38 protein-coding genes, 1 pseudogene and 1 other annotated feature (1 of these 40 only partly in view) are annotated in these 48146 nt (G+C 40.5%); of the genes and pseudogenes, 5 read left to right on the top strand and 34 right to left on the bottom strand.

The features are described from left to right. Nucleotides 1-1126: 1126 nt before the first annotated feature. The 7 genes from WJP93_RS05655 to WJP93_RS05625 form a co-directional block, all read right to left on the bottom strand. The gene (locus WJP93_RS05655) at nucleotides 1127-1777 is read right to left on the bottom strand and encodes an HAD-IA family hydrolase (protein WP_337547277.1); all 651 of its coding nucleotides are present in this window, start codon (nucleotides 1775-1777) and stop codon (nucleotides 1127-1129) included. Between the two features lie 72 nt (nucleotides 1778-1849). Further along, nucleotides 1850-2539, bottom strand: a complete 690-nt coding sequence (locus WJP93_RS05650) for a response regulator transcription factor (protein WP_337547276.1) — start codon at nucleotides 2537-2539, stop codon at nucleotides 1850-1852. 1 nt (nucleotide 2540) lies between these two features. Next, a complete protein-coding gene (locus WJP93_RS05645) occupies nucleotides 2541-4211 on the bottom strand; it encodes a HAMP domain-containing sensor histidine kinase (RefSeq protein ID WP_337547275.1) in 1671 nt (556 codons plus the stop codon). A gap of 216 nt (nucleotides 4212-4427) precedes the next feature. Then, nucleotides 4428-5144, bottom strand: coding sequence for a ComF family protein (locus tag WJP93_RS05640; protein WP_337547274.1), 717 nt, complete (start codon nucleotides 5142-5144; stop codon nucleotides 4428-4430). Further along, nucleotides 5131-7347, bottom strand: a complete 2217-nt coding sequence (locus WJP93_RS05635; protein ID WP_337547273.1) for an ATP-dependent RecD-like DNA helicase — start codon at nucleotides 7345-7347, stop codon at nucleotides 5131-5133. The genes WJP93_RS05640 and WJP93_RS05635 overlap by 14 nt, the downstream gene beginning before the upstream one ends. A 106-nt stretch (nucleotides 7348-7453) precedes the next feature. Next, entirely contained in the window at nucleotides 7454-8452 is a 999-nt protein-coding gene (gene mreB, locus WJP93_RS05630; protein WP_066563623.1) for a rod shape-determining protein MreB, read from the bottom strand. 422 nt (nucleotides 8453-8874) lie between these two features. Next, nucleotides 8875-9639 (bottom strand): copper homeostasis protein CutC, encoded by a 765-nt coding sequence (locus tag WJP93_RS05625; protein WP_337547272.1) that lies wholly within the window; start codon nucleotides 9637-9639, stop codon nucleotides 8875-8877. 114 nt (nucleotides 9640-9753) lie between these two features. Between WJP93_RS05625 and spoIIID the strand changes: the two are divergent. Further along, nucleotides 9754-9996: pseudogene (gene spoIIID, locus WJP93_RS05620) on the top strand (sporulation transcriptional regulator SpoIIID); the annotation flags it as partial. Nucleotides 9997-10009: 13 nt separating this feature from the next. Here the strand turns inward: spoIIID and WJP93_RS05615 are convergent. The 5 genes from WJP93_RS05615 to WJP93_RS05595 all read right to left on the bottom strand — a co-directional run bounded on the left by WJP93_RS05615 (nucleotide 10010) and on the right by WJP93_RS05595 (nucleotide 16688). After that, the gene (locus WJP93_RS05615) at nucleotides 10010-11992 is read right to left on the bottom strand and encodes an LTA synthase family protein (RefSeq protein ID WP_337547271.1); all 1983 of its coding nucleotides are present in this window, start codon (nucleotides 11990-11992) and stop codon (nucleotides 10010-10012) included. 814 nt (nucleotides 11993-12806) lie between these two features. After that, entirely contained in the window at nucleotides 12807-14564 is a 1758-nt protein-coding gene (locus tag WJP93_RS05610) for a M3 family oligoendopeptidase (protein ID WP_337547270.1), read from the bottom strand. Continuing rightward, on the bottom strand, nucleotides 14561-14953 hold the full coding sequence (locus WJP93_RS05605; protein ID WP_066563615.1) for a metallopeptidase family protein: 393 nt from the start codon (nucleotides 14951-14953) through the stop codon (nucleotides 14561-14563). The genes WJP93_RS05610 and WJP93_RS05605 overlap by 4 nt, the downstream gene beginning before the upstream one ends. Before the next feature lie 229 nt (nucleotides 14954-15182). Continuing rightward, nucleotides 15183-16325 carry a hypothetical protein gene (locus WJP93_RS05600; protein ID WP_337547269.1) on the bottom strand — a complete coding sequence of 381 codons (1143 nt, stop codon included), beginning with the start codon at nucleotides 16323-16325 and terminating at the stop codon, nucleotides 15183-15185. Nucleotides 16326-16433: 108 nt separating this feature from the next. After that, complete coding sequence (locus WJP93_RS05595; protein WP_337547268.1) at nucleotides 16434-16688, bottom strand: hypothetical protein; 255 nt, start codon at nucleotides 16686-16688, stop codon at nucleotides 16434-16436. A gap of 169 nt (nucleotides 16689-16857) precedes the next feature. Between WJP93_RS05595 and WJP93_RS05590 the strand changes: the two genes are divergently transcribed. Then, nucleotides 16858-17517, top strand: coding sequence for a YkgJ family cysteine cluster protein (locus WJP93_RS05590; RefSeq protein ID WP_337547278.1), 660 nt, complete (start codon nucleotides 16858-16860; stop codon nucleotides 17515-17517). Between the two features lie 39 nt (nucleotides 17518-17556). Here the strand turns inward: WJP93_RS05590 and WJP93_RS05585 are convergent, their stop codons facing one another. The 16 genes from WJP93_RS05585 to WJP93_RS05510 form a co-directional block, all read right to left on the bottom strand. Next, a complete protein-coding gene (locus tag WJP93_RS05585; protein ID WP_118615767.1) occupies nucleotides 17557-18171 on the bottom strand; it encodes a histidine phosphatase family protein in 615 nt (204 codons plus the stop codon). Nucleotides 18172-18365: 194 nt separating this feature from the next. Continuing rightward, nucleotides 18366-18935, bottom strand: coding sequence for a chromate transporter (locus WJP93_RS05580; protein WP_337547267.1), 570 nt, complete (start codon nucleotides 18933-18935; stop codon nucleotides 18366-18368). Then, nucleotides 18932-19531: a chromate transporter gene (locus WJP93_RS05575; RefSeq protein ID WP_066563654.1), complete on the bottom strand. Its 600-nt coding sequence runs from the start codon at nucleotides 19529-19531 to the stop codon at nucleotides 18932-18934. Before WJP93_RS05575 ends, WJP93_RS05580 begins: the two co-directional genes overlap by 4 nt. Next, nucleotides 19528-20262 (bottom strand): GTP pyrophosphokinase family protein, encoded by a 735-nt coding sequence (locus WJP93_RS05570; protein WP_337547266.1) that lies wholly within the window; start codon nucleotides 20260-20262, stop codon nucleotides 19528-19530. The genes WJP93_RS05575 and WJP93_RS05570 overlap by 4 nt, the downstream gene beginning before the upstream one ends. Nucleotides 20263-20370: 108 nt before the next feature. Further along, nucleotides 20371-21519, bottom strand: a complete 1149-nt coding sequence (gene fucO / locus WJP93_RS05565; protein ID WP_337547265.1) for a lactaldehyde reductase — start codon at nucleotides 21517-21519, stop codon at nucleotides 20371-20373. Nucleotides 21520-21540: 21 nt separating this feature from the next. After that, the gene (gene rhaD / locus WJP93_RS05560; protein WP_066563598.1) at nucleotides 21541-22365 is read right to left on the bottom strand and encodes a rhamnulose-1-phosphate aldolase; all 825 of its coding nucleotides are present in this window, start codon (nucleotides 22363-22365) and stop codon (nucleotides 21541-21543) included. Between the two features lie 118 nt (nucleotides 22366-22483). Beyond that, nucleotides 22484-24433: an alpha-L-arabinofuranosidase C-terminal domain-containing protein gene (locus tag WJP93_RS05555; RefSeq protein WP_337547264.1), complete on the bottom strand. Its 1950-nt coding sequence runs from the start codon at nucleotides 24431-24433 to the stop codon at nucleotides 22484-22486. 99 nt (nucleotides 24434-24532) lie between these two features. Beyond that, nucleotides 24533-25186: an endonuclease III gene (gene nth / locus WJP93_RS05550; RefSeq protein ID WP_337547263.1), complete on the bottom strand. Its 654-nt coding sequence runs from the start codon at nucleotides 25184-25186 to the stop codon at nucleotides 24533-24535. Continuing rightward, nucleotides 25183-27261: an amylo-alpha-1,6-glucosidase gene (locus tag WJP93_RS05545; RefSeq protein WP_337547262.1), complete on the bottom strand. Its 2079-nt coding sequence runs from the start codon at nucleotides 27259-27261 to the stop codon at nucleotides 25183-25185. The genes nth and WJP93_RS05545 overlap by 4 nt, the downstream gene beginning before the upstream one ends. Before the next feature lie 958 nt (nucleotides 27262-28219). Then, nucleotides 28220-29662, bottom strand: a complete 1443-nt coding sequence (locus WJP93_RS05540; RefSeq protein ID WP_337547261.1) for a hypothetical protein — start codon at nucleotides 29660-29662, stop codon at nucleotides 28220-28222. A gap of 105 nt (nucleotides 29663-29767) precedes the next feature. Continuing rightward, nucleotides 29768-30412, bottom strand: coding sequence for a response regulator transcription factor (locus WJP93_RS05535; protein WP_337547260.1), 645 nt, complete (start codon nucleotides 30410-30412; stop codon nucleotides 29768-29770). Between the two features lie 47 nt (nucleotides 30413-30459). Next, nucleotides 30460-31449, bottom strand: a complete 990-nt coding sequence (locus WJP93_RS05530) for a hypothetical protein (RefSeq protein ID WP_337547259.1) — start codon at nucleotides 31447-31449, stop codon at nucleotides 30460-30462. Next, a complete protein-coding gene (locus WJP93_RS05525) occupies nucleotides 31397-33100 on the bottom strand; it encodes a hypothetical protein (protein WP_337547258.1) in 1704 nt (567 codons plus the stop codon). Before WJP93_RS05525 ends, WJP93_RS05530 begins: the two co-directional genes overlap by 53 nt. Before the next feature lie 59 nt (nucleotides 33101-33159). Next, complete coding sequence (locus tag WJP93_RS05520; RefSeq protein ID WP_118615807.1) at nucleotides 33160-34221, bottom strand: L-threonylcarbamoyladenylate synthase; 1062 nt, start codon at nucleotides 34219-34221, stop codon at nucleotides 33160-33162. 40 nt (nucleotides 34222-34261) lie between these two features. Then, a complete protein-coding gene (locus tag WJP93_RS05515) occupies nucleotides 34262-35023 on the bottom strand; it encodes an N-acetylmuramoyl-L-alanine amidase (protein ID WP_337547257.1) in 762 nt (253 codons plus the stop codon). A 78-nt stretch (nucleotides 35024-35101) separates the two neighbouring features. Further along, nucleotides 35102-36976 (bottom strand): glycosyl hydrolase family 18 protein, encoded by a 1875-nt coding sequence (locus WJP93_RS05510; RefSeq protein ID WP_337547256.1) that lies wholly within the window; start codon nucleotides 36974-36976, stop codon nucleotides 35102-35104. A gap of 567 nt (nucleotides 36977-37543) precedes the next feature. On the opposite strand from WJP93_RS05510, the gene WJP93_RS05505 reads away from it, so the two are divergent. From WJP93_RS05505 to WJP93_RS05495, 3 genes are all read left to right on the top strand, one after another. Then, complete coding sequence (locus WJP93_RS05505) at nucleotides 37544-38281, top strand: adaptor protein MecA (RefSeq protein WP_337547255.1); 738 nt, start codon at nucleotides 37544-37546, stop codon at nucleotides 38279-38281. A 136-nt stretch (nucleotides 38282-38417) separates the two neighbouring features. After that, nucleotides 38418-38921, top strand: coding sequence for an SEC-C metal-binding domain-containing protein (locus WJP93_RS05500; RefSeq protein WP_118613661.1), 504 nt, complete (start codon nucleotides 38418-38420; stop codon nucleotides 38919-38921). 142 nt (nucleotides 38922-39063) lie between these two features. Then, nucleotides 39064-40431 carry a citrate/2-methylcitrate synthase gene (locus tag WJP93_RS05495; protein ID WP_337547254.1) on the top strand — a complete coding sequence of 456 codons (1368 nt, stop codon included), beginning with the start codon at nucleotides 39064-39066 and terminating at the stop codon, nucleotides 40429-40431. 100 nt (nucleotides 40432-40531) lie between these two features. On the opposite strand, the gene aroA is transcribed toward WJP93_RS05495, so the two are convergent. From aroA to WJP93_RS05465, 6 genes are all read right to left on the bottom strand, one after another. Beyond that, nucleotides 40532-41854, bottom strand: a complete 1323-nt coding sequence (aroA, locus tag WJP93_RS05490) for a 3-phosphoshikimate 1-carboxyvinyltransferase (protein ID WP_337547253.1) — start codon at nucleotides 41852-41854, stop codon at nucleotides 40532-40534. A gap of 25 nt (nucleotides 41855-41879) precedes the next feature. Further along, nucleotides 41880-43091 carry an LL-diaminopimelate aminotransferase gene (locus tag WJP93_RS05485; protein ID WP_118613665.1) on the bottom strand — a complete coding sequence of 404 codons (1212 nt, stop codon included), beginning with the start codon at nucleotides 43089-43091 and terminating at the stop codon, nucleotides 41880-41882. A 26-nt stretch (nucleotides 43092-43117) separates the two neighbouring features. Then, nucleotides 43118-43672 (bottom strand): ANTAR domain-containing protein, encoded by a 555-nt coding sequence (locus WJP93_RS05480; protein ID WP_337547252.1) that lies wholly within the window; start codon nucleotides 43670-43672, stop codon nucleotides 43118-43120. A gap of 66 nt (nucleotides 43673-43738) precedes the next feature. Next, on the bottom strand, nucleotides 43739-45073 hold the full coding sequence (glnA, locus tag WJP93_RS05475) for a type I glutamate--ammonia ligase (RefSeq protein ID WP_337547251.1): 1335 nt from the start codon (nucleotides 45071-45073) through the stop codon (nucleotides 43739-43741). Nucleotides 45074-45385: 312 nt separating this feature from the next. Then, on the bottom strand, nucleotides 45386-46822 hold the full coding sequence (proS, locus tag WJP93_RS05470) for a proline--tRNA ligase (RefSeq protein WP_118613669.1): 1437 nt from the start codon (nucleotides 46820-46822) through the stop codon (nucleotides 45386-45388). A gap of 62 nt (nucleotides 46823-46884) precedes the next feature. Next, nucleotides 46885-47092, bottom strand: a binding site (T-box leader). Between the two features lie 58 nt (nucleotides 47093-47150). Then, nucleotides 47151-48146 carry the 3' portion of an aspartate kinase gene (locus tag WJP93_RS05465; RefSeq protein WP_337547250.1) on the bottom strand. It continues 324 nt past the right edge of the window, so the window shows 996 of its 1320 coding nt (coding positions 325-1320); its start codon lies beyond the right edge, outside the window; it ends in the stop codon at nucleotides 47151-47153.

Here is a 48146-nt window from a genome sequence, read left to right as displayed (position 1 = left end):
AGAAATCTTCAGGGTTGGTTATACTGTTCAATTATCAAGGTTCTTTGTGATTTTTTCTTTGCCGTCTCATCGACAGCTCATCTAATATATCACAGTCGCCTGCATTTGTCAAGCACTTTTTCAACTTTTTTCAATTCATTGTTTTTAATGATTTCGAATTGTTTTTGTTATTGCTACAATTCTCATTATTGTTTTTGAATTGTTTTTGTTGTGTCTGTGTTGTTTTCAGCGACGTTGACTATAATACCACCCTTCCAAGGGTTTGTCAACAAGTTTTTTCTTTTTTTTGCAGCTTGAAAGCAGCAAAGAAATAATATCTTCGCTTTTATTCCCAAACACCAAAAAAGCGGGTATCGATTCTTTTTCTTCGATACCCGCTCTCAAACCTCGTTATCCATTGGACAATACCTCTTTCTTTGGCTGTCAACTTTTCAGGTTTAGGAATAAGATTTCTTTTTTGGTTTTTTCACTCTTTCTTATCCGCTTTGTTTTTACTATTTAGTTGTTTGTTGATTCATCCTGCAAGAACATCTTTTTCTTTTTTTGATTTTTATTTGTCTGCCTGCATTTCTTTGATAAGATAGACTATTCTGTGATACAAATACTTCTCATCATGTTTCCGAAATACAAATACCACGTTTTTCTATCGGCTTCCCTTCGATTCTTTTCTTTCTCTTTGGGGTTCCTCTTATTTGTTTTCTCTTCACAAATAAGAAATCTTTGATTGCTTTTGGCAGATTTGAAAATCCATTCCGTGCCGAATCTTTTTTCCTATGTTTCAACTACTTTTTATAAAGTAATGAAACGAAGTTTAATTGTACTTTGGACCGTACCTCCTTTTCTGGGTTTCCCTCCCTATTTTTTTTGGATGTTTATTTCTTTGTTGTGACTTCATTATAGCCTACGCTCCCTATTTTGTCAAGTACTTTTTGAAAATATTTTTAAGTTTTTCTTTATCTTTTCTTAATTGTATAAATTGTATATAATTATTTAAGCAATTGTAAAATACTTTCTTTATTTTACTCGGTGTTCTCTTTTTGTTGACTGAATCTTTTCAAAAAAGAGCTTTGATGTTACAGTCAATACCATACCATCAAAGCTCTTTTCACCATTTTTATCTTCGATATTATTCCCAGTTTAAGAGAATATTTTTTAAATCTTCTACGCTCTTAGCAATCTTCGTAGCCCCTGCTTTTTCTAATTCCTCACGGCTTCCATATCCATACAGAACACCTACACTGTCAATTCCCATTGCCTGTGCTCCCTTTACGTCATAGCTGCGATCACCAACCATGACAGCCTCCGACAAATCCGAAATATTCATCTGTTCCAACGCATATGCTAAAACTTCTGCCTTATTAGTTCTTCCCTCATCCATCGTAGCTCCGGCCATTACCTTTATATAATCACGGATATGAAAATGACGCAGCACAATATCAGCAAATGCTTCTGGCTTTGAGGTTGCCATCGCAAGAAAATACCCTTTATCCTGAAGTTCTTTTAGCATTTCTTCAATGCCCGGATAAATTTCATTTTCGTAAATTCCAGTCGGCTGAAAATACTCACGAAAAGCAGCAACAGCTTCCCTTGCCTGCTCATCATTCATACCATACCTGTCACGATACGTATCTAAAAGCGGCGGTCCGATAAAAAATGTCAGATCATGGTAATCAGCTTCAATCCCAAAATGTGCTAGTCCCCTTGCCGCTGATTTGCAGATTCCTTCCATCGGATCTGTCAACGTACCGTCTAAATCAAATAAAATGTACTTTTTCATACTCTTCGAAAGCACAGTTGTATTACTATGCCTTTTCTCCTTCCTCTCACAACAATTCTTTTATAACAGCCATCAAACCTTAAAGCGATAGCCTACACCCCAAATCGTTTCAATATACTGAGGCTTGGAGGTATCATATTCAATCTTTTCGCGAATCTTCTTAATATGAACAGTTACAGTTGCAATATCACCGATTGATGCCATATCCCAGATTTCACGAAACAGCTCATCTTTTGTGAAAACATGATTCGGATTTTCAGCAAGAAACGTCAACAGATCAAATTCCTTTGTTGTAAATGCCTTTTCCTCACCATTTACCCACACACGGCGCGCTGTTTTGTCAATCTTGATTCCTCTAATCTCCACAATATCATTTTGCTGTGCATTGCTGCCAACTAATCTCTTATAACGTGCCATATGTGCCTTTACTCTTGCAACAAGCTCACTTGGGCTAAATGGCTTTGTCATATAGTCATCGGCACCAAGACCAAGACCTCTTATCTTATCAATATCATCCTTCTTTGCTGAAACCATTATAATAGGTGTATTCTTGTGCTCACGAATCTTCTTGCAGATATCAAATCCATCAATTCCTGGAAGCATCAGATCTAAAATGATCAGATTAAAATCTTCTTTGAGTGCACGTTCAAGTCCACTAGTACCAGATGTTTCAATCTCAACCTCAAATCCAGAAAGCTCAAGATAATCTCTTTCTAACTCTGCAATGCTAATTTCATCTTCTATTATTAATATACTTGCCATGTCATTCCTTCCTTTCTTTTCCGCGCATCTGCATTATATGCGTTGAATTTTTTGACGAATTATCCTGTGTAAATACAACCTTTCCTGTACCGCTTTCTTTCGTCAATTTTTGCTCTTTTGTTTTGGCTTCTTTTACTTTTGTTTTTTCATCTGTATCGTCTGCCTCTGCTGACTCTACATTTTGTACATTTTCCTGATATTTTCTTAAAACAAAGTACACAACTGTTCCAGTACCTTCTTTACTTGAAGCCCAAACTTTTCCGCCATGATCTTCTAGTATCTTGCGCACAATAGAAAGGCCGATACCACTTCCTCCCTTTGCCGAATTACGCGATGAATCAGTGCGGTAAAAACGATCAAATATATATGGAATATCTTTTGTCGCAATTCCTTTTCCATTATCCTCAATCTCAACTTGAATAAAGTCACCGACATCTTTTATTCGCATATTGATAAAGCACTGTGACTTGTCAAAGTATTTGCATGAATTACTTATGATGTTATTGACCACTCTTCGAATCTGCTCTGGATCAGCAATAACCATTACTTGTTCATCTACATAATTGGCATACTGGAATACAATATTTTTTGCACCAAGATCAAGTCCAACTTCTTCGGCACAATCTCCAAAATAATCGCTGACATTGATTTTTCTAAAATTGTATGGAATGCGATTAGTATCAATCTTTGAGTAAAATGTCAGTTCATCAATAAGGCGCTGCATATCGTTTGCCTTGTTGTAGACAGTTTTAAGATAACGTTCCATCTTTTCTGGTGTATCAGCAACACCATCCATGATTCCTTCCACATATCCCTTGATAGATGTGATAGGTGTTTTCAAATCATGCGAGATATTACTAATCAGCTCACGATTTTCGTTGTCAAAACGTATCTTCTCCTCTGCACTTTCCTTAAGGCGCTGTCTCATCTTCTCAAAATCTGTACAAAGCTGCCCCATCTCATCATTTGATGCAGCAGTCACCAAAAAATCAAGATTTCCTGACTTAATTTTCTCAGTGGCCAGGCGAAGCTCCTTAATAGGCTGTACAACTGAGCGGTAAATCCATGTTGTGAAAATACATGCCGTCAAAAATAGGATAAAAATCATTGCCAGCACAAACTGAACAACAAGCTGCTTTAACTCTGGAAGCCACTGATTAACCTTTACAAGTGTATATACCTGTGCACGGCTTCCATCTGCAAATTTGCTGTCAGCTGCCTTTCCAAGTATAGTATTCTCCTTACTCAGATATACAGTACTAGTATCATCGGCTGCATCTATTATTTCCTGTGACTCTCTTTCGATTGCCTCAATCTCTTCCTGCTTGAGAGGCTTATAGCTGTAGTAAATGTCCTCATCCTTAAGAACAACTACATTAATAAATTCTCCTGCCTCCTTCTCACAGTACTTTTCCAGCATCTTTTTGTCTTCCAGCAACTGACTGTCTTCTTCTATTTCATCCTGCAATTTCAGCTGTACATTATTCATCAGCTGACTAAATAATTTATTATTATTAGGAAAAAAATCCGTAAGCTCTGCTGACACGCCATAGCTGTTCTGAATGATTACAAACTGATAGCGTACTAACACAACGCTAAATACACAAAATAAAAACAACGGTATTGCCATAATCATTAAAAATGATATGATCAGCTTATTTTTCAGCTTCATGGCACTCTCCTTTCTTTTGTTTTACCAGCTTGTCTGCTCAAAATTTATGAGCTTTCTCGATAACTGGATGCCATAAGCTTATTATATCAGATTCTTCCTAATGCGTATCTAAAAAATGAGCGAATGATTCTAAAAAAAATATAAAATGCGGCAGTTTACGCACCATGATACGAAAGCCCTTCGGTGCAATGGTTTCGGGCTTTGCGTGAACTGTAACTATGATGCTTCATCCCGCCCTGAGCTGAGTGCAAATCCGTAGACTTGCTGTACTCCCGCCGCGAGAAGTGCTTTAGCACATGATTCCATGGTACTTCCTGTTGTATAAATATCATCGACAAGTATCACGCGTTTGTATGCCTGTGCCCGTTTTTTATCTGCTGTAAATGCATCTTCAAGATTTTTCTGACGCGTCGCACTGTCGAGATCTTTTTGCGGATGTGTCTTTTTGACACGAATTAGAACTTTTGTGTCAATTGGAAGTGACCAATCTTCTCCTATTCGCCTGGCAATCTCCTCCGCCTGATTAAAACCACGCTTTTTTTGTCTTGATGGATGAAGCGGAATAGGAATTAAGCAGTCACACTGCCATCGCATAATAGTATCTCGATACTCATGAGCTGCCTCGCTGCAAGGGTAGTCAAGAAGCTGTCTTTCATTATGATACTTTACATGAAAGATCATTTTGTGAACCCATTCCTGCCTGTAATCATATCCAGTCAGGCTGCGGACAATGCAACGTTTCATTCTCATACAATCCTCACAATATTCCTTTTCTTCATTAAGCAGCAGACGACCACATTTTAAACAGCCCTTATCTGCTACCAAACGAAAATTTTTTCTGCAGGTATCACAAATCATTTCTCCCCATGGGCTTACAATGTCTCTGCACACAGGACAGCGCCTTGGGAAAAACAACTCATCAAGCCAGCTCATATACCTCCTTTATCCGATCCTTTAATCCGCTGTAACGTTTTTGCTCCTGTTCATTTGCAATCATCTCCTGAAAAGTGTGCACACTTCCCACAATGCAAACGCAGCTTTTCGCTCTTGTAACTCCCGTATAAAGCAGATTTCTGTTCATTAACATCCTTGGTCCTCCAAGAAGCGGCAAAATCACGGCCGGGTACTCACTTCCCTGTGATTTATGAATTGTAACGGCATAAGCTAGTTCCAATTCCTCTGCCTGCTTAAACTCATATTCAACACGGCGTCCTTCCTCAAACTCAACTGTAATCCTTTCAGTATAGGAATTTATTTCCCTCACAATTCCCATATCTCCATTGAATACGCCGACACCCTCATCAAGCGGCATACGATAACTATTTAACACCTTCCACTCCATCTGGTAATTGTTTTTGATCTGCATGACTTTATCACCCTCACGCAAAATAAAACTGCCAACAGTAAGTTCCTGCTTAGAAGGATCCGGCGGATTCAGTGCTTCCTGCAAAGCAGCATTTAGCTGTTCCACACCAAGAAGACCTTTTCTCATCGGTGTTAATACCTGAATGTCACGTGTGCTGCTGTTTACATAGTTAGGAAGCTTATCCTTTAAAAGCGTGATTGTCGCGCCGATGATATTTCCTGGATTATCGCGCTTAATAAAAAGAAAATCGCGGCTTCCGGGTCTTGGCTCCACCATCTCTCCAGCATTAATTCGGTGCGCATTCATGATGATATCACTCTCTGCTGCCTGTCTAAAAATTTTCTCAAGGCGTACAACTGGAAACGCATCTGAATAGATCATATCGCGCAGTACATTTCCAGGGCCTACGCTTGGAAGCTGATTCACATCACCTACAAGAATCAGACGCATTCCAGGAACTAGTGCACGAAGAAGTGATTTCATTAAAAAGATATCAACCATTGATACCTCATCAATAATCACAACATCTGTCTCAAGTGGATTATCTTCATTTCGTCCAAATGATGTTGCACCCTCGCCCACCATTCCAGAAAGCTCCAGAAGACGATGCACAGTTTTTGCTTCACATCCTGTTGCCTCCTTCATGCGCTTTGCCGCGCGTCCAGTAGGTGCAGCCAATAAAATATCAAGACCTTCCTTCTCAAAATAGCGAATTATTGTTCGTATCGTTGTTGTCTTTCCTGTTCCAGGTCCTCCGGTAATGATTGTCAGACCATTATTGACTGCTTCCGATACGGCAAGGCGCTGACGCTCATCAAGTGCAATATCCTGCTCTGTTTCAATTGCCTTGATTTTTGCCGCAATCTCATCAGATGTAATCGTATCCTTTATATTCAAATCCTTAAGCATCTGTGCAATCGTCAGCTCTGTATAGTAGCTTACAGAGGAATACACCATCTGAATGTCTTCTTTTGTCTTAACGACAATTCTCTTATCCATGATCAGATCCATGATGCGGTCATTCATAGAATCAATCTCCACACCAAGCAGCCGTCTAGCCTCCTGCATCAGCTGATCCATCGGAAGACATGTGTGTCCCTGTCCTGTTGCCTGTTCAAGCACATACAAGATTCCACTCCTGATACGAAAATCAGAATCTGGCAAAATTCCAGCTTTCGATGCTATCTCATCAGCAATACGAAATCCTACACCGTCAATGTCATCTGCAAGCTTATAAGGATTTTCACGAATCACCTGATATAAACGTCCCTGGTAAAAGCTATATATTTTCATGCCAAGGTTCTGAGTGATGCCATATTGCTGCAAAAACAACATCGCCTGGCGAAGATCCCTCTTTCCTGCAACGGCACCTGAAATTTCTAGCGCCTTTCTCATGCTGATTCCCTTCACCTCTGCCAAACGCTCCGGTTCCTCTTCCATAATGCGAAATGTATCATCACCAAACTTTTTAACAATTCTTGTCGCTAACGCCTCTCCAATTCCCTTTATTGCACCGGAACTTAAATATTTTAATGTCGAAGCTGCGTCACTCGGCGCGGTAAATTCATACTCCTGAACACGAAGCTGTTTTCCATAAATCGGATGGACATTCATCTCCCCGCGCGCAGTTAAATATTCTCCCTCGGACACATCAGGAAAAACGCCAACAAGAAACTCCTCCTTGTTTCCCTCCTTCATACAAAGTACCGAGTAACCGTTTTCTTCATTGCGAAAGACAATCCGGTCTATATATCCCTGTAACTCTACCATTTTCTCACCCTTACATAGTTTTCCTGCATGAACAAAACGAACCGGCAAAGATGTTGCTTTTCGCCCTCTTTTGCCGGTCTGTCTCACTATATTACCTACTAACTTATTAATCTCTTATCGAGTTCATAACTTCAATATATTTTCCAGTTCCAACTGCCACACAAGTAGTTGGCTCTTCAGCTGTCATCGTCGTGATTCCAAGACGTTCCTCAAGAAGCTGCTCAAGTCCTGTCAGCAACGCACCGCCGCCCGTAAGTACAATACCACGGTCGGAAATATCAGCTGCTAACTCCGGAGGTGTCTTTTCAAGTACCATATGTACAGCCTCTACGATCTGATTTGCTGACTCAGAAAGTGCCTCAAGAGTCTCCTCTGATGTAATCGTAACTGTCTTTGGAAGACCAGTTACAAGATTGCGGCCTCTTACATCAATTGCAAGCTCTTCCTGGCGCGGATAACAGGTACCAATCTTAATCTTGATTTCCTCACCTGTGCGCTCGCCAATTAAAAGATTATGCTTCTTTCTCATGTAGCGTACAATTGCCTCATTGAAATCATCACCAGCTACCTTGATAGATTCACTGACAACAGTTCCTGCGAGTGAAATTACAGCTACATCTGTAGTTCCGCCTCCAATATCAACGATCATGTTTCCGCAAGGCTTTGTGATATCGATTCCTGCACCTATTGCTGCTGCAAGCGGCTCCTCAACAAGATAAACCTCTCTTGCACCTGCATTAAATGTTGCATCCTCTACAGCTTTTCTCTCTACTTCCGTAATCTGGCTTGGTACGCAGACACAGATGCGCGGTTTTCTAAATGTTCTCTTTCCGATTGCCTTTTGAATAAAGTATCGGATCATCTTTTCTGTAATCGTATAGTCAGCAATTACGCCCTGCTTAAGCGGACGGATTGCAACGATATTTCCAGGGGTGCGTCCAATCATCATACGTGCCTCTTCACCAATCGCTTTTATCTCGTTGGTATTGCGGTCATATGCTACAACGGAGGGCTCCTTTAAGACGACGCCCTTCCCCTTTATATATACCAGAATACTGGCAGTTCCCAAATCAATTCCTATATCAGTTGACACGCCAAATGCCATGGTTAAAACTCCTTTCCCAAGACAAATATCCCCCGGATAAATGCCTACACAAGTATCATTATATACAATATCTTGAAAAAGGGAAAGTATTTTTTTCGATTTTCGCAAAAAATACTTCTTACGAATTTATTAAGGCCAGTTTGGTTCTTCTTTCGTTTCATAATTCCTTAATTTTTTTTCTTCTTTATTCAGATTTCGTACAAACTTCTGTCACATTTTTGAGATACATTATAACTGTACTTAAAAAGTACTTCAAGTCGATTCCCCATCACTTGAAAGCTTTTTCATACTCATACCCGGTGCTGCAAGGCACCGGGCCCCCCTCAAAAGACAAGAGACTTGTGATTGTCCCTATACAGGGTCCGGCATTTCAATGATTTGCCGGGCCTTTTCTAATGCTGTCTTTCAAATATGTACACATATTAAGCTTCTTTGCCGCTGCATGCATCAAGCACCATACGTGCACTTCTTACCTTCTTATCATCTGTCTGCCAGATCATATACTCACTCATTCCCGGAAGACCCATGCTTACTCTTGTATTTCGATACTTCATTGCACTCTCAAGCTCCATCTTTGCTGAAAGATGGAAATGTCTGATTCCCTTTTCATATAATGGCTTTATTACAGCATCTGACACACCTGCTCCTGCCAAAATATGGATTCTTCCATCTGCCTTTGCTGCAAGTGCTTCAAGACAATTTGCTCCTGCCATGGCTGATGGCTCTTGTCCGGACGTTAACAATGTGTCCACACCAAGATGAATCAGTGCCTCAAGTGCCTCAAATGGATCTCTGCACATATCAAATGCACGATGACATGTCACCTTACATTTTCCAGCTGCCTTCATACATTCTTCCATAAACTCCATATCAAAACTTCCATCTGGCAGCAGTGCACCGATAACAACGCCCTGAGCGCCTTCCTCGCGAAACGCCTGAATTTGTTCCAGAATCAGTTCCTTTTCATATTTGCTGTAGCAAAAATCACCAAATCTTGGACGAATTAAAATGCGCGCCGGAATCCCAGCCTCATTTTGAATGATACGATACATCTTCGTATCTGGTGTCGTTCCTCCAATGATCAGATTGCTGCACAGCTCAATACGATCTGCGCCTCCCTTTTTGGCTGCAATTGCAGACTCTACGCTGTCTGTACATACCTCGAGAACTGTTTTTTCTTTTTCCATTGTATTCCCTCTCTTTCTATTATTTAGAATGATTTCCCATTTTTCAATTATAGCATTTCTATTCTCATTTGCCTATGCATACATTGTAAAAACAAATATTTTTTTGAGGTTTTTATGAGAGATTACATAGAGGAACGCGCCATTCATATTGCACAGTACATTGTTGACAATGGCGCTACGGTTCGCCAGACAGCCAGACAGTTTGGCGTCAGCAAATCAACAGTTCACAAGGATGTCACACAGCGTCTAATACAAATAAATCCGCGCCTGGCTTTCCAGACACGGATTATTCTCGATATCAATAAATCTGAGCGTCATATACGCGGTGGAATGGCGACACGTGAAAAATATCGCCACCACACCGAGAATGTCACTTTTTCTTCGAATATTCACGCTCCATACGGTAATACTGAATATTCTGATACTCATTCAAAAGATTCTGAATCTCCTCAGGTGCATCGTCGTACTCCACCAGATCACCGTTATCATTTCGATAGCCAACTGCATTCATCATTGGAATTTGACCCTGCCACAGATTTTTACGGAATGTCTGATATTCATCAAGCTGTAATCCAGCAGTCTCAAACAGCAGAATATTCAGGTAATTCAAGCTGATCTCTACATTTGTCTGCTCTTGAATATCATAATTTGCCCAGATGAAGAATGGCGTCTTCTGACGCTGCTGCTGTTGTTCGTATGTCTGATTGTCAAAATCAAGGCCATACTCTTTGTAAATTGGACGAACCACATAATCATTTGGCTGATGATCGCCCCAGAACACAACAATAGTCTTTCTATCTGACTGAGATAATTCACTTAAAAGTGATGCAACATCCTGATCTGTTTCGTACATCAAAGACAAATATTTGTTCAGATATTTATTTGAATATGTATTCTTAAACTTAGCAACAATCTGCGGATCAAAGTTATCAAAATCACCGCCATAGTTGCTGTGATTCTGCATAGTAACATTAAACATAAAGAATGGTCCTTCTGTGTTGTTGCGCCACTCTAAAATACTCTTAAAATCAGCTTCATCAGAAACATAGTTGCGAAGCTTGTCCTCAAATGGAAAGCTTCCCTGGAAATAACGATAGTCAAAGCCCATAAGATCATAGATGAACTCACGATTCCATCCCTTTGCGCGGTATGGATGTGTACCATATGTCGTATAACCATACTCCTCTAACTGAGGAACAATTGTGCTGATACCATCACGTATATACTGTAAATATGGAACTGATCCATTTGGGAAAAATGCCATGGAATTTCCAGTTAAAAATTCAAACTCAGAGTTTGCTGTATTTCCTCCAAGAACAGAAACATCAGCATAACCACTGATTGTATTGGCTACTTCACCTCTTAAGATGCTATGGACAAACGGCATATAATCTTTGTTTGTCTCAAACTCACCAAGCACTGCCGGATCTGAAAATGTCTCATCCATGATGGCAATGATATCTGGCAGTTCTTCTGGTGTCTCCACTTTTTCCACTTCCTGTTCATTTAGCAGAGATAATGCATACTCATCTGAGTAATTTTTTGGCTCTTCAATCTGAAGAAAATGGATGTCCAAAATGAATGACACAAAAAAGCCATCCTTACTGTGCATATACTTTGCATTAAACAAAGTATCATTTAATCCTGTATTTCTCTCTAAATTATCCTGCCATAAATATGAAATATAAAAATAAGCCGGAATACACATAGCCACAGTAAGAATCGGACGCAGGATTTTTTTATTCAGACGAATATTGGTTCTCACACCGACAATTAACATTAAAATAAACATTGCAATGTGCTCTGCAAGCGCCCAATCTACTGAAAAGACGTAGTTGTCTGCCACACTCATTGCTGTTTCAAAGGAATATATATCCCATGGAACAATAGGATTTGAACGAAACATAACAACAAAATAGTTGCCAACACCAATAATGGCAATTGCTGACACACAGATGGCCATTGAAATGCTAGTTCGCCCAGCTATGAAGAACACAAATAAAAATAACCAATAGTAAAATGCAATATTAAGCCGCTTTGCCAGCTCAATCATGGTACTCATCTGATGAGTCAGTGTCTCAAATGTGTAAAAACAGCCTAACGGGATGACAAGTGCAAATAGAATGCGGATCACTGGATGCACTGGCATATCAATCATATATATGGCGAGAGTGAGCACACAAATACCTGCAAGAATCGCACAATCTTTTGCAGAAAATTCACTGTAATACCAAGCCATGCCAATCAGAACGCCAAAACAAAGCAACAATATTGCCGCCTTGATCAGACGTGGTTTTGTCTTGCCGATATGTACCTCCTGCCGCCATGAAACGGCCTTTTCCTTAAAACTCATTCCTTTCTTTCTCCTTCCGCCTGAGTCTTCACAGGCAATCAATAAAAATCATTGATTACTTTAGCACAAATAGAGATGAATGTAAAGTGAACAATAGTCACAAAAGCTCATTCGGTGCTATGTTACGAAAGAGCATCGGGGACAGGTTACCGCGCCCATTCGCAAAACGCGCTTCGCGCTTACTCGCTACTTCGCACAATGGTTTCACCACTGTTCACGGGACGCCCATTCACAAAACCGCACGTTCCGTGCGTCGCCGCTAATCGCAAACTAAGTTTGCTCGCAGCTTTGTTTTGTTCATTAACGGGCGTCCACTTCGTCCTGCTGATCTGTCAAATTTTCATGCAAGCATGAAATTTGTCCAGATCTAGCATGACGCGTGAACTTTTACATAAAAAAATACCCTGGCTTTCGCCAGGGTACTAAAAAAGGGGGAGGGCTGCCGGTAACTCACCCGGCTTGATGTTTTGTCTGCCTGTGGATTTCTCTAATTCACAGCCAATGCACTTACTCATAATGCATCTATGGCCGACTGTTTCAAAAGCTTTCATCTAAGCTTTGTCTATATAATACATGTTATTTGTGTCCAAATTTTGACCATCGTCTTAAAGAAATCTTACGAATTCTTACCAAACCATTATCAAAAATAAATATTTTATTAACTATTCAAAGCCATGCGAAATTGCAGGGAAAAGTACGAATCATGCTCGCATGAATGAGTACTTTTTCATACAATTTCATATGGCGAGAAGCCATAACGAGATGAAGCGCAGCGGAATCGAGGTACGGCTCTGAATAGTTATCAGAGCATTTTTTAACCGATCAATGCTGCATATTCATCAATCAGATTTGCAAATGTCTGAAGGCTGCTTCTCCAGAAATCTGGCTTTGTCAAATCTATTCCTGCCATTTTTGCTGTGTCCTCTACAGAGCATGTCGCAGTTGCTTTTAGCAGTGCATTATATTTCGGAACAAAGCTCTCTCCCTCATTTAAAAACTGTGTGTACAGACCCATTGCAAATAAACCGCCAAATGCATATGGGAAGTTGTAGTAGCTTAATCCTGATGAATAGTAGTGACCCTTGCAAGTCCACATATATGGATGAAGCTTTGTCTGATCAAGACCATCTCCATATGCTTGCTTCTGAGCATCAAGCATAATCTCCTTTAAGTCATTTGTCATCAAAAACTGCGCTTCACATTTATGGAATACTGCATCCTCAAATAAAAATCTGGAATAAATGTCACAGATAATCTGAGTTGTTCCGGACAGCAAATTTTCCAGAATAGCAAGCTTTTCCTGTGGATCATTTGACTTTTTATATGCACTCAGCATAAAGTGTGTCTCATTAAAAGTAGAAGCTGTCTCTGCAACTGGCATAGAGTAATCCTGATTTAAGATACGGTTCTCAAATATCTGCTTATTGTGGAAAGCATGGCCAAGCTCATGTGCAAGTGTTACAACAGAATCAAATGAACCATTGAAATTAGTCAAAATACGGCTCTGCTTTTCGGTCGTCACATTAGCGCAGAATGCACCGCCTACCTTTCCCTCATGAGGATAAAAATCGATCCAGCTCTCTGCGAAAGCGCGTGCCATCATATCAGACAATTCTTTTGAAAAATGACTGAAGTTTTCTACAAGCGTATCTCTTGCAGTTTCTGCAGTATAATTGGAATCCATCTTTCCAACAGGTGCAAACATCTCATACCACGGCAATCCGCCTTCGTATCCTAAATATTTTGCCTTTGCCTTTAAATATTCCCAGAACTTTGGCAGATACTCGCGCATTGCAGTGAACATTGCATCAAGAGTTTCCTTTTTCATACGGCACTGTTCAAGTGTCATGGCAAGAGGACTCTCATATCCCTTCTTTTCGCTTAACATGGATACCTGTCCCTTGATATTATTAAGTGCAAATGCAATAGAGTCCGCAATTTTATCATAGCTTGCAAGCTCAGCCTCATATGCCTTCTTTCTTACTTCCTTATCCTCACTTGTTGCCAGATTTCTGACTGCCGAAAGGGTAATAACCTCTCCCTCATAATCTACCTTTAATGTGGATGTTAAATAGTCAAACAGCTTGCCCCATGCACTGCCGCCTGTGATATCCATATGTGCAATCAGATCTTCCATATCATCTGATAACATATGAGCTGCGTCTTTCTTTATCTCTGTCAGATAATAATTATACTCTGTAAGCAAACTGCTCTGTGCAATCACCTGATCAAGATTTTCAATTGAAGCTACATACTTGCAAAATGCAACGTTTGCTGCTGTCTGATTTGCTGCGATACGGTCATAACGTGCCCCCATATCATTTGTTTTACTATCTGACGTATTAACAGATGCCTTCAATGAAATAAACTCACCAAGACGACTTCCTAATGCTGCCATTTCTTCTTTTACCATAAGACATGTTTCCAGTCCCTTTACTGGGTCGAGTTTTTTGGCTGCTTCGATTTTTTCCTTCATTCCAGCAACCTCACTCTCAAATTTTTTCATGTCTTCGTCAAACTTCGGATCCTCATATCCGTGATACAGTACGTCCAATGACCATTCCTGATTCATTTTTCCCTTTTCCTTTCCGCACAAAGCCCTCTCTGCAGATAAGCTGCAATCTGTTCTTCGTCCCATTTTTCAAGAGAACGAATACCAGCACGCCCTTCTATGTGGTGCTTTAATTCATGACGCAGCACACGCGCAATCTCACGGCGCATTCCTTCATCGTCAAGATAGCCGAATAAACGCATCATACTTCCATAATAAATTACGATCTGTTTTCCCATCTGGTAGCTGTGCAGATATTGGCCTGCAATGTACAAATCATTGTTCTGCGCATAGGGGCTTAGCTTTGTCTCTTCTGAGATGATTACACCGCCGTTAAGTCCCTCATAGAACTTTTCCGGTATCTTTTCTGCCTCTTCCTGCAGGATTTCCTGAAATCTGTCATACTCCATGGCAGTCTTTCCTTTCTGTACTCTGTGCTTTACATCATTACAGATTTATCTTACCGCAGATGCGGAAATTAAGCAAGGGGTATATGCTGCCGGAAGGTTATTGGAAATGGCGTTACAGTTCATGCGTCATGCAACGAAAGCCTTCACCTTCAGGCTTTGCTGCAAATATTTGGCTTATCTATGAATATCTTGGCACCTGCTATGCTACAATTTTAGCTACAAAAATATATCACTTAATCGCTGGAACGAGTATGTCCACAACTGGCTGTTCCTGCTCTGCGCTTTTATCACTAACATCAGAGAACATTGATGCCATTGAAAATGTCACTTTCCAATATGGTGAAAATGTTCCTTCCCTCTCATCTCCATATTCATATACGGTGTTAGTTCCACTGTCAGAATCTAAACTATATACCACTTCGCTGGAAAGAACTTGCATCGTCTCTACGTCTTCAAAATCTTTCTTAAATTTAATTTTTGCCTTTTTTAAGGCCTCCTCCTCAGAAATAATAGTACACTGCGTTTCTCCAATATATTCTGGAGAATATTGGATTAACATATCAATAAGTCCATATCTCGGACTATAAATGGCATAATTGCAACTAGCATACTCCGATACTTGAACCGGTTGGTTATTCCAAGACAAATCTCTGTATACAATCAGATAGGCATCATCTCCTTCTCTCCATTCGCCGCCTGTTTGATTAACTGGATCATATCCTGGTGCAAAACACCATTCCTTATATCGCGGATCATTTACAATTTCCTGAATGTGCTCATATGTTATTGTATATACATCAACAGATGCAAACTCATATCCATACTGCTCCATAATTGCATTGCAGTAATCTGCTGCTTCCGCTCGACTGCAGCCTTCCAGATCAATCTTTTCCAAATTTTTGCTTAATGAATAATCGCCATATTGGTAGCTTGCATAGCGATATATATTTTTAAGTTCCTGTGGTAACTCCTCTTTTGAATAAATTGCAGGACCTGAATATGAAAATTCCATATTGTTCTGTATGATCACAATTTTATCCCCATAATAAGATAAATATGCCACTTTTCCCGGATAACAATAAAGTTCACCTTGATTATATGCCGGATACATTGCCTGATAGTCCTCATAATACTGTTGGACCTTTTGATATGGCTCCAAACAGCCATATTCTTCTAACCAGTTCCAAAGCTCATCTGTTACCTCTTCATGTGCTGGATAACGCACCTGATACTGTGGCATCAAAGTATCATCCTGTCCTTTTTCAAATTTTATAGAATAGACAGAATCTGGCGTTATACCATATTCAGAAATGTCAACATTTTCTGTCTGCAACGTTTTATAATTCTCCGCCTCTACAATAAATGTATTCATTTGCATTTACTCCTTTCTCATTGACCACTTGCCTTAAACCTTAAAAATCGCTTCTAAAATTTACCAGATCAACAAAGGGTACCGTTCCGAATGGATTTCTCGCAAATATTAACTCTTCTGCTTATATCCAATAATTCCCGCCATAACAAATGCCAATATTATAATCACATCACCTGCTACAATAGGCATAAGATTCTGATATTGCTCTCTCTTAAAAACATGAATCACTAGTAAAACAATCGCCAGTCCACTCGCTATCCAGTAGATTCCATAATGTTCACTGAATTTATGATTCTTCCACCCATACCACAAAAATGCTAATAGTGCAATTATTAAAATCGCCAAGATAAATACTGATAACATATTTTTAACCTCCTCTTATTTTTACACAACACTTGTTACTTTTAATATATCAGACTTTTTTTAATTTGCAAGGATATTAACTTTACATTTTTCTTACAGAAGTGATGGATTTTTCGCTTGTTTTGTTGTACTATTAAGGAAAAGATAAATGAAAAGGATTTTAATTATTATGCTTCGATCTGTTTCTATGGATGAAATTTCGGACGGTAAGCTTTACTCGTCCTCTGATATGGTGCGTGCTGACAGTCTTGGCTGCGATGGCTGCCATGAATGCTGCTGTCATATGGGCAATTCGATCTTATTAGACCCATTTGATGTTTACCAGATGTCTCAGGGACTGCATGTTCCTGCGGCTGCTCTTTTTAATGGTCAGCTGCAATTGACTCCTGTTGATGGAATTGTTTTACCTGCAATTGCCATGACTTCTGATAAGGATCAGTGTTCTTTTTTAAATAAAGCTGGGCGCTGCTCTATTCATATGTTTCGCCCTGGCTTTTGCCGCCTGTTTCCTCTAGGACGCGTCTATGACGGCACTGGATTTTCCTACTTTTTACAGACAGGACAATGTAAAAAAGAACGCTTAGCTAAAGTAAAGGTACGCCAATGGATTAATATTCCAGAGTTAAAGCGCTATGAGCAATTTGTATGTTACTGGCACTACTTTTTAAAGGATCTTGCCAAGACATCACAAGGATTATCTCCTGAACTAATTAAAACGCTTCATTCCTATATTTTAAAAGTCTTTTACCTGACACCATATCAGGATGGATCTGATTTTTATGATCAATTCTATATGCGCCTAAATGATGCAAAAAAATTATTTTTATAAGGAAAAAGTCTCCTGTCACAATCGACAGAAGACTTTTTCTTATGCTGTATACTGTTTTTCTCCCTCTTCTAGTACCTTAATCTGACCATCTTTTACTTCCACCTTTGTTACGGAACAGTTTTTCTTAAGACCACTCTTCCAAAAATCACAAATTGGCTGTTTGTTCACCCACAGCATCATTGACTGCAAAGCTGCACCATGTGTTGCAATTAAAATAGATTTGTCCTGAAGCTCTTCTCTTGTTGTGATATCTTCAAGGAAGTTCCATGTACGCGCGCAGAGCATTTTCGCATCCTCACCGTTTTCTGGTGCCTTATACTGCTCTGGATGTGCAAAGAACTCAGCAAAGCATCCAACCGGCTGCCCATTTTCATCTCTTCCTTTCATGCCTTCACAAATACCAAAACAAATTTCTTCGATTCTTTTATCCTCAATAATCGGAATATCTCTTCCTGCCAATACAAGCTCTGCCGTTTCCTTTGCACGCTTTAATGGGCTTGAAAAGGCAAGGTCAATATGGGTATTTGCTAGTGTTTTTCCAGCCTCAATTGCAGATTCGCGTCCATTTTCATTAAGTGGAATATCGGACTGTCCCTGCATTCTCATGTCTTTATTCCAGTCTGTCTGTCCATGTCTGATAAAATATAAAAGCATTGTTTATCCTCTCATTTTCGTAAAATTTCCGTAACTATTCAGAACCCCATTCGCAAAATCGCATCTTCGATGCTTCTATTTTGCTCATGTGGTTACCTCGCCATATAAAATTGCTATTCTGTCTGAATGCAAGCATTCACAGAAAGCAATTTTGCATGGCTCTGAATAGTTACAAATTTCCAATGAATACATTATCACAAAAGGAAGGTTCCTACAAGATAAATACCAAGTTTTGCCACGCCACTTAAAACCATGACAAGCACTGGGTTCATCTTGCGAAACTGAATCAGATACACAGCAGCAATAAATATAATTACCATATCAATCTGTGTCTTCTGAATCAAAATTATACCTTCTGGCCAAAACGCCGTAACTAGAATAGAAACACCTGCTGAAGCTATAAGTGCAACAACTGCCGGACGAAGCATTCCTAGTATTCCCTGTAACAGATCCATTTTTCTGTAACGAAGATAAAGCTTTGCAAGAAGCGTAACTAAAATACATGAAGGAAGGATGCATCCCGCTGTCGCAACAGCCGCTCCGCCAAGACCTGCAACCTTTAATCCTACAAATGTTGCACTGTTTACCGCAATCGGACCAGGTGTCATCTGTGAAATCGTGATCAAATTAGTAAATTCTGCCATGCTAAGCCATTTGTGACTGTCAACCACCTGACTTTGAATAAGTGGCATCGCAGCATATCCGCCTCCGAATGAAAAGGCGCCGATCTGAAGAAAACTTAAAAATAACTGTAAGTAAATCATTTCTGCACCTTCTTTCTCTGTGCTAGTGTAAGAACTGCACCTAAAGCACCGCAGGCTAAAATAATCAATACTACATTGACATTAAATACATAACCTGCTACAAATGCTGCAATCATAATACACATAGATAATATACTTTTTGAGCGGACAATTCCGCTCCCCATATCAAATACAACACATGCAATTACTGCACCAACGCCTGCCTGCATTCCTGTCAGCACCTGCTGCACATATACATTTGAAGCAAACAGCTCATAGAAAAATGAAATAACAGAGATGATTACAAATGGCGGAATAATTGTTCCTGCAATCGCCGCTATAACTCCAATAATACCTTCCAGCTTATAACCGACTACAATTGCACCATTTACAGCAATCGCGCCAGGTGTGGACTGCGCAATTGCAACAAGATCGAGCATCTCTTCCTCGTCAATCCATCCAAGTTCATCCACAAATTTCTTTTTCATTAATGACACGATGACATAACCACCACCAAATGTAAAGGCACTCAGATATAGAGTAGACCAAAACAGTTTGAGCAGACGCATCTTTTTTGATGCTGTCTGCTCCAGATTTTTTTCCAATTTTTCGCTCATGACTTCTCCCATTGTCCGCCTGCTGCCAAACGATTTTTGACTGCTTCCATACGCTGATCTAGTGTATTGATCATCTGTGCACATTCAAACAATTCTTTTTGAAGAGAATCCTTTTCAAATTCCGGAATCTCCTTTTTGTAGCGCAGCTTGTGCTCAAGGCTTGCCCAAAAATCCATTGCTATAGTACGCAGCTGTACCTCAACCTTCATCAAACACTTTTCATTCTGAAGAAAAATTGGAACACGTACAATCAAATGAAGACTGCGGTATCCGCTTGGCTTTGGATTTTTAATATAATCCTTTGTCTCAAGCAGCTCAATGTCATCCTGATCAAGCAAACATTTTGCCAGTGTATATATATCTTCCTGAAATGAGCATATTACTCTCACGCCGGCAATATCATCAAGATTTTCCTCCATTGACTTTGCACTAAAGGATTTTCCTTTTTGAGCCAACTTACGGCTGATACTCTCCATTGACTTTAATCTCGTCTTTATCGTTTCAATTGGATTACGATCATACTGAAGTGAATACTGTTCATTCAACACTTTAAACTTTGTCTCAATCTCCATAATCGCACAGCGATATTTCGACATCAGTTCATCAAATGGCCGTTTGTTGTCCTGAATCACATCGATTACATTTGAATTCAAAATCGCACTTCTAAGTACACGATCCATAATCTCTCCTGAAAATTCGATATGTTCAGTTCTGAGTTCTCTTATATCCATAGAAACCCCATTTCTGCGCACCAAATGCGCTGTTACTCTTTTTATTACCTTTCTTAAAGAAAGCTGCCAGCAACTGCCGACAGCTTTCTACTTATTTTTTTAATCAACTTAGATCAGAGACTTGTACAGCTCTGCAATTTCCTCTACACTTGTCTCTCTCGGATTTCCTGGTCTGCATGCATCATCATATGCGGACTGAGCTAAGAAAGGAATATCCTCTTCCTTAACAATTGCCTTTAAGTCAGCCGGAATACCAACATCCTCAGACAGCTTGCGAACTGCATCGATTGCAGCCTTGCGGTACTCTTCCTGAGTCATGCTGTCAACACCCTGAACACCCATTGCTCTTGCAATTTCACGATACTTCTCGCCAGTAGCCGGTGCATTGTACTCCATAACTGTCGGAAGGATAATTGCGTTTGCAACACCGTGAGGTGTATCATACAGAGCTCCTAAAGGATGTGCCATAGAGTGAACGATTCCAAGACCTACATTAGAGAATCCCATACCTGCAACATACTGTCCAAGAGCCATGTCTGCTCTTCCCTCTGGTGTATTTGCTACTGCATTGCGAAGGCTTCTGGAAATAATCTCTATTGCCTTTAAGTGGAACATATCAGACAGCTCCCAAGCACCTGCAGTGATGTAACCCTCAATTGCATGAGTAAGTGCATCCATACCAGTTGCAGCTGTCAGTCCCTTTGGCATACTGGACATCATCTCCGGATCTACAAATGCAACAACCGGGATATCCTTAGGGTCTACACATACCATCTTACGATTCTTCTCAACATCAGTGATAACGTAGTTGATAGTAACCTCTGCTGCAGTACCAGCTGTTGTAGGAACTGCAAAAATCGGAACAGACTTATTCTTTGTCGGTGCAACACCCTCAAGGCTTCTGATATCTTCAAACTCTGGGTTTGCAATTACAATACCGATACCCTTTGCAGTATCCATAGAAGAACCACCACCGATTGCGATCAGGTAATCAGCACCAGACTTCTTGAATGCCTCAACACCAGTCTGTACATTCTCGATTGTTGGGTTTGGCTTAATGTTGGAGTAAATCTCATAATCAAGACCAGCTCCCTCAAGTACATCAATTACCTTCTTGGTAACACCAAATTTAATCAAATCCGGGTCAGAGCATACGAATGCTCTCTTAAATCCTCTTCCCTTTGCCTCTGTAGCAATATCCTTAATTGCTCCTGCGCCATGATAAGATGTCTCATTTAACACAAATCTGTTAGCCATTTGTTTCTTTCTCCTTTAATTTTATTTTTCGTAAAGGAACTCTTCTGGAAGAGTTACCTTAAAATCAACCGCTAAATCGCGGAAATTCTGTGGTGTGATTGTCTGACGCTTGTTTGGCTGCATGGACAGCATCTTTACAAGAATCTCTGCAGACTTCTCTACAGTATGCATCAGACCAAATGTCAAATCAAAGTCCTCACCTGCTGCAAACATACCATGATGAGCCCAGATTGCAACATCGTACTTCTTCATCAGCTCACTTGTAGCAACTGCAATGTCTCTTCCGCCTGGAACCATCCACGGAACAACACCTACACCATCTGGGAATACAACCGGGCACTCGGTAGCCATCTCCCAAAGCTCTCTTGTAAATACCTTATCCTCTAATGGAAGAACAAAGGTCAACGCAATTACATTAGTGGTATGTGCATGATAAATAACACGATACTTACCATTTGTAGCAAGCTTCTTTACCTCATGGTTCATCAGATGGGACGGCAGCTCACTTGTTGGTCTTCCGCCATTTACAAGACCCCATACGATGCGGTAATTTTCACCTTTATCATCTACCTCGATCATGCAGATGGAATCTTCTGGCTTAATGATAACATTGCGGAAATACTTGCCGCTTCCTGTTACAAGGAAATATTCTCCTGCCAGATTCGGAACGCTAGTACCGATTGGCTTCCACTCTTTTGCTTCAAAGTTTTCCTTAACGGACTCTACCTCTTCTGGCTTTACACGATAAGAAAGGTTTCCGCCGTTTCTCTCATGCCAGCCCTGCTCCCAGCCGTCGTTTGCCATACGAATGAATCCCTGAACAAATTCTGCATCTAAAAATCTCATGATTGTATTCTCCTGTCTGATGTCAATAATCAATTTGTCAAACGCAAATTTCAATCTGCGCACTTGCCTACAGTATAGCCTATTTTTCACTAAAAAAAAAGTCTTTTTTTGACAAATATTATTTAATTTCGACTATAATAAAGCTCTGCGGTGCCATTTTGATCTTACCGCTGCATTCAACAGTTTCCTTCGGTGCAACACACATCGGGTTCTTAGCACAGTTGTAATCAGTAAGTGCTGCGCACATAACAGTCTCTTTAACTGGTGTCAGTGCCTTTCCTTCCTCATTCTCAAGGTCAATGCTTACTTCATTTTCTGTTGTATTTACAAGCTTAACTATTGTAGTTTTATCTTCAGTTTCGCCTGCGCTGCAATAAATTCCCTGTGCGCGAAGCTTTTCAATCTGATCTCCCAGATCAAGTGTGCTCTCTGCATGGAATTTTGAAAACAGTTTCTGTACATAATAGCTTGGTGTTCCCCAACTAGTATTTTCATCCATCCAAATCAGATCTGGTGCCCACTGCGTATAATTTACTCTTGCAAACAGCGGTGCATATGAGGAAAGTGCAACTACATCGGCATTTCGCTCAATTCCTGTCAAAAATGCTGCTTCACTGATACCGGCCTTCCAGTTATTCTTGCTGACATGGGCAATATTAATTTCCGGATCATGAGCTGCGTACTCACCGGCAAATACCTTTATATCTCTCGGATAATTATCATAAAAATCATTGTGCTCCAAGAACCACTGCGGCGGCATATAATAATGCTCATCAATTGCATAAACAAAGTTTGGATTGTTCTTCTTTTCCTTTCGGTAGAACTCCCATGCATCTGTGTAATGATTTGAGGTGACATCCGGTCCTGCTGAACCAATAAGCTTTATCTCTGGATACTTTGCATGGATACGCTGTTCGAAAATCTTATAGCGTGCAAAGAAATCTGTATTATCCATCTGCCACTGCTCATTTCCAATTCCAAGATATTCAAGTCCAAACGGCGCCTTATGACCAAGCTGTGCTCTAACCTTTCCCCACTTACTTGACTCATCGCCATTTGCAAACTCAATTAAATCAAGCGTATCCTGAACCATCTGTTCAAACTCTGCACTTCCAATTTCCATATACTCATAAGACTGATACTGACATGCCATTCCTACATTCATAACAGGAAGCGGCTTTGCACCAATCAGATCACACAGTAGGAAAAATTCATAATAACCAATTCCAAGTGTCTGGTTGTAGTGAGAAAATTCACTGTGGAAATCGTTTTCCTTGCGGTTGTTATGTACAGCCCAGCGGTTCCAATTGCACTTTCTGTCTTCAATGCGCTTTAATGTATCCTTGAAACGATAGCGGTTGGACATTGTATTTCCTTCTACAATACAGCCGCCTGGGAAACGCATAAATGCCGGCTTTAATGACTTTAAAATCTCAAAGGTATCCTTTCTAAATACACCTGCAACGGCATCTGCCGGAATCATGGAAACAAAGTCAAACTCAGCTGTTCCTTTTTCTGCAAGTGCCAATACAAACAGCGCACCATTTACGTCATCTGATGCAGTTACAGTAAGTGTATACTTGTGCCAGTAGTGCATCTTATCTTCCTCTGCCATATGCACACTGCCCTCTGCATATGTTACGCCATCCTTTACAACCTTTGCAGTGATCTCTCCTAAAAAGCTGACTGCTCTTGCATAAAAGGAAACGTTATATGCAGCACCTTTCTTTAAGGTAATTCCGCTATATGCCTGATTGGAAAAACCAGCACCTGCCTCATTTGCTGTAAAGCGAAGATAATGAGGATTTTCATCAGAAACAGGACTTCCACAAACGACCTGCAAGCGAGCGCTGTCCTCTGCCGGGTATGCATTCCAGCCATATCCCCCATCAAAAATTGTATAATAATCACCCTTATCACCATAGCAATCTACAAATTCAAAGTTACGGTTTTCAATAAGCTCTGCATAAATGCCGCCATCTGCACCATAATTAATATCCTCAAAAAATACTCCGATCAGATCCTTTGAAATTGGCGTTGTTTTTTTCTGTGATACTGTTAATTTCATGATTTCGTATCTCCTTTTCCTTTATGTTGATATTTTCTATTTTTGTTTTGCTTTATGCTTCGTTTTGTTTTTGCAGAAACTTAGCTGTTTTCTTTGCCTTTATTTGTTGTTTTCTTTTTCGACACCATTTTTTTCGCATATGTCATTTAAGCAGCAGCGATGACAATACGGCGATGTTCTTGCCGTACATATCTCTCTTCCGTGAATAACAAGTCGATGACAAAAATCACTGCCTTCTTCTGGAGGAATCAGCTTCCATAATGCCATCTCAACCTTCTTTGGCTCCTTTATACCATCTACAAGACCAATGCGATTCGAAAGTCGAATGCAATGTGTATCAGTTACAATTTCCGGCTTTCCAAATACATCTCCCATAATCAGATTGGCACTTTTTCTGCCAACACCCGGAAGCTTCAACAGCTTATTAAAATCATCTGGTACCTTGCAGTCATACTCATCGCGAAGCATTGTCATGCAAGCCTTTATGTCTCTTGCCTTACTTTTTCCAAGTCCACATGGACGCACAATCTCTTCAATATCTGATTCATCTGCGTCTGCCAGAGCACTGATTGTTGGAAATTTTTCATAAAGCCCTGGAACAACCTGATTTACTCTGGCGTCTGTACACTGTGCAGCAAGACGCACGCTGATTAAAAGCTTCCATGCATCCTCATACTCAAGCGTACATCCTGCATCAGGATATTCTTTTTTTAAACGTGCAACTGTCTCAAGCGCAAGTTCTTTTTTTGTCATATGTTCCTCCCAAAAACCACAGCAGTTTCCGCATCCTCATAAGCACGAAGAAGCTCTGCCACGCTCCATGCCTGCGCAAAGCAGCCTCTTGATTCAGCAGGACATTCACCATCATAAATCTCAGCAATTTGTCCCAGACATCCTTCTGCAAGTGCTGCATTTAGCTGGTCTAGCTGATGCAAAACCTCCTTTGCTGTCTGCTTTGGCTCATCAGAAAAGCGAATGCATGCACGATAATATGCACCAAGCGGATATGCCCACACAGTTCCCTGATGATATGCCATATCACGCTCAAACTGAGTACCGCCATAATGTGGATGAAACTGCGGATCATACAGAGAAAGACTTCTTAATCCCACTGGTGTGTAAAGCTCTCTTCTTACCTGTGCAAGAATTGCTTTTGCCTGTTTTGCTTCAATCATCGTAAATGGCATTGTCAATGCAAAAATTTCATTGCAGCGAACCTGCTTTGACGCATCATCTGGCTCTCCATTTTCAGGCAGTACATCATAAAGTGTACCGTCTGGCTTTTTAAATTTCTTTAAAAAGCTCTTTTTGATTTTTTCTGAAAGCACATCTAGGCGCGCTGCCTTTTCTTCTTCACCCTGCTTTTTTAAAAGCTCTCTCACTATACAAACAGCATTATACCAATATGCATTGATCTCAACTGGCTTTCCATGGCGTGGTGTTGGCAAAATATCACCAAACCGCACATCCATCCACGTCAGCTGCCACAGACCATTTCCAGCCGCAAGAAGTCCATCCTCTTCCATATGAATGTTATAATCTGTTCCCTTTTTATACCAGCTGATGATAGACTCTGCTGTTTTAATTGCTTCTGCTTCAAAGCTAGGATCACACTCTTTCTCTGTCACATGCTGCAGATATTCCCAAAGAGCATTTATAAATAACAATGATGCATCTACTGTATTATACATTACCTCATCCTTACCCTCTGGAAAGAGATTTGGCATGATTCCCCTGCGGCAATAACGCATAAATGTTTGTAAAATACTCTTTGCGGCCTCCATCTGGCCAATTGCAAGCGTACATCCGTAAAAAGCAATCATCGTATCGCGGCCCCAGTCACCAAAAAATGGAAAACCTGCCATAATACTCATGCCGTCTGTGGAATCACGTCTTGTCAAATGTGCCTGTGCACTTACAGCTAACTGACGAGCCGTTTCACTTACTCTTCCACTTTGCTCCATAACTGCTTTCTGGCGCTCATGCTCCTGATTCCACAAATGAGAAAATACTGCTGAAAGATCATTCTGTGTTTTTTCTTCTTTTTCGCGCTGTATATTCATCCAGTTTTCATCCATGCCATAAATCAAATTAAGCATAACACTGCCATTTAATACACGCTTATCAATATCTTCTTCTGTTGTATGCGCTGACTTGATTTTATGAATCTTTCGTCCGCCGCCCCAGCCATCTCGTCCGTCAGGTCCATCCTGATCAAAACGATACCACTGTACTTGTTCTTCTTCTATCGACTCGATATCACCATCTGTATCAAGATACAAACTTGCCTCTTTTGTTGACATAAAAAGGCGATCTTCTTTTTTTCGGCAGCTAATCGTCTCGTATGTAAGTGGACGATCATTTTTTGAATGAAAACCATACACTGGAATAACCTCAATCCATGCATCCACGCCCTCATCTGCATAAAGCTGATACTGTATTGCCAGACTGTTTGTTCCATATACAAGTGTCAAACGTTTTGTGACACGCACACCCTCTGCCATATATTCCCAAGAAGGCAGTCCGTCATAAAAAAAGCTGTCAAGAAAACGAAAACCCGCTGCATCATCTGATGATGTAACATACGCCTGTGAATCCAGACGATAAGCATTGCTGCCCACATGAAGAATCTCTTCTATTCGGCGCACCATGGCAAAACGCTTTGTTGGTGCCACAAGCGCTGCCGTGAGCAAATTGTGGTCATGACGCGCATTTGAGCAAATCACTGTCTGGCTGCAGTAGCCGCCAAGACCATTGACCAAAAGAAAACTATGTTCTTCTCCACGCTGCAGTGTTTTCCAATCTGATCTTCCCAAATAAAAGTCCATAATTTTACATCCTTATTTATATTTTCTCGAATTGCTTCGACAAAAGTATACCATAAATTATTTATCATGACAATGGACACAGACTGAAGAAAAAATTATATTTTTGCGCACTAAAAAGCGGGCATCTTTTCTTCTTTTTTGATGCCCGCTGTCAAACTATTTCATCCATCGGATTTTACCTCTTTCAATTATTTAGTTTTATTTATTTTCCGTTCCTCTTCTTTATCTTCTTTTGCCTTCGTTAGCTTGTTACTTTTATGTTATCGGTCTTCTACCGTTCTCCTATTAAACTAACTTCATTTCATTCATCTATCTTTATTCTTAATTCTTCACTACAAACCTTTATGAGACTTGAAAAACATTTATCTGACTTCGTCTGATAATTCTTATTTGTTTTTCTTTTTTATTCTCTGCCTATTAGCCTTTCACTACGCCATTGGACTGTACTCCACTTCATACATTTTTGTTCTTCTATGTACTTTCTGCTTTTGTACTTTGTACATTTACTTTCTATGCCATCGGACTGTACCTCTTTCCAATCGTTTTGCTTTTCAGCCTTCTTTCTGATCTCTTCTAATACAACTTACCGTCCCATTGGTCCGTACCTCTTTTCGATCATTTTTGCTTTTCAGCTTTTTTAGATTTTGATTACTATCCCATTGGACTGTACCTCCTTTTTTAGATTTCTTGTAAGATTTATTTCTAATATCTTACTTAAGTTGTTTTTCTTTGTTTGTGACTTCATTATATCCTGTCTCTTTCTATTTGTCAAGTACTTTTTTTAAATATTTTTCATTTATTTTCACTGTTTATTTTTCGTTTCGTAATTATCAGAATTTTCTAACAATTTTAGTAGGGCAGCTATTCACCCTCCGCTTAGTGCTCCGCGCACTTGAAGCGGGGGAATGCTTATCTACGTTAAAAAAGAGGAGGGATTTCTCCCTCCTCTGGCTGCTTATCAGAAGCCCTTCAGCTTGAAAATAATTGTTTCATAGCATGAATTATCTTCGCGTTGATCTGTAATCGCAACAATCACATTTCCCTCTTCGTCCATGCAGGTTCCATTTACATATGGCCAATTTAAAGTTCCAAATAATTCTTCATAAGAAACCTCTTTGAGGATCGCACCATCAAAACCAACAAAGATTACATTTTCCATCCAGCTGTCAAATATAACCCAGCCATTTTGTGTCTGCTCAAATGCAGATACACCTTCTAACATACCGCTTTCTGTATCTGTTGAACTAATTGTCATCACTTCATTCCAATTATTATCATAGATATTAAGCAATGTCTCTGATTCCTTATATCCACACACTGCCTGATAGTCCTTTGTTACACTGACTGAATTGATACCCTCAACTGGATCAATTACACGTTCTTTATTAGTTCCTGTTTCAAAGTCGTATTCTGTGATACTGTTGCTGTAGCTCCATCCAACTGCTTTCTTTCCTGATGGATGCAGTGACACCATTACGCAGTAATTAAGCAGCACTTCATCCTCTTCTGTACCCCATCGAACAAGCGGTCCGCCATTTCCAAGTGCATACAGATTTCCATCTTCGTCTCCAAAGATATTTTCAACATCAAAATCAAAATAGACATCTCCTTCATATGCGAGTCCTCCATCTTCATCACTGTACTCGCTAACGTCTCCATCTGTAAGTACATAATACCAGCCGCCTGATTTTGCTACTTTTGAATATCCATTATTGAAGGTAGGATATACAGTATCAATTGGAAGATATTCTGCTTCAACTGTGAAATTTCCTACTTGAACTGGTTCTGTATCTTTTGGGACATAAACCTCTCCATCCCAATACCATGGTGTTTTTGTTTTAGTGTATTCCTTTTTATGGAATGTAACATTATCTATCAGTTCTGTTACACGAGGATCCTCAGGATCTCCATATACCATAATTTTTGCATACATAGCAGATTCTTGATCGTATCCAAAAAATGCTTTGTAATAATCATTTTCTCCCTGAACAAATTCCATTCCTCCGATTGAAACAGTTTCGCAGGAATCCTCTACAATCACATCATAAGCATTGATTCCAAAATCATACAGCTCAGATGCATAGTCAAGCGGGGTATTGATGCTTGCATTAATTCGCACGTAAATTCCATCATCCGGAATACTTAACTCCACATAAGATCCATAATCTGAACTATATGAGTACTCACTATATTCCCAGTCCGAACTGTATCTAACTGTCACATAAATCTGCTCTGCTTCCTCAAACTGCTTTTCTGCTTCTGTCGGAGTGGTCTCCCCCGTCGTATTTACTTTGCTTCCATGTGCCTTTCCCGTAGACACTGTCTCTGCCTGTGTACATAAAACACCAGACATGACCATAATAATAGCTAAAATCCACGCTGCGTACACTTTTTTTCTCATAGGCCTCTCCTTTCTGAGCTTAATTGTTGTCTCACTTTTACTATATCTTTGTTCTTTTAGTATATACAATTCCTACGAGAAAAAGAATACTCTTTTGTGTACTTTTTAATATCCTGGTGTTACTAATCCCAGACGGCTTGCCGCAACTGCCAGCTCTGTGCGATTTCGATAACCTGTCATATCCTTTAAATGTGATATATATTTTTTTACAGTGTATACTGAAAGATGAAGCGTCTTTGCAATCTCTTCATCCATTTTTCCTGCTGATAACTCTCTCAAAACATTCATATGCTGCCAGTCAATCTCTGTGCTCCATGCATTCCCAATCTTAACAACTGGTATTTCATCCGGATAAACATTTTCTCCGTTAAGAACTGCGCAAATTGCCGCAGTAATCTCACTGTCATCAGAAAGTTTGTAGCAGAATCCCTCGATTTTTGCCTCACGCGCTCTTCGTAAAAGTTCCGGATCAAGCTGCGATGTCAAGATAAGAATTTTCACAGCCGGAAAATTTTTTTTAATTTTAACAGCAGCCTCTAGTCCACTAGCATTCATTGCCGTGCAGACATCCATTAAAATCAGATCAATATGTTCACGGCAGCAATATGCCTCTGCCATCAGCGCATTTTCAATCACATATGATATGCAGATTTCCTCCATCTTATCTAACACCATTTCCAGATGGCGCGCTGCCATTGGATCATCCTCTACAATCATTGTGTGATATTTTTTTCTTTTTGTATTTACCATATGCCTGCCTTTCTGCGCTTTTGCGCTCAAACTTATCTGTACCTTTGCTAGCAGGTACAGATAAGTTTAACAGTAAGGCTAAACTTTGGCGTCCATTCAATTGTGACCACTCCTCCAGCTGCCTCAATCTGCCTGATCAAACCTGCCAGTCCACCGACTGGTTCTATTGGTCCCTTCGGCTTATTTCCATCATTTTGAAAGCTCAATATTTGCCATCCATTTTCTTTTTTACTTTCGATTCGAAGCTTCCGTGCATCTGCGTGACGAACTGCATTTGTAAGTGCCTCTGCTGCAATTTTCACTGCGAGTTCCCGAATTTCCTGCTCTTTTGGAAAATCTCCTAAAAACACAAGTTTCACACCTACTGCATTTGCTGTCTGAATCAGATACGTAAGCGGATCTTTTGTCTTTGTACGCCGCTCTCCTAAATCGAAAATCGTAATTGTTTTTTTCCAGGAATCTAATGCTTCCAAAACAGCATCCTCACCTTTATCATCCAAAAGTGCTCGTCTTGTCTGCATAAGTGTTCTTCCAAGCTCATCATGAAAGCGCATCTTTGCCTGAAGCAATTCCTCATCTCTTGCTACCTTCACAATCTGCTTTTGATATTCCTGAAGGCGTTTTCTAATCTGAAATAATGACTTATTTTTTCGTTCCTGCTCACACAAAAGTCCATACAGATCCGTCGTATCTGCTGATGTAATCTCAACGATTTCTTCGCCGTCCAACTTCAATATTGACCTTGTAAATGTTCTGCACTCTCCATTTGCAAAGCGGATCAAGTATTGATTTTCTTTTGTAAGCTCTGGCCGTTTTTCGCACACAATTCCATTTTGCAAGTTTCCGTCTGCAATTCTGTCCCAAAAATATGTTGCATTTTGCAGCGACTCTCCTATAAGCCTATAGCTTAACGATTCCATCATTCGATTTAAAAATAACACATTTCCTGATTGAGCCGCAAAGCATAGCCCCATCGGAAGATTATCACCGCCTTCCTTGATCGCTGCTCTGCGATTTTGAAACAGATTTCTCCACATGAATTATCCACTCATCCTCTTCCATAATAACCTTATATCGGGTATTTTCATCAAACACTGCATGTACCTGCTCGATCATTACTGGTTGTCCATTATTTTTTTCTAATCTTTGCGCAATCATTATTCTAAGTGTAAGATTTCCATTGTCTGTGCTTATTCTAACAAAAATAGTTTCCATTGTCTTTAAAAACAACTCTATAATCTGTTCAAAGCAATCATACATCTGCAATGCTGATAAAAATGGTACCTTGCCCTCTTTTGTGCAAAAAACATCACCGTCAATTCCAGCCCATTTCATGTTGTCAACTGACTCTCTGATACAAAATAAAAGCTCATCTAGCAAAATTTGATCATTTTTTTGCCCCAAAAACAAAAGATTGCAACGGCGCTTCATATAAGTTCCAATTACGCTGATCTTAAAAAGCTGTTCTCTCGCTGTATTCTCTTTTTTTTCTGAAAGCTCAGATGCAATTTGCTGAATTGTTTTTTTCATATCAGCTTCTATCCTATCATAAAGCTGCGTCTGAGCTGCAATTTTGGCCTGCTTTTCTTCTATTTCATTTTCTGCCTTTAACAATGCATTGCTGACTTCAAGCTCTTTCTCGCTTTTTTGAAGTGACTCTAGCAATGTATTAAGTAGAGATATATCCTCCTGCCAGACTACAAAACCTCCCTTTATTGCCCCTGCCTTGACGCGGACATTTTTTTCTGTGCAGCATCCTGTCTGCATTGCCTGCCTAACCATCTGCTCAGATAATAACGAGCTATTATGACTACTTGCCAGTATACTCGCATCATTTCGTCTGATCTGTGCATTTAGCGTGCTGCCATTAAAAAATTGTTCATAGCCTGTATTAACAGGAATGAGACCACTCCACATACAACACGTAATGGAAATCATCACAAGCTGACAGATTACTGATGTCATATCTCCTGCTATTAATCTTAAAGCTTGTATTTTGGCAATATACGATATAGCATAAATTCCAATCAGAATAATTGGCACAAACGGCAGAAGCTTTCTCTTTTTGCTGTGTGGTACCTTTGCACCTCGCATCATAAATAATAATGTCATGCACATACATACAGCTACCCATATCATTACTATATAATATCCCCACGAATAATGATACTGATCATCTGACCAGAAGGTTTCCTCCCCAAATGAAAAAACAGCCTGATGAACATCATTTGTCATTACAAGTACAAAAAGTGCAGTACTAATCCCTGCTGCAAAAACGCTCCATAACGGCAGTCTGTAATCCTCTGATTTTCTAATGTGAAGCGATGTGTACAAACAAAAAAGAGGAATAAAAATCATTGGAAGATAATAGCTGTACCACAAATATCTTCCCCATACAGATGTATTTGGCAGCCTAAATTTTACTGTGCGCACAATCATCCAGAAAAGCATAAGGAAGACTATCGCACTTAGCCATCTTTTTACTGAGCACACGACAACATGACGACGCAGCAAGATTCCCCAGACAATATATGTAATAAAATAAATTGCTGTGCGTCCATCACTTAGCCACACAGATAATTTTAAATTTGTGGTCAGGCGCGCTACATGGCGAAAAATCACAGCTGCTGCTACTGCCAGAATCCATATGGTCACAAGTGCCACTTTTCGTATTCGTTCTCTCCCCAATGTTCTGCCCTTTCACTGTACTTGTATATATCATCTGCCGTTTAAACACATTTTTTTCATCACAGCTTCACAACCTGATGACCTGCCGCTTTAAGCAAACGATTCATAACAGCAAAGCCGCAGCCACTTGTATCAAAGCTCTCTGAGTAGATAAAATCTACATTTTCTTCATCAAAATCTCTAAGTGCCCTAAACAGATTGTGCGCAACACTATCCATTGAAATCCGGCTTCCAACTGAAATAACTACATCTGCCTTATACAACTCTTTGGACTCATCTGTTGCCATAATTCCAATACGAAGCCCCTGCTCTCTCTTCTTTTTTGCCTCCTCATTGATATAAGTAATCACCTTATCCTGCGCGCCTTCCACTAAAACCATAGATGCCTTTGGCGCATAATGGCGATACTTCATGCCTGGAGCTTTAGGATGAACATCCTTTCCTACCTGACGATAAACTGCAGCATCTGTCTCTACTGTGCCTAATACCTGCTGCAGCATCTCTGGTGTTACAAAGCCAGGGCGAAGCAACATCGGCACTTCTCCAGTCAGATCAATAATTGTCGATTCCACACCAATTCCAACATCACCGCCATCAATGATCATTTCGATTCGTCCATTCATATCTTCAATTACATGGCTTGCGCTTGTCGGACTTGGACGTCCTGAAAGATTTGCACTAGGCGCTGCAATTGGCATCTTACATTCCTGCAATAATGCCCTAGCCACCAAGTGGGACGGCATACGAATCGCAACAGTATCAAGACCGCCTGTTGTCTCGTATGGAATATTGTCAGCCTTTGGCAAAATCATGGTCAGTGGTCCGGGCCAAAATACATCGGCAAGTGCTTCTGCTCGTGCAATAATCTTTGCGTTATCTGTCTTTATGAGCGGATAGAACTGTTCCATATCAGCGATATGCAAAATCAATGGATTGTCAGATGGACGTCCTTTTGCAGCATAGATTTTCTTTGACGCCTCCTTATTTAATCCATTTCCGCCAAGACCATACACAGTCTCAGTTGGAAATGCAACAAGACCGCCCTGTGCCCACACATCTGCGGCTTCTTTTGCGGTTGCTTCTATATTTTCTTTTGTTATATGAATAATTTTTGTCTCCATTTTTTTATGGTCCTTTTATTGTATTTTCGGATTAATATTATCATAATCTCTTTTCATTCGCAAGGTATTCTAATATTCCCTGACATATTGCTTTTGCTATTGACTTTTGATATGTTGGTGTTGCAAGAAGCTTTGCTTCCTCCCAATTGCTTAAAAAGCCACACTCACATATCACAAGAGGCATTGGCGAATGGACAAGCAGATAATATTCTCCGTTTGGCTTTATTGTTCTTGTATTTTCATCTCCAATTACAAGATCAAAAGCTTCCTGTATACTTGCAGCAAGCTTTTTTCCTTCTGCTGAATCCTTATAATAAAACACCTGTGGTCCTTTGACTGATTCCTGTGTATAACTATTCTGGTGAATGCTCACTGCTATATCTGCATCACAGTCAACCATGATTTGAATACGCTTTTTCATATCTGCAAGTTTTTTATTGCGGTCTGATGACTGATACAGCGGACTGTCATCTTCCCTTGTCATGACTACATTAATTCCTTCTTTTTCAAGAAACTCTTTTACATACTTTGCAATCTCCAGATTAATATCTTTTTCAAACACCTGGTTTATTCCAACCTTACCTGAATCATCTGCCCCATGTCCGGCATCAAGAAGCACTGTTAATGTTTTTTTGGGAACTGTAGATACCTGCTGTATCTTTTTTGTGGTGGCTGCCGGCATTACATATGCCAGCGAGAGAATCAAAAGCATCATTATAAATTTTGCTGTCTGTTTCACACTAACCTCATATTTTATCATTCTCTTTTCTAGTATATTGACATTACCCATATACTTATCCATATTTTGCAGTGCTTCTTAAGACAAAAACGTTCAGGTCATATATTGCTGACCTGAACGATTTATCTTATAGCTTATTCATCACTTATCTGTATATTTTCGAATAATGCTCCACGTTTCCTTATTTTCCATATTTAATTTAAAGAATGCAACGCCTCCCGGCTCATATGAGCATGCCGCCTGCATCTTTAAATCCATAGAATTTTCATCTTCGACCCAAAGGCGATACCACGAACCATTCTCCTCATACTCAGTGTAAAACTGACCGACATCATCAAGCCATGTCAGACTCAGATCATGCTCACGAATTATGTTATTCTCGCCCTCCATGCTGACACCTTTGCTGCTTAACAGATATTTGTTGTTCTTAGAATCATATGTTCCATCGCTGTTATCAACAAAAACCTGCGAATTATCAGTCTTATCAGACTCACTATCTGCCGGTGTCTCACACCACAGTCTACTGTAAAATGGAAGACCTACAATCACCTTTTCCTTTGGTACCTCGGCTATAGTGCGCTCTGCCGACTGCTTTACAAATGCAAGAGAAGATGTGCTTCCTGCTTCTGGTCCTTTTACATAATGCTCATCATATGCCATGACAACAACATAATCGACAACCTGACCCTGCTGTGTTCTGTCATAAAATGCTGTGTGCGGCATTGGTGAATAATTATCTACCGAAAGAACAAGCTTTTCCTTACGGCAGGCTGCAGACAGTTCACGGATAAACTGTATGTAAGAAGGTCCCACATCAGATTTAATGGTTTCCACATCCAGATTAATGCCATCCGCTCCAAGCTCCTTCACCGCGTCAATCACAGCTGTAATCAATGTTTTCCTGTGTGAAGTTGTTCCAAAAACCTGAAGGCCATCTGTTGAAATATTAATATCATCAAGCATAACCCATACCTGAAGGCCTGCCTTATGCGCTTTTGTTACATATTTCTTTTCACCCAGATTTTGAATATTTCCATCATTATCCTTAATAGTAAACCAGGTTGGACAAATTACATTCATGCCCTTTGCTGTCGAGATTATATCATCAAGCTGACTATATCCCGATTCACTAAAGACTTGATGCCATCCCATCACAACCATCTCATCCATTGCGATATTCGTATACTTTGGCAGAGGTCTTCCATCCGGAACAGCTTTTGCCTCCTCGGTAATCTCACCAAGCATCTTATTCTGCACATATCCAATCAGACCAGTCTGTGTCTGTACCTGACTCCAAGATGCTCCCTGCTCTAATACAGTAACCACATCACCAGTGGCAAGTGAAGCCACAATGTCATTCTTGATACCGGCCTGTGTACGCGCCTTTGTATCTTTCAGTAAAGATGCGCGCGGCTGCTCGCTCCAGTCATTAAATACCCAGATGGACTTCATCGTATCGTCAACTGTATAATAAGAGTAGTCCATAAGCTTAAGATAATCAAGCGCAATACATAAGCTTCCATCTTTAAAATAGCACGGCTGATATGTCAGTGTATACTTAATTCCATCTGAATCAGTATAAAAGCTTTCTCCCGGCGTCGCTGAATATGTTTGGAGCGGATCTGTATATAATAATGCCAGACCGTCATAATAAAAGGCATCGCTAATCTCATAGTAAAGCGTAGAAAACGGAAGATACCATACACCATTTTCCTCAAACGGTGCACCATTCGTAATATCAACAATCTCGGAATTTACAATAAGTCCATACTGATTGTCATCCTCAAGACCAAAATATTGATTATGGCTTACTCGATTCTTTGACGGAATCAAAAGATACACGCCTGCGCAAATCACTGCCAATAAAATCAGAAGTATAAATAAAAATCCTGCTTTCCCTTTTTTCTTCTTTTTTTTCGGTTTTGGCGCCTTTTTCGTCTGTTTTTCTGGTTCCTTTTCTATTTTTTTCTTTTTTTCCTTCTCAAAATCCTTTTCAGGATTTTTTTCATCACCCATAAGTTTTTCCTTTTCTTTTTGTGGCAAAGGCAGATAAGAGGTTCGGTGCTGCAGCTGCCTGCTGTTTATTTCCTATCTGCCTTTCTCGTTTCTTTTGTTATTTTAACATGGCTTACGTTCTCTTTTGTCTGCTGAAGTGGACAACACGCCAGAAAACTGTCTCTCATCCAGCTTTTCCTGATGTGTATGATTCTTATACGAATCTGTGTGATGTAATTCATATACCGTGTTCGCCGTCATGTGCTGAGTCTTATGCGTAATTGCCTCCCTTTCAAGGGCTTTGTCACTCTGCCAGTCTGTGCGTTCCATTTTTCAGCAAACAGCAGTTACTCGCTTCGCTTTCCTGCCGTTACTCTCAGCTTATACTAAAATTCGAAATAAATCAATTATCTTCACGCTTTTTTAAGAAAAAACTACATATTGTAAATATTCCTTAAAAATTACGTACAATACATCGTGCGATAAATTTTTCTTGAATTATGTGCAAAATAGGTGTATCATGTTAATGAGGTGTCGCAAAAATCACGCATGACACCTTTTATTTTGAATTAGGAAGGATGTGAGTGAATGCGCATTGAAAAAATAAGTGACAAGCAGATTCGCTGCACGTTAACACAGACTGATCTGCAAAACCATCATATAAATATTGGCGAACTTGCCTATGGCTCTGAAAAGGCACGTTCTCTATTTCAGGAAATGCTTTCTCAAGCTTCAAGAGAATTTAATTTCCATGCGGAAAACATGCCGCTTATGATTGAGGCCGTTCCTATGTCTGGCGATAATCTCGTGCTTGTAATCACGAAGGTTGAAGATCCAGATGAAATTGATACTCGTTTTTCCAAATTTTCACCAGCAATTGATGACGATGATTTCTCTGGTGACTTTGCAGACATTGAGGCAGCCTTTGGAGACACCAAGGCAGATGAAATTATTGAGGAATTTAATCGCCTATGTGAACAACAGGCTCAGCTCGATGATGAACCTACTGATCCAGCCTATATAACTGAGCCAGATTTCTTCCGTGTTTATGCGTTCTTGTCTATTGATGAGGTCTGCCGCGCATCCCGTGCACTGCAAAGTGCATATGATGCTGACAATTCTTTATATAAGGATCCGCAGCATAACCGTTACTATCTTGTCCTGCACAAGGGTGATCACTCTCCTCAGACCTTCAATAAAGTATGCAATATTTTGTCAGAATATGCAGAAAGCATCCACTGCAATGCCGGCACTGAGAGCCACTACAAGGAGCACTTTACTCTGATTCTCGCAAAACATGCATTGCAGGCTCTTAAACAGCTGTAATAAAAGTTGTCAAAATGCTTTCGTTGGCTCGTGAGTTGTAAACAAACCCCTTGCAAAATCTACGATTTCTGCTATACTGATTGTGTGTGCCCTTTTTGGTGCATCTGTGCAATACGGTAAAAATTGGAGGATTATTATGACATTACTTGAGCAGTGGAGAGGCAGTGCCTACAACGAGAACATGACTCAGGAACAGTACAATCAGTTCTGGAATCATTATTTTGTAATTGAGAAGGGATTTTATGAGTCTCTTCTTGCCGATAACGAAGTCGTAACCGGAACCATCCCGCAGCTGGCTGAAAAGTACGGCATTGACAAGATGGTTATGGTTGGTATTTTAGATGGCATCAATGACAGTTTGAAGCAGCCAAACCCAATCGAAACAATGGATGAGACAACTGAGCTCTCTTTAGATTATGATAAAGAAAAGCTGTACTACAACATGGTTGGTGCAAAGGCTGAATGGCTTTATACCCTTCCTCAGTGGGATGCACTTCTTACTCCAGAGCGCCGCAAGGAGCTTTACAAAGAGCAGAAGTCTTCTACCACCATCGTAAAGGATAAGAAGATCGGCCGTAACGATCCGTGTCCTTGTGGAAGCGGTAAAAAATATAAGTACTGCTGCGGAAGAAATAAATAAAAAAAATTAAAAAATCATTTAAATGATGTAAAATCAACATAAAAAGACACTTATCTGGGACAATTCCTTTGACAAGTGTCTTTTTTATCGTTATAATAATCGCATACGCGCCGCCGCTGCGGCAGAAAGGCAGGTCTCACCTATGAATGCATTAACAAAACAAGCAGCTTCTTTTTCTGAATCTATGATTCCACAGTGTCTGGAAAATGCCGCGATGGATCCCACTCTTTTTGATACTTATGGTGTAAAACGTGGACTTCGTGATAAGGCTGGCAACGGTGTTGTCGCTGGACTTACTAATATTTCAGACGTATCTGCTTACTGGTTTGACGAACAAGGCAACAAGCATCCTCAGAAAGGAAAACTTTCCTACCGTGGTTATAATATCAACGATCTTGTCAATGGCTTTGTACGAGAAAAACGTTTTGGCTTTGAAGAAACCACCTATCTCCTTCTATTCTCCAAACTTCCTGATGAAAAAGAACTGGCAGAATTTACTGAGCTTCTCGCTTCCTTACGCAGACTCCCAACTAATTTTGTGCGCGATGTTATCATGAAAGCTTCTGGAAAAGATATTATGAATTCCATGACGCGAAGTGTTCTTACACTTGGAAGCTATGATGATACACTTAATGACACCAGTCTCTCCAATGTACTTCGTCAGTGTTTGATGCTTATAAGCGAATTTCCAATGCTTGCCGTCTACGGCTATCGTGCGTATTCCCATTATGAAAGAAATAAAAGTCTTTACATCCACAGACCTGACATGTCTTTGTCTACGGCTGAAAATATTCTTCGCATGCTTCGTCCTGATAAGAAATTTACAAAATTGGAAGCACTTGTTCTTGATATTGCACTAGTCCTTCACATGGAGCATGGCGGCGGAAATAACTCCACCTTTACCACACGCGTTGTCACTTCTTCTGGCTCCGACACATACTCCGTTATGGCAGCTGCACTTTGTTCTCTGAAAGGTCCAAAGCATGGTGGTGCCAACATTAAGGTTCAGCAGATGATGAAAGATCTTAAAAAGCATGTAAAGGATACATCCGATGTGGATGAAATCGTATTCTATTTAAATCAGCTCTTAAACAAAGAAGCCTTTGATAAGAAGGGTCTGATTTATGGTATGGGACATGCTGTCTACTCTGTTTCTGACCCAAGAGCACAGATCTTTAAGGGTTTTGTCAAGGATCTTGCGGTAGAAAAAGGACTCATGGATGATTATCAGCTTTATTCCAATGTAGAGCAGCTTGCTGTTGATTTAATTTCAAAGCGCCGCACAATCTACAAAGGCGTATGCGCAAATGTAGACTTCTACAGCGGCTTTGTTTATAGTATGCTCGGCATTCCAGAGGAGCTGTTTACACCGCTTTTTGCAATGGCACGTATTGTCGGTTGGAGTGCACACCGTATGGAAGAGCTGATCACTGGAGATAAGATCATACGTCCTGCTTACAAGCCACTTAGCACACAAAAGGAATATGTGGATCTGCATAACAGACCATAAACTACTTTCTAAAAAAATTTACCGCCCATAGAATCAACTATGGGCGGTTTTTGTTACAGTTTGCGGATAAACTAATTAACTTTTTTCATATCAATGTGTTTCACATCTGTATTTTTTCAACAATCTCATCAAGCACATCAAAATAATGCTCGAATGTCTTTTTACAGCACATCGGATCGTTAATGACTATTCCCTCTGCGCGCAGTCCTACAAGGCTAAAGCCCATTGCCATGCGGTGATCGTCATAAGTCTGGATCAGTGCCGGCTTTGGCGTTCCCGGCCATATCGTGATACTATCTTCGCCTTCCTCGCAGTGAATACCCATGCGTGTTAGCTCTGTACATATTGCCGCAATTCTATTGCTTTCCTGCAGGCGAATGTGCGCGATTCCACGTATGGTAGTCGGTGTATCAGCAAATGGTGCAATTGCCGCCAATGTAATAGCTTGATCTGAGCAGCTGTGCATATTTACATCCACACCTTTTAAGATACCGTTTGCTGGTTTGCTGACGCAAATTCCCTCTGGTGTATCTTCACAGATGCAGCCCATTTTTTCAAGAATATGAACAAATTCAACATCTCCCTGCAGTGATTCTTCATGCACGCCAGAAACTGTAATAGAAATGCCAAGAAGTGCTGCCATGGCATAAAAATAACATGCAGCAGATACATCTGGCTCTATATCGTACTTCTTTGCCTTATAACTTCCCTGCTTAGCAATTTTGTACACACCATTCTCAGACTGTACCTTTATTCCAAACTGCTCCATCATACGCACCGTCATGTCGATATAAGCCATGCCATGAGTTCCCTCTACCCTAATTACAGACTCTCCTGCATATGCGCCAAGCGATATAAGCAGTGCACTTAAAAACTGGCTGCTGTCATTAATATTAACGCTGACATCAATACGCTTTTTCTCATTATCACTAGCATCGATAAGCAGCCCTGCACCTGTCACTGCAAACGGAAAACGACCATCCTGTCCCTCAAACAAAAATGATGCTCCGATGCCAGTCAGCGTCTTTAAAAGCGGTCCCATAGGGCGCTTTCTCATCTGTGCAGATGCATCCATATAGTGAGTTCCCTCTGACAGCCCCAGAAATGCTGCTAAAAAGCGCGCTGCTGTTCCGGCGCTTCCGACATATATAGCGGCATCTTTTGCCGGTACCTGTCCTCCATGACCATTTACAGTAACATTACAGTTATCCTCTTCTACCTTTGTTTCTATTCCAAGCTTTTGCACACAGTCCAAAAAATGTCTCGAATCATCAGAAAAGAGCACGCCCGAAAGCGCACTCTCTCCTTTTGCGAGCGCTGCTAAAAGCAGCGCCCTGTTTGTAATACTTTTTGATCCGGGCACATGAACTGTAATGCTTGTCTGTTTGATTTCGTTTATTTTTTTTACGCGATATTCTTCCATACAAAGCAGCCCTTCCTCTTTCTAATCACATCTTTACAATTCTCTCAATTGCCTCTTTAGTATTCTCGGCACTTCCAAATGCAGTCAGACGGAAGTATCCCTCTCCGCTTGGTCCAAAGCCTGATCCTGGTGTACCTACGATATTAACAGTCTCAAGCAGGTAATCAAAGAACTGCCAGCTTGTCATGCCGTCTGGTGTCTTTAACCAGATGTATGGTGCATTCACGCCTCCTGATACACTGTAGCCTGCGCTCTTTAAACCTGTTAAGATCATTTTTGCGTTATTCATGTAATAATCAATCTGTGCCTTAAGCTCAGCCTGTCCCTGAGGAGTGTAAACTGCCTCTCCTGCACGCTGAATGATATACGGAGCACCGTTGTACTTAGTTCCATGACGTCTTGCCCACAATGGATTAAGTGCAACACCATCACACATCAATTCCTTCGGGATTACAGTAAAGCCAAGACGCATTCCTGTAAATCCGGCATTCTTAGAAAAGCTTCTAAGCTCAATTGCACATGTTCTTGCACCTTCACACTCATAGATGGAATGTGGAATATTTTCTTCTGAAATGTAAGCTTCATAGGCTGCGTCGTAGATGATAACTGAACCCTTCTCATTTGCATAGTCAACCCACTTCTGAAGCTCATCCTTTGTGATAACACTTCCTGTTGGGTTATTCGGATAGCAAAGATAAATCAGATCTGGTGTCTTTTCTGGCAGTGCCGGCGTGAAATTGTTTTCCTGTGTACACGGCATGTAAATAACATTGCTCCATGTCTCGGTCTTTGGATCGTAAACGCCAGTGCGTCCTGCCATAACATTACTGTCAACATATACAGGGTAAACAGGGTCACATACAGCAATAACACTGTCTGCCGCAAAGATTTCCTGAATATTTCCGCAATCACACTTCGCACCGTCAGAAACAAATACTTCATCGATGTCTACATGGCAGCCTCTGTCCTTATATTCCTTTGCAATGGCGCTGCGAAGAAACTCATATCCAAGATCTGGTGCATAGCCATGAAAAGTCTCTGCATGACCCATCTCCTCTACTGCCTTATGTGTAGCTTCGATAATAGATGGTGCAATTGGCTGTGTTACATCACCAATTCCTAAACGAATAATCTTCTTATCTGGATTTGCTGCACTGTAAGCAGCTACTTTCTTTCCAATTTTTGAAAACAGATAGCTTCCCGGAAGCTTCAGATAATTTTCATTTACTCTTGCCATTCTTCTCCTCTTTCCGCCGTTACGGCTTATACATTTTTCCCCAATATGGAAAGTACCATCTGGGCTGTCTCTATCATATTTACCCCGTTTGCCATACTGCTTTTTTGCAGATAACGATGTGCTTCTTCCTCTGTCATGCCCTTTTGCTTCATCAAAAGATCCTTTGCAAGCATAATCTGCTGCTTATCAAGCACATTTCGCTGTTTTGGCTGTTGACGTGCTTTTTTCTTTCGCAGTTCACTTTCTTCTATAGCCGCATCAACACTTGCAAGCAGCTCATGCACCCTAAGCGGCATAGCTACGCATCTAATCCTTTTATCATCTACCTCACTTGTAAACCGCCTTGAAGCAAGAAGCAGCATATCAAATTGTTCCGACAAATCCTCCCTAAGCTGACTATAGATCATGTCGGTCAATCGGTATCCGCACACAACTACTCCATTATGCAGATCATCGGCATATTGAAGTGTCTGAGCACCCGAGGTACAGACAGCAACAACGGGGAATCCATTTTTCACTAAAATATTTCGGATACTTTTTGCATCCTCCGGCTTGGGAAATGCCACTATCACATTTGTCACTGAGATTCCCCCTTTTACACATAACATTTTCGTGCTGCAGTATCTGTTACATCAAAATATTTACACTTAATACTTGTTTAGATACTGCCGGGTTTCCCAATCAGTTACATAAGCCTGATACTGACTTACCTCACGCCTTTTTGCACGAACATATTTGCCGGAAATATACTCGCCAAGCGTCTTCATAACAAGAGGATCATTTTCCATTTCCTCCACTGCCTCTGATAAACTCTTTGGCAGACGCTTTAAATTCAGCTTCTCACACTCTTCTTCACTGAGGCGATAAATATTTAATTCTGTTGCTGCCTGTGGCATTAAGCCCTTTTTAATTCCTTCAAGACCTGCTGCAATGATACCAGCAAATGCCAGATAGGAATTTACACAAGGATCAGGATTTCGAAGCTCAATATGCATATCCTTTGCAGATGTTCTTGGAACGCTGATTAATGGTGAGCGATTGCCTGATGACCATACAATATAGGCCGGTGCTTCATTTCCCGGAACAATGCGCTTATAGGAATTTACAAGCGGATTTGTTACTGCTGTCAATCCTCTTACATGTGCCATGATACCTGCCATAAAATGATAGCCTAGCTCACTAAGTCCATATGAATCAGCTGGATCGGACAAAATGTTATTGCCTTCTAAATCCATAAGCGTCATCTTAAGATGCATACCGCAGCCATCTGAGTCATTCATCGGCTTTGGCATAAATGTTGCATGCAGTCCATGACGGCTGGCAATAGTTTTGCATGTCATGCGAAATGTCACTATATTATCGGCTGCTGCAAGCGCATTCACTGGCTGCAAATCAATCTCATGCTGATAAGGGGAATGCTCATGATAGGAGCTTCTTACATCAATTCCCATATCCTCTAGCGCAAGAATAATGTCTCTTCTTACATTCTCGCCTGTATCAAGCGGTGCCACATCAAAATAAGAACCATGTCCCTGCGTCTGCAGCATCACCTCTCCGTCTGTATCATATGGAAACAGACAAAATTCACATTCTGGGGCAATATAAGGATAAATTCCCATTTTGGCTGCCTCACGGATAACCTGCTTTAATATATAACGGCTGTCCCCCTCAAATGGCGTTCCATCACACTTATGGATATCGCAGATCAGACGGGCAACCTTGCCTGTCTGAGGTCTCCATGGAAAGATCTCAAACGAATCCAAATCAGGATACAAGTACATATCATCTTCTTCGATTCGCACAAATCCGTCAATGCCTGAGCCATCAAATGAACACTCATTATTAAGTGCCTGCTCTAGCTGTCCTGCTGTAACTGCAATATTCTTTACGGTTCCAAACACATCTGTAAACTGCAGACGTATAAATCCAACGTCCTCCTCATCTACCATGCGTAAAATATCTTCCTTTGAATATTTCGACATACTGATGTTTCCTTTCCAACTGATTACTCTGCTATCTGGTGGCTAACTCATGTTTCAGTTTACTAACCTACCATTTTGACAGTGGGGGCAAACTCGTTGCCCCCGTTGGCATGATACTATAGTAGCACATCTTTGCTGTATCTTCTATATTTTTTTCACAATTAAAGTAACTATTCAGAACCCCATTCGCAAAATCGCATCTTCGATGCTTCTATTTTGCTCATGTGGTTACCTCGCCATATAAAATTGCTATTCTGTCTGAATGCAAGCATTCACAGAAAGCAATTTTGCATGGCTCTGAATAGTTACAAATTAATATGCTTTGCCCCATACAACCATTTTCTTTGCTTTCTTTCCGCAGCATACACATACATCAGAAAGCTCTTCCTGCTCAAACGGCATGCAGCGGCTTGTTGCTGACAGCTCTTCCTTTACCTTATCCTCACATGCGCGGTCACCGCACCACATAGCCTTTACAAAACCTGGCTTATTTGCAAGAATATCCTTAAACTCTTCATAATTTGTTGCTGTATAGGTGTGAGCATCTCTATGTGCTCTTGCTCTCTCAAGCATTTCCTTTTGCATAGTCTCAAGAATCTCACCTACCTTCGCTGACAGTTCCTCAAAGCTTACGGTGATCTTTTCTCTTGTGTCACGGCGAACAATTACTGCCTGTCCTGCCTCGATATCCTTCGGACCTACCTCGATACGAACCGGAATACCACGCATCTCTGCCTCTGCAAATTTAAAGCCTGGTCCCTTATCAGAATCATCGATAGTTGTTCTGAAGTTCTTTGCTAACTCTTCCTTAAGTGCATATGCCTTATCCATAACACCTTCCTTATGAGCTGCAATCGGAATAACTGTTACCTGAGTCGGAGCAATTCTTGGCGGAAGAACAAGACCGCTGTCATCTCCGTGAACCATGATTAACGCACCGATGATACGTGTTGTCATACCCCATGAAGTCTGGTAAACATGCTTAATCTTATTATCCTTATCTGCAAAGGTTACATCAAATGCCTTTGCAAAACCATCTCCAAAGTTATGGCTCGTTCCAGACTGTAAAGCCTTTCCATCATGCATAAGAGCCTCGATAGTATAAGTAGATACAGCACCTGCAAACTTCTCCTTATCAGTCTTAACACCCTTAAGAACAGGAATAGCCAGTATTTCCTCACAGAAATCAGCGTAAACATTTAACATCTGGATTGTTCTTTCCTCAGCCTCCTCTGCAGTTGCATGAGCAGTATGACCTTCCTGCCATAAAAACTCTCTTGTTCTTAAGAATGGACGAGTCTCCTTCTCCCAACGAACAACTGAACACCACTGATTATATACACGCGGCAGATCACGATAAGAATGAATGTCTCTTGAATAAAAATCACAGAATAATGTCTCAGAAGTTGGACGTACACACATACGCTCTGGCAGCTCTGTCAGTCCACCGTGAGTAACCCAAGCTACCTCTGGTGCAAAACCTTCTACATGATCCTTTTCCTTGTCAAGAAGACTCTCCGGAATAAACATTGGCATTGCCACGTTCTGTACACCAGTTGCCTTAAAACGTCTGTCAAGTTCATGCTGGATATTCTCCCAGATTGCATAACCATATGGCTTGATTGCCATAAATCCCTTTACGCTTGTATAATCACACAGCTCAGCTTTCTTTACAACGTCTGTATACCACTGTGCAAAATCTTCATTCATTGAAGTGATTGCTTCTACTAATTTCTTTTCCTTTGCCATGTTAACCTCCATTTTTGATTCGGGTGGATAATAGGAAAGTCCCCTGTCAGCAATTTTTACTGACAAGGGACCAAATCATTCTTTGCTTCGGCGGTACCACCCTTATTAAAACCATGCGGTTTTCTCTTTTTTATGCCTGTAACGCTTGGCTGCGTCCAGTTTCCTGGAATGCTCCAAAGTAGGTTCGTTCCCGCGCATTTGTATGCTCTCACCAACCGCATACTCTCTGTGAAACCGCCTGAAAGTACTATTCTTCTTCATTGCACCATGCAGATTTATAATCTGAATGGTTCTATCTTACAAAACAAAATTTGATTTGTCAACCAATTTAGAGCTGAGAAACTACAAAAATATCATAAATTGCTTTGATTGCTGTCTCAAACTCGGAATTTTTTACACCAACGATGATGTTGATCTCGCTAGAACCCTGATCAATCATCTTTACATTTACCTTTGCATGAGCTAATGCTGAGAAGATGCGTCCTGCTGTTCCTCTTGCCTCTCTCATACCACGTCCTACAATTGCAATAAGAGCAATATCCGGTTCAAGGTCAAGCACATCCGGGTGAACCAGATGCTTGATTTCTGTCAATACCTTCTGCTCTTTTTCCTCAAACTCGCTCTGATGTACAATAACAGTCATGGTATCAACACCACTTGGCATATGCTCGAAGGAAATACCATATTTTTCAAAAGCTTCCAGTACCTTTCTTCCAAAGCCAATCTCTGCATTCATCATATCCTTCTCGATATTGATTGCTACAAAGTCCTTCTTTCCTGCAATACCAGTAATTGTATACTTCGGCACATGACATGTCTTTTCCACAATCATGGTTCCCTTGTCTTCCGGTGAATTTGTATTTTTGATATTGATCGGAATACCTGCCTGACGTACTGGGAAGATTGCATCCTCATGAAGAACGGAAGCTCCCATGTAAGAAAGCTCACGAAGCTCCTTATAAGTGATTGTTGTAATTGGCTCCGGATTTCTAATGATACGCGGATCTGCTACCATACAGCCTGAAACATCTGTCCAGTTCTCATACAGATTAGCATTTACGGCTCTTGCAACGATAGAACCAGTTATATCAGAACCGCCTCTTGAGAATGTTCTAATGGTGCCATCCTCCTCTGCACCAAAAAATCCTGGAATTACGGCACGCTCTACTTTCTCAAGACGCTTAGACATAATCTTGTTTGTGACAGCTGCATTAAAGGAACCATCATGATTAAAACGAATAACCTCTGCTGCATCTACAAACTCATATCCAAGATAGTTTGCCATAATAATACCATTTAAGTATTCACCACGGGAGGCTGCGTA

Source organism: Anthropogastromicrobium sp., from assembly GCF_037349415.1.
GTDB classification, from domain to species: domain Bacteria; phylum Bacillota; class Clostridia; order Lachnospirales; family Lachnospiraceae; genus Anthropogastromicrobium; species Anthropogastromicrobium aceti.
The sequence above is the reverse complement of the archived record's forward strand: the minus strand, read 5'-3'. Positions and strand labels throughout refer to the sequence as shown.

Coding starts and splice junctions, on each gene's coding strand:
- WJP93_RS05655 (WP_337547277.1), bottom strand. CDS start 1,777: ATGAAAAAGTACATTTTATTTGATTTAGACGGTACGTTGACAGATCCG.
- WJP93_RS05650 (WP_337547276.1), bottom strand. CDS start 2,539: ATGGCAAGTATATTAATAATAGAAGATGAAATTAGCATTGCAGAGTTA.
- WJP93_RS05645 (WP_337547275.1), bottom strand. CDS start 4,211: ATGAAGCTGAAAAATAAGCTGATCATATCATTTTTAATGATTATGGCA.
- WJP93_RS05640 (WP_337547274.1), bottom strand. CDS start 5,144: ATGAGCTGGCTTGATGAGTTGTTTTTCCCAAGGCGCTGTCCTGTGTGC.
- WJP93_RS05635 (WP_337547273.1), bottom strand. CDS start 7,347: ATGGTAGAGTTACAGGGATATATAGACCGGATTGTCTTTCGCAATGAA.
- mreB (WP_066563623.1), bottom strand. CDS start 8,452: ATGGCATTTGGCGTGTCAACTGATATAGGAATTGATTTGGGAACTGCC.
- WJP93_RS05625 (WP_337547272.1), bottom strand. CDS start 9,639: ATGGAAAAAGAAAAAACAGTTCTCGAGGTATGTACAGACAGCGTAGAG.
- WJP93_RS05615 (WP_337547271.1), bottom strand. CDS start 11,992: ATGAGTTTTAAGGAAAAGGCCGTTTCATGGCGGCAGGAGGTACATATC.
- WJP93_RS05610 (WP_337547270.1), bottom strand. CDS start 14,564: ATGAATCAGGAATGGTCATTGGACGTACTGTATCACGGATATGAGGAT.
- WJP93_RS05605 (WP_066563615.1), bottom strand. CDS start 14,953: ATGGAGTATGACAGATTTCAGGAAATCCTGCAGGAAGAGGCAGAAAAG.
- WJP93_RS05600 (WP_337547269.1), bottom strand. CDS start 16,325: ATGAATACATTTATTGTAGAGGCGGAGAATTATAAAACGTTGCAGACA.
- WJP93_RS05595 (WP_337547268.1), bottom strand. CDS start 16,688: ATGTTATCAGTATTTATCTTGGCGATTTTAATAATTGCACTATTAGCA.
- WJP93_RS05590 (WP_337547278.1), top strand. CDS start 16,858: ATGCTTCGATCTGTTTCTATGGATGAAATTTCGGACGGTAAGCTTTAC.
- WJP93_RS05585 (WP_118615767.1), bottom strand. CDS start 18,171: ATGCTTTTATATTTTATCAGACATGGACAGACAGACTGGAATAAAGAC.
- WJP93_RS05580 (WP_337547267.1), bottom strand. CDS start 18,935: ATGATTTACTTACAGTTATTTTTAAGTTTTCTTCAGATCGGCGCCTTT.
- WJP93_RS05575 (WP_066563654.1), bottom strand. CDS start 19,531: ATGAGCGAAAAATTGGAAAAAAATCTGGAGCAGACAGCATCAAAAAAG.
- WJP93_RS05570 (WP_337547266.1), bottom strand. CDS start 20,262: ATGGATATAAGAGAACTCAGAACTGAACATATCGAATTTTCAGGAGAG.
- fucO (WP_337547265.1), bottom strand. CDS start 21,519: ATGGCTAACAGATTTGTGTTAAATGAGACATCTTATCATGGCGCAGGA.
- rhaD (WP_066563598.1), bottom strand. CDS start 22,365: ATGAGATTTTTAGATGCAGAATTTGTTCAGGGATTCATTCGTATGGCA.
- WJP93_RS05555 (WP_337547264.1), bottom strand. CDS start 24,433: ATGAAATTAACAGTATCACAGAAAAAAACAACGCCAATTTCAAAGGAT.
- nth (WP_337547263.1), bottom strand. CDS start 25,186: ATGACAAAAAAAGAACTTGCGCTTGAGACAGTTGCACGTTTAAAAAAA.
- WJP93_RS05545 (WP_337547262.1), bottom strand. CDS start 27,261: ATGGACTTTTATTTGGGAAGATCAGATTGGAAAACACTGCAGCGTGGA.
- WJP93_RS05540 (WP_337547261.1), bottom strand. CDS start 29,662: ATGAGAAAAAAAGTGTACGCAGCGTGGATTTTAGCTATTATTATGGTC.
- WJP93_RS05535 (WP_337547260.1), bottom strand. CDS start 30,412: ATGGTAAATACAAAAAGAAAAAAATATCACACAATGATTGTAGAGGAT.
- WJP93_RS05530 (WP_337547259.1), bottom strand. CDS start 31,449: ATGTGGAGAAATCTGTTTCAAAATCGCAGAGCAGCGATCAAGGAAGGC.
- WJP93_RS05520 (WP_118615807.1), bottom strand. CDS start 34,221: ATGGAGACAAAAATTATTCATATAACAAAAGAAAATATAGAAGCAACC.
- WJP93_RS05515 (WP_337547257.1), bottom strand. CDS start 35,023: ATGGATAAGTATATGGGTAATGTCAATATACTAGAAAAGAGAATGATA.
- WJP93_RS05510 (WP_337547256.1), bottom strand. CDS start 36,976: ATGGGTGATGAAAAAAATCCTGAAAAGGATTTTGAGAAGGAAAAAAAG.
- WJP93_RS05505 (WP_337547255.1), top strand. CDS start 37,544: ATGCGCATTGAAAAAATAAGTGACAAGCAGATTCGCTGCACGTTAACA.
- WJP93_RS05500 (WP_118613661.1), top strand. CDS start 38,418: ATGACATTACTTGAGCAGTGGAGAGGCAGTGCCTACAACGAGAACATG.
- WJP93_RS05495 (WP_337547254.1), top strand. CDS start 39,064: ATGAATGCATTAACAAAACAAGCAGCTTCTTTTTCTGAATCTATGATT.
- aroA (WP_337547253.1), bottom strand. CDS start 41,854: ATGGAAGAATATCGCGTAAAAAAAATAAACGAAATCAAACAGACAAGC.
- WJP93_RS05485 (WP_118613665.1), bottom strand. CDS start 43,091: ATGGCAAGAGTAAATGAAAATTATCTGAAGCTTCCGGGAAGCTATCTG.
- glnA (WP_337547251.1), bottom strand. CDS start 45,073: ATGTCGAAATATTCAAAGGAAGATATTTTACGCATGGTAGATGAGGAG.
- proS (WP_118613669.1), bottom strand. CDS start 46,822: ATGGCAAAGGAAAAGAAATTAGTAGAAGCAATCACTTCAATGAATGAA.